At 35.5% G+C, this 57,671-nt stretch carries 48 protein-coding genes and 2 tRNA genes (2 of these 50 cut by a window edge); 26 read left to right on the top strand and 24 right to left on the bottom strand.

All coding sequences use genetic code 11. From position 1 onward, the window contains the following. The 4 genes from ND855_RS13590 to ND855_RS13575 all read right to left on the bottom strand — a co-directional run. A protein-coding gene (locus ND855_RS13590) for an adenylate/guanylate cyclase domain-containing protein (protein WP_265358772.1) crosses the window boundary here: on the bottom strand, positions 1 to 1,461 show its 5' portion. Its footprint begins 105 nt before the window's first position; the window shows 1,461 of its 1,566 coding nt (coding positions 1-1,461); its start codon is at positions 1,459 to 1,461; its stop codon lies beyond the left edge, outside the window. Between the two features lie 16 nt (positions 1,462 to 1,477). Next, the gene (locus tag ND855_RS13585) at positions 1,478 to 2,863 is read right to left on the bottom strand and encodes an MFS transporter (RefSeq protein WP_265358771.1); all 1,386 of its coding nucleotides are present in this window, start codon (positions 2,861 to 2,863) and stop codon (positions 1,478 to 1,480) included. A 102-nt stretch (positions 2,864 to 2,965) separates the two neighbouring features. Continuing rightward, on the bottom strand, positions 2,966 to 4,765 hold the full coding sequence (locus ND855_RS13580; protein WP_265358770.1) for a SpoIIE family protein phosphatase: 1,800 nt from the start codon (positions 4,763 to 4,765) through the stop codon (positions 2,966 to 2,968). 43 nt (positions 4,766 to 4,808) lie between these two features. Continuing rightward, complete coding sequence (locus ND855_RS13575; RefSeq protein WP_265358769.1) at positions 4,809 to 7,100, bottom strand: SpoIIE family protein phosphatase; 2,292 nt, start codon at positions 7,098 to 7,100, stop codon at positions 4,809 to 4,811. 154 nt (positions 7,101 to 7,254) lie between these two features. On the opposite strand from ND855_RS13575, the gene ND855_RS13570 reads away from it, so the two are divergent. After that, positions 7,255 to 8,946 (top strand): methyl-accepting chemotaxis protein, encoded by a 1,692-nt coding sequence (locus tag ND855_RS13570; protein WP_265358768.1) that lies wholly within the window; start codon positions 7,255 to 7,257, stop codon positions 8,944 to 8,946. A 108-nt stretch (positions 8,947 to 9,054) separates the two neighbouring features. On the opposite strand, the gene ND855_RS13565 is transcribed toward ND855_RS13570, so the two are convergent. From ND855_RS13565 to ND855_RS13555, 3 genes are read right to left on the bottom strand one after another with little or no spacing between them, the layout of a single operon-like run. Further along, on the bottom strand, positions 9,055 to 9,492 hold the full coding sequence (locus ND855_RS13565) for a hypothetical protein (RefSeq protein ID WP_265358767.1): 438 nt from the start codon (positions 9,490 to 9,492) through the stop codon (positions 9,055 to 9,057). 3 nt (positions 9,493 to 9,495) lie between these two features. After that, positions 9,496 to 10,761 carry an acetyl-CoA acetyltransferase gene (locus ND855_RS13560; RefSeq protein WP_108959891.1) on the bottom strand — a complete coding sequence of 422 codons (1,266 nt, stop codon included), beginning with the start codon at positions 10,759 to 10,761 and terminating at the stop codon, positions 9,496 to 9,498. Between the two features lie 13 nt (positions 10,762 to 10,774). Further along, positions 10,775 to 12,085: a 3-hydroxyacyl-CoA dehydrogenase NAD-binding domain-containing protein gene (locus tag ND855_RS13555; RefSeq protein ID WP_265358766.1), complete on the bottom strand. Its 1,311-nt coding sequence runs from the start codon at positions 12,083 to 12,085 to the stop codon at positions 10,775 to 10,777. Between the two features lie 541 nt (positions 12,086 to 12,626). On the opposite strand from ND855_RS13555, the gene ND855_RS13550 reads away from it, so the two are divergent. Both ND855_RS13550 and ND855_RS13545 read left to right on the top strand, forming a co-directional pair. Next, positions 12,627 to 13,238 carry a hypothetical protein gene (locus ND855_RS13550; protein WP_265358765.1) on the top strand — a complete coding sequence of 204 codons (612 nt, stop codon included), beginning with the start codon at positions 12,627 to 12,629 and terminating at the stop codon, positions 13,236 to 13,238. Then, positions 13,235 to 13,738, top strand: coding sequence for a hypothetical protein (locus ND855_RS13545; protein WP_265358764.1), 504 nt, complete (start codon positions 13,235 to 13,237; stop codon positions 13,736 to 13,738). The genes ND855_RS13550 and ND855_RS13545 overlap by 4 nt, the downstream gene beginning before the upstream one ends. Positions 13,739 to 13,939: 201 nt before the next feature. On the opposite strand, the gene ND855_RS13540 is transcribed toward ND855_RS13545, so the two are convergent. Genes ND855_RS13540 through ND855_RS13525 form a run of 4 tightly spaced genes read right to left on the bottom strand, consistent with a single transcriptional unit; the run spans position 13,940 to position 18,840 of the window. Then, entirely contained in the window at positions 13,940 to 14,434 is a 495-nt protein-coding gene (locus tag ND855_RS13540; protein WP_265358763.1) for a DUF2721 domain-containing protein, read from the bottom strand. 38 nt (positions 14,435 to 14,472) lie between these two features. Next, the gene (locus ND855_RS13535) at positions 14,473 to 15,423 is read right to left on the bottom strand and encodes a tRNA dihydrouridine synthase (protein ID WP_265358762.1); all 951 of its coding nucleotides are present in this window, start codon (positions 15,421 to 15,423) and stop codon (positions 14,473 to 14,475) included. Positions 15,424 to 15,436: 13 nt separating this feature from the next. Then, on the bottom strand, positions 15,437 to 17,200 hold the full coding sequence (locus ND855_RS13530) for a thiamine pyrophosphate-binding protein (RefSeq protein ID WP_265358761.1): 1,764 nt from the start codon (positions 17,198 to 17,200) through the stop codon (positions 15,437 to 15,439). A gap of 26 nt (positions 17,201 to 17,226) precedes the next feature. Then, positions 17,227 to 18,840 carry an FAD-binding dehydrogenase gene (locus ND855_RS13525; protein ID WP_265358760.1) on the bottom strand — a complete coding sequence of 538 codons (1,614 nt, stop codon included), beginning with the start codon at positions 18,838 to 18,840 and terminating at the stop codon, positions 17,227 to 17,229. Positions 18,841 to 19,373: 533 nt separating this feature from the next. On the opposite strand from ND855_RS13525, the gene ND855_RS13520 reads away from it, so the two are divergent. From ND855_RS13520 to ND855_RS13460, 13 genes are all read left to right on the top strand, one after another. Further along, positions 19,374 to 20,078, top strand: a complete 705-nt coding sequence (locus tag ND855_RS13520) for a hypothetical protein (RefSeq protein ID WP_265358759.1) — start codon at positions 19,374 to 19,376, stop codon at positions 20,076 to 20,078. A 29-nt stretch (positions 20,079 to 20,107) separates the two neighbouring features. Then, positions 20,108 to 22,510: an LA_1737 family protein gene (locus ND855_RS13515; protein ID WP_265358758.1), complete on the top strand. Its 2,403-nt coding sequence runs from the start codon at positions 20,108 to 20,110 to the stop codon at positions 22,508 to 22,510. A gap of 3 nt (positions 22,511 to 22,513) precedes the next feature. After that, the gene (locus ND855_RS13510) at positions 22,514 to 23,050 is read left to right on the top strand and encodes an NADPH-dependent FMN reductase (RefSeq protein ID WP_265358757.1); all 537 of its coding nucleotides are present in this window, start codon (positions 22,514 to 22,516) and stop codon (positions 23,048 to 23,050) included. Positions 23,051 to 23,242: 192 nt separating this feature from the next. Beyond that, positions 23,243 to 24,265 carry a DUF1554 domain-containing protein gene (locus tag ND855_RS13505; RefSeq protein WP_265358756.1) on the top strand — a complete coding sequence of 341 codons (1,023 nt, stop codon included), beginning with the start codon at positions 23,243 to 23,245 and terminating at the stop codon, positions 24,263 to 24,265. 151 nt (positions 24,266 to 24,416) lie between these two features. Beyond that, positions 24,417 to 25,007 carry an NAD(P)H-dependent oxidoreductase gene (locus ND855_RS13500; protein ID WP_265358755.1) on the top strand — a complete coding sequence of 197 codons (591 nt, stop codon included), beginning with the start codon at positions 24,417 to 24,419 and terminating at the stop codon, positions 25,005 to 25,007. Between the two features lies 1 nt (position 25,008). Continuing rightward, entirely contained in the window at positions 25,009 to 25,917 is a 909-nt protein-coding gene (locus ND855_RS13495) for an alpha/beta fold hydrolase (protein WP_265358754.1), read from the top strand. Continuing rightward, a complete protein-coding gene (locus ND855_RS13490) occupies positions 25,914 to 26,462 on the top strand; it encodes a PadR family transcriptional regulator (RefSeq protein ID WP_265358753.1) in 549 nt (182 codons plus the stop codon). Before ND855_RS13495 ends, ND855_RS13490 begins: the two co-directional genes overlap by 4 nt. A 91-nt stretch (positions 26,463 to 26,553) precedes the next feature. Then, entirely contained in the window at positions 26,554 to 28,677 is a 2,124-nt protein-coding gene (locus ND855_RS13485; protein ID WP_265358752.1) for an ABC transporter substrate-binding protein, read from the top strand. Positions 28,678 to 28,732: 55 nt separating this feature from the next. Beyond that, on the top strand, positions 28,733 to 29,842 hold the full coding sequence (locus tag ND855_RS13480; RefSeq protein ID WP_265358751.1) for a DNA alkylation repair protein: 1,110 nt from the start codon (positions 28,733 to 28,735) through the stop codon (positions 29,840 to 29,842). 11 nt (positions 29,843 to 29,853) lie between these two features. After that, positions 29,854 to 30,456 (top strand): hypothetical protein, encoded by a 603-nt coding sequence (locus ND855_RS13475; protein WP_407658717.1) that lies wholly within the window; start codon positions 29,854 to 29,856, stop codon positions 30,454 to 30,456. Then, entirely contained in the window at positions 30,446 to 30,970 is a 525-nt protein-coding gene (locus tag ND855_RS13470) for a hypothetical protein (RefSeq protein ID WP_265358749.1), read from the top strand. Before ND855_RS13475 ends, ND855_RS13470 begins: the two co-directional genes overlap by 11 nt. After that, positions 30,967 to 31,887 (top strand): alpha/beta hydrolase family esterase, encoded by a 921-nt coding sequence (locus tag ND855_RS13465; protein WP_265358748.1) that lies wholly within the window; start codon positions 30,967 to 30,969, stop codon positions 31,885 to 31,887. The genes ND855_RS13470 and ND855_RS13465 overlap by 4 nt, the downstream gene beginning before the upstream one ends. Beyond that, entirely contained in the window at positions 31,884 to 32,588 is a 705-nt protein-coding gene (locus tag ND855_RS13460) for an SDR family oxidoreductase (RefSeq protein ID WP_265358747.1), read from the top strand. Before ND855_RS13465 ends, ND855_RS13460 begins: the two co-directional genes overlap by 4 nt. Positions 32,589 to 32,593: 5 nt before the next feature. Here the strand turns inward: ND855_RS13460 and ND855_RS13455 are convergent, their stop codons facing one another. Genes ND855_RS13455 through ND855_RS13435 form a run of 5 tightly spaced genes read right to left on the bottom strand, consistent with a single transcriptional unit; the run spans position 32,594 to position 37,602 of the window. Beyond that, entirely contained in the window at positions 32,594 to 33,112 is a 519-nt protein-coding gene (locus tag ND855_RS13455; protein WP_265358746.1) for a Crp/Fnr family transcriptional regulator, read from the bottom strand. Further along, positions 33,102 to 33,536, bottom strand: coding sequence for a Crp/Fnr family transcriptional regulator (locus ND855_RS13450; protein WP_100715671.1), 435 nt, complete (start codon positions 33,534 to 33,536; stop codon positions 33,102 to 33,104). The genes ND855_RS13455 and ND855_RS13450 overlap by 11 nt, the downstream gene beginning before the upstream one ends. Beyond that, positions 33,536 to 35,470 (bottom strand): ankyrin repeat domain-containing protein, encoded by a 1,935-nt coding sequence (locus tag ND855_RS13445; RefSeq protein WP_265358745.1) that lies wholly within the window; start codon positions 35,468 to 35,470, stop codon positions 33,536 to 33,538. Before ND855_RS13445 ends, ND855_RS13450 begins: the two co-directional genes overlap by 1 nt. Next, positions 35,467 to 37,032: a peptidoglycan DD-metalloendopeptidase family protein gene (locus ND855_RS13440; protein ID WP_265358744.1), complete on the bottom strand. Its 1,566-nt coding sequence runs from the start codon at positions 37,030 to 37,032 to the stop codon at positions 35,467 to 35,469. The genes ND855_RS13445 and ND855_RS13440 overlap by 4 nt, the downstream gene beginning before the upstream one ends. A gap of 51 nt (positions 37,033 to 37,083) precedes the next feature. After that, complete coding sequence (locus tag ND855_RS13435; RefSeq protein ID WP_100726165.1) at positions 37,084 to 37,602, bottom strand: helix-turn-helix transcriptional regulator; 519 nt, start codon at positions 37,600 to 37,602, stop codon at positions 37,084 to 37,086. Between the two features lie 116 nt (positions 37,603 to 37,718). Between ND855_RS13435 and ND855_RS13430 the strand changes: the two genes are divergently transcribed. After that, positions 37,719 to 38,060 carry a hypothetical protein gene (locus tag ND855_RS13430; protein ID WP_265358743.1) on the top strand — a complete coding sequence of 114 codons (342 nt, stop codon included), beginning with the start codon at positions 37,719 to 37,721 and terminating at the stop codon, positions 38,058 to 38,060. 15 nt (positions 38,061 to 38,075) lie between these two features. Here ND855_RS13430 and ND855_RS13425 read toward each other — a convergent pair whose 3' ends face one another. From ND855_RS13425 to ND855_RS13410, 4 genes are read right to left on the bottom strand one after another with little or no spacing between them, the layout of a single operon-like run. Beyond that, positions 38,076 to 40,163 carry an adenylate/guanylate cyclase domain-containing protein gene (locus ND855_RS13425; RefSeq protein ID WP_265358742.1) on the bottom strand — a complete coding sequence of 696 codons (2,088 nt, stop codon included), beginning with the start codon at positions 40,161 to 40,163 and terminating at the stop codon, positions 38,076 to 38,078. Next, the gene (locus ND855_RS13420) at positions 40,160 to 43,897 is read right to left on the bottom strand and encodes an adenylate/guanylate cyclase domain-containing protein (RefSeq protein ID WP_265358741.1); all 3,738 of its coding nucleotides are present in this window, start codon (positions 43,895 to 43,897) and stop codon (positions 40,160 to 40,162) included. Before ND855_RS13420 ends, ND855_RS13425 begins: the two co-directional genes overlap by 4 nt. 49 nt (positions 43,898 to 43,946) lie before the next feature. Beyond that, positions 43,947 to 44,945, bottom strand: a complete 999-nt coding sequence (locus ND855_RS13415) for an SPL family radical SAM protein (RefSeq protein ID WP_265358740.1) — start codon at positions 44,943 to 44,945, stop codon at positions 43,947 to 43,949. Next, a complete protein-coding gene (locus ND855_RS13410) occupies positions 44,938 to 45,804 on the bottom strand; it encodes a nucleoside phosphorylase-I family protein (protein WP_265358739.1) in 867 nt (288 codons plus the stop codon). The genes ND855_RS13415 and ND855_RS13410 overlap by 8 nt, the downstream gene beginning before the upstream one ends. A 27-nt stretch (positions 45,805 to 45,831) precedes the next feature. Between ND855_RS13410 and ND855_RS13405 the strand changes: the two genes are divergently transcribed. Genes ND855_RS13405 through ND855_RS13385 form a run of 5 tightly spaced genes read left to right on the top strand, consistent with a single transcriptional unit; the run spans position 45,832 to position 51,309 of the window. After that, positions 45,832 to 46,374: a glutathione peroxidase gene (locus tag ND855_RS13405; protein WP_291880796.1), complete on the top strand. Its 543-nt coding sequence runs from the start codon at positions 45,832 to 45,834 to the stop codon at positions 46,372 to 46,374. Beyond that, a complete protein-coding gene (locus ND855_RS13400) occupies positions 46,358 to 47,233 on the top strand; it encodes a ChaN family lipoprotein (protein ID WP_265358738.1) in 876 nt (291 codons plus the stop codon). The genes ND855_RS13405 and ND855_RS13400 overlap by 17 nt, the downstream gene beginning before the upstream one ends. Before the next feature lie 15 nt (positions 47,234 to 47,248). Further along, entirely contained in the window at positions 47,249 to 49,852 is a 2,604-nt protein-coding gene (locus ND855_RS13395; protein ID WP_265358737.1) for a transglycosylase domain-containing protein, read from the top strand. Further along, positions 49,853 to 50,842, top strand: coding sequence for a hypothetical protein (locus ND855_RS13390; RefSeq protein ID WP_265358736.1), 990 nt, complete (start codon positions 49,853 to 49,855; stop codon positions 50,840 to 50,842). Further along, a complete protein-coding gene (locus tag ND855_RS13385; protein ID WP_265358735.1) occupies positions 50,839 to 51,309 on the top strand; it encodes a hypothetical protein in 471 nt (156 codons plus the stop codon). The genes ND855_RS13390 and ND855_RS13385 overlap by 4 nt, the downstream gene beginning before the upstream one ends. A 294-nt stretch (positions 51,310 to 51,603) precedes the next feature. Here ND855_RS13385 and ND855_RS13380 read toward each other — a convergent pair. Together ND855_RS13380 and ND855_RS13375 are read right to left on the bottom strand one after the other, a co-directional pair. Continuing rightward, positions 51,604 to 51,685: transfer RNA gene (locus tag ND855_RS13380), tRNA-Tyr, on the bottom strand. A 12-nt stretch (positions 51,686 to 51,697) separates the two neighbouring features. Then, positions 51,698 to 51,772: transfer RNA gene (locus ND855_RS13375), tRNA-Thr, on the bottom strand. A gap of 84 nt (positions 51,773 to 51,856) precedes the next feature. Between ND855_RS13375 and ND855_RS13370 the strand changes: the two genes are divergently transcribed. Genes ND855_RS13370 through ND855_RS13355 form a run of 4 tightly spaced genes read left to right on the top strand, consistent with a single transcriptional unit; the run spans position 51,857 to position 54,967 of the window. Next, positions 51,857 to 52,246, top strand: a complete 390-nt coding sequence (locus tag ND855_RS13370; protein WP_265358734.1) for a hypothetical protein — start codon at positions 51,857 to 51,859, stop codon at positions 52,244 to 52,246. A 9-nt stretch (positions 52,247 to 52,255) separates the two neighbouring features. Further along, entirely contained in the window at positions 52,256 to 53,068 is an 813-nt protein-coding gene (locus ND855_RS13365; RefSeq protein WP_100715657.1) for a transketolase, read from the top strand. 48 nt (positions 53,069 to 53,116) lie between these two features. Continuing rightward, complete coding sequence (locus ND855_RS13360; protein WP_135594013.1) at positions 53,117 to 54,010, top strand: transglutaminase-like domain-containing protein; 894 nt, start codon at positions 53,117 to 53,119, stop codon at positions 54,008 to 54,010. 3 nt (positions 54,011 to 54,013) lie between these two features. Next, positions 54,014 to 54,967 (top strand): polyprenyl synthetase family protein, encoded by a 954-nt coding sequence (locus ND855_RS13355; RefSeq protein ID WP_265358733.1) that lies wholly within the window; start codon positions 54,014 to 54,016, stop codon positions 54,965 to 54,967. An 8-nt stretch (positions 54,968 to 54,975) separates the two neighbouring features. On the opposite strand, the gene ND855_RS13350 is transcribed toward ND855_RS13355, so the two are convergent. Continuing rightward, entirely contained in the window at positions 54,976 to 57,159 is a 2,184-nt protein-coding gene (locus tag ND855_RS13350; protein WP_265358732.1) for an ATP-binding protein, read from the bottom strand. Between the two features lie 17 nt (positions 57,160 to 57,176). Next, positions 57,177 to 57,671, bottom strand: the 3' portion of a protein-coding gene (locus ND855_RS13345; protein ID WP_265358731.1) for an LIC10920 family plasminogen-binding lipoprotein. The gene runs 219 nt beyond the window's last position; 495 of the gene's 714 nt are visible here — the last part of the coding sequence; the start codon falls outside the window, past its right edge — the gene reads right to left on this strand; it ends in the stop codon at positions 57,177 to 57,179.

Here is a 57,671-nt window from a genome sequence, read left to right as displayed (position 1 = left end):
CGCTGTATTTTCTGTGATGAGAAGGTTTTTTTGTAACCCTTTACAAAGACCTTCCACCCGAGATGCGGTATTCACTGTATCTCCGATGACTGTAAATTCCATTCGATTGGTGGAACCAATGTTACCTACAAGCAAACTTCCGGTATGAATACCGATTCCCATTTTGAGTTCTGTTAATCCTTCTTTCATAAATTGTTGGTTCAGAAGTTCCAAATTTCTTTGCATCTCCAATGCAGTTTGAAACGCACGATCCGCATGGTCTACCATGGGCATAGGTGTTCCAAATACGGCAAGGATCGCATCCCCAATGAATTTATTGATAAATCCCCCGTGGACTTCGATCGCATTACTCATTTCTTGGAAATATCGATTTAAGATATATAATACTTCTTCAGGAGTTCTTTTTTCAGAAAGTTTTGTAAAGTCTCTTAAGTCGGAAAACAGAATTGTGGCATCAACAACTTTACCACCAAGGCTATGTTCGTTGGAAAGTAGATAATCCCTTACACGTGGGTCAACAATTCGACCAAATGTATCTTTGATCCTTTCTCTTTCCGCTAGACCCTCTGCCATTTCATTGACAGCGTCTCCTAAAAGTCCAAGTTCGTCAGAGCTAAAAATCGTAACTCTTGTATCAAATTTTTGTTCTTTGATGAGTTCCGTTGCCTCTTCTATTAGGTTGAGTGGGTGTTGTAAGCTGATGGCAAATGTAACTGAAAAAGCAAAGGAAAAAAATAACATGATTGCGATCACTTCAAACAAAACATCTGTATGAACTAACTCATGTAATTGGAATATATTATGGTTTGTTCGTTGTAACAATCCAAAGACCAACAAAATGATTGGGAATAATGTAGAAGCGGTCCAAAAGATAATTTGTTTTGTGACGATGGAAAATTGTTTTCCCTTCGCGTATTTTCCGAGTCCACCTTCTGGAAACACACAAGGAATGATTAATTTTCGGTTTAAATAGTTGGTTGTTGCATAGGAAAAAGCAAATGCAAACAGTCCCCAAAATGCAAATAGAATTGTAACGGTAATGATACTTTGAGGAGGTGAGGCTGGAAACAAAGTATCAATTCGATATACCGATAAAAATGTGGATAATTCCCAACCAGTAAAACCAAACAAACTGATGATGAGGGGTGAGTGGACTATCCGATGGCGAGCTCTTTCTTCCGATAAATATGTACACTTGTTTCTTTTGAATAGATAGTTTGAAACAGGAAGGCTATAAAAAAACAAAATAACAGTGATGATAGGAAATGGAGCCCATGTTAATGCAAGTAAGGTGAAATCTTGTGTTGTTTGGGTAGCTTCAAATAAAACTAAAAACCTTTCTGGTAAAAAAACATTACTAGTGTAATTTGCAAACAGTAATGTAAATAAACAGGCCGAAAAAGGGACTATAAAATAGATAAGAAGGAAAGCAATGAATTGAAGTCTCTGTTTTTTTACCATGGGGTTCAAATATATCTTACCGATGGATCTTTTTCAATGTTCTTTTTGTTAGGATTCTTTGCACTTGGATGTGTTTTGCATCCGTAAGGGGAAAAAATAAAAAAACAATCGATCCTAAGATAAAGAAAAATCCAACGCCTGGACCAAAAATCATCGCAAGTCGAAATCCAACTTCAGCTGATTGTTCTGTAAGTCCATTTTGAAATCCAATGAAATCGAGTAAAAATCCAGTGAGTGCGATTCCAAAGGCTTGGGAAAATTTTACTCCCATCTTCCAAATTCCAAAATAGAGTCCTTCCCGTTTTTCACCAGTTTTGTATTCATCATAGTCGACTACATCTGTTAGGATGGAATCCATAATGAGAATCGAACCTGCAAAGATCCCTCCAAAAAATGCTGCGATGAGAGGAGGCCTTAGTTCTCCATAAGGGAATAAGGGATACACAATCACAGTTAGAAGGCCTAAGCCAAATACACCAAGAAAGGCAGGGATTTTTTTTCCAATCCTTTTGGAGATCCAAACCCAAAAACCAATTGATAACATGAGTACAAGAAAAAACGGCAGTAAGATATTGATGACCACCTGGGATTCCTTTAAACCCAATCGGTATTCATAATAGTACAAGGCAATTGCGGAGTTAAACGTTCTACCAATCGTTGCTATGATAAATGCAAATAATAAGATGAGAAACATTTTGTTTCGTAAGACCGAACCAAATGACTGAAAGAATGGGAGTTGTTTTGTTTTATCAGATTGGATCGTATCTTTGCCTTTTGTCACTAAAAAGGTGATGATAGAAGAAACAAGGATCACGAGTGAAACAATCTCTCCAGCGACAGTCCGAGAGGTGATGATATTTTCCTTAGCACTTTCATCACCTAGAGATTGTAAAATGGCCGCTGGCACAATCATTCCAATTAACATTCCGATGTTACTAAAGAATAACCTCCAACCAAACACTGAAGTTCGTTCATTTCGTTCAAAACTTAGTTCTCCACCAAGTGCAATATGAGGTACTGAGATAACTGTCATCGCTGTATTCACTAAAAGATAAACACTTAGTAAATACGCAAATTTACCCATTTGGGAAGAAAGGGAAGGGGGCGAAAAAAGTAAAAGCACTGATATGGATAATAAAATTCCACCGATGAAGATATATGGCCTTCGTCTACCGAATCGAGTGGTGGTATGGTCAGAAATCCGACCCATGAGTGGGTCACTGATTGCATCCCAAATCACTGAAATTGATAATGCAATTCCTGCTAAACTGGAATTGAGTCCCACGATCTCTGTATAGTATTTGAGAAGATAAATTTGAGTAAAAAGTTGAACGGCTGTTATGCCAGTTTCTGCAAACCCATATCCCATTTTAATGGGAAGTTTTAGTTTAGAATGGTTCATTCATGTTTCCAAGTATTGGACGGTCCGAACCCAGTTTTTTGGGAAATAAATTGGCATTTAGAAGCCAAGGTTGAATGCTTTTCTAATCTTTTTCAAACTTGTTCATTCTGTTTCGTAAGAGATTCGAATGATGGAAATATCATCAATGACTTGGCCAATCGAATCAATTTCATTGATGATTGAATCTAATTTTCCCTTTGTATTTTCCACGATTTCTAAGAAATTTTCATCTTCGGAAAGAACTTCCCATTCACCTTCTTCATTTTTAGTGAGAAGGTCATCTTTTCCATCGGATCCAATGAATAGTACATCATTGGGTTGGAGTTGGAACTGATTGACTTCCTTTATGGGGAGGGCTCCTAGTGTGCCTAGTTTGCGATAGGATACAATGGGATATAAAAAGTTGGCTTTTCCATTTCGGAATAGTACAATCATGGGATGTTCTGCATTCAGAAAAAACAATTTACCAGTTTTTTCTTCGATGAGACCCATACTTAAGGAAACTAACATGGTTCCATCAAATGTCTCAAAAATCAATTGGAGTTCTTGTAAATTGGACCTGAGCCAGTTTTCGGGACTTTGGTTTTTAAAACCAGGATCTGTTTTTGTTCGTTGGACGATGGATTGGAAAACCGATCCAAATACGAGTGCTCCACCTGCACCTTGCATGGATTTACCCATTGCATCAGCATTCACAAACAGAAGGTATTTTTGTTCGTTTAGATAAATTGTGTGAGAGATATTGATATCCCCACCTATTTCATATCTCTGATTTTTAAATTCAAAAGACTTTTTTTGGCGAAGGAAATGATCCACCAGATACTGTTTGCTACTCGTATCTTGGATGGTAAATGGATTTAATAATTGGTAAATTAAGTAATAATCACCATCTTGTTGCACTTTTAATTTGCTGATATCGATTAAGGATTGGTTTAATTCATCAGTACGAAGTGTAACTTTTTCTTCTAATCCTTCGTTCAGATTTCGAATTTCAGCATACATATTTTTAAGAGTGCCAATAACGGAATTTAAGTAGAACGCTTGTTTTGCGAAATCATCACTTGATTTTGGGGTGACAATGACATCAAAATTTCCTTTGGCCAGTTCCCCTAGTGAACGACTCGTTTCGCTTAAACCCTCATTCACTGATTTTGCTACTACATAGGAACAAACGATAAGTGGGATGATGAATATAAATGATACAGTGACTATGGGGATCATTGGATCTTTGACAGCGATTTCACCTGTCGCTAGAGAATATAAAATATATGAAAAAATCACAAACGGAAGGGCTGCCAAACTAAAGAATGCAACAAGGATACGTGTGAAATAGTTAAATTTAGGGATGTCTCTCTCTTGGAGTTCTACATTTTTAAACTGAGGTAAGTCGAATAAATTCCGAATTGCACTTTCACTGATAAAATAATAAGTAACAAACGATATGGGAGCAATCATTACAAATGTAAATATTGCAGACCGAGCGACGGAGGGTGTGTATTCCACCAAATAAAAAAATAACAAACTGATTGGAATTACGCCAGATAACCAGCGTATTACGATGATGATGGCTTCAATCAGTGGATATCGAAAAAGTAGGATTTTAACCGATTTTGCATACTCCTTCTCTTCTTGAGTGAGTGGAAAGGAGGAATCGGAAACTGGTTTCATTTTCTCGATTTTGGCGAATAGGTATTTTAAGAGTAAGTGTCGAACAAATGTTCCTAATAGGCCAATTCCAGTGGCAAAGACGAGACATAACGCAATAAAGATTTTCCAATGGTTTGGTTCCATCTTTTGTGTGATGATCGCATAATAAACGGCAAATGGAACCGGTACAGTATGTGTGAATGCCTCCAATTTTATGGTGAGATCCCAGAATAATGTTTTTCTGTTCCGATTCATTTTATTGGAAACTGTCACAGGAGACGATACTATATCATAAAAATTAAATCAAGATATTCGGAAATTTTAATCTTAAGATTTGTTTCCATTTTTTTGTTCGTTCCAGTTCGGTTGGGAATTGGTTTTCCCATTCCGTTAAGATTTCTTTCGCGCGAATTTGGTTTTCTTTTTCCAAATACAATCGGATTAGATGAAAGGTATTTTTGGCCGCTTTTGGTTCCCTCAGTCGGATCCGTTCCGCAATTTCGATGGCTTGGTCTAACCTTCCAGCCTTCCGAAGTAAAATAGAACTTAATTCCATAAAACTAAGATCATAAGGATGACTTTCTAAATACACCTGCGCATGTTCTGTGGCTTCAATATAATCTTTTCTTTTGAAGTGAAGTTTTGCTAGTAATTTGTGAAAACGTTTGTTGGTAATTGGTTGCGTTAGAATTTGTTTTTGAAGGGAATCAATGGCTGCATCAATATTTCCTACTTCCACTAGTTTTTTTGCGGTCTGGTAGGATTTTGAGACATCGGTATTCGAAACTGTATCTAAATTGCCCTTATAATAAACTCGGATCAAGGATAAATCATCAGTGATCTCGCCATTTTTGGTTAACACTTTGAAAATTGGTTCTAATTCACCTTTCCCTTGTTCTACGTAGGACAAAATTAAATTTTCGTCTTGGTTGATTTGTCTTTGGTTTGATTCATTTTGTTCATTAAAGAGTAATAAATCATCCCTTCCATCGGATCCACTGATGATTGTATCACCAGGTAACAACCGAAAGGTTTTAATGAAAATTCCAGAATTGAGACCTTTGGTTCCTAATTTTCGGTAACTCAGTTCATTTTCCAAAAAACTAGCTTTTTCATCTCGGTATAAGATGAGCCAAGGGTGTTCTGCATTGATAAAATATAAAAATCCTGTTTCTTCTTCAATCAGTCCAATCACAAGTGAAACCAACATACTTCCATCAAATCCCTCAAAGATTTTGTGCATTTCAATGAAGGCATTTTTTAACCATCGTTCCGGTGATTGGTTGAAAGTGGCCGAAGATAAATAGGTCCTTTCAATGATTGATTGGAAAACGGCTCCGAGTACAAGCGCACCTCCTGCACCTTGCATCGATTTTCCCATTGCATCAGAGTTTACGAAGACTGAGAATTTTTTTCCTTGCAGAATCACATTATGGGCAATGTTTAGATCACCTCCAATTTCATATTCTTTGCCTTTGAATTCGAATTTCTTTTTTTGTTTTAAGAAAAAATCAATGCTAACAAGTTCACTACTCACTTGGTTTTTCCCAAGTGGTTTGAGCAGTAAATGTGTTAAAAAATAATCTCCGTCCTGTTGGAACTTAAGTTTTTTCACTTCTTCCAAAGAGTTTTCCAATTCCATTGTTCTTTCTTTGACTTTACTTTCTAAACCAACGTTTAAGGTAAAAATTTCCGTATACATTGTGTTCAGTTGTTGTATGACACGATTTAAGTGGAAAGACTGTTGTCCAAAATCATCTCCAGAAGAAGGCATGGAAACAACAGAAAAATTTCCTTTTGAGAGTTCGTCCAAAATATGGCTAGTTTCACCTAATCCTTGTCTGACTGCTTTTGCGACCAAATAAGCTACAAAAACCAAAGGAAATATAAAGATGATTCCAATGATTAAAACTTGTAAGGATGGGTTTTGGACATTTAAATTTCCATTAGCACTTGAGATGAGCATGTAACCAAGAACGGTAACAGGTAATGCAGCAAGGGCAAAAAATGAGATTAATATCCTTTTGAAATAATCAAATTTTGGGATTTCGTTTGGTTCGATGGCAATGGGTCGAATCAGAGGCAGTTTGAATAAATTCCGAAATGCATTTTCCGTGATGAAGTAATAGGCAACGAAAGAAATTGGTGGAATCATCACCATATAAAGGATAAACGTCGTCCATAAAGTAGGTCTGTATAAATCGAAAAAAGGTGTTGAAAAGAATATAAGCCCTACCCCAACAAACCAGCGAATGATGATGATAAATCCTTCATAAAATGGATATCGATATAAGAACAGTTTGAGTTCTTTTGCTTTTGAATTGGATCCGATTGTATAAGTCTCTTTATTTTTTTCCAATTGGAGAGCTTCAAATTGATTTGATAATTTTTTAAGTGTGAGGTATCTCCATAAACACCCTCCTAATACCATTAAGGTTCCACTTGTAATGCATAAAACTAAAAATAACAGCCATTCGTTTATGCTATATTCTTGTGTGATGGAAGCCATATAGATCGCAAATGGAACTGGAACTAAATGCGTGAACGCTTCTAAACGGATTGTAAGAGGTAAAAATATAGTTTTAAACATGAAGAATTTGGAATATCGTAGGAGATTTTAATAAAAAATGAGAATTGTCAAGTCATTGCAGAAGAATCATTCTTAGTTTGATTCTATTTTGCTTGCTAAATAAGGTCTTTACCTAAATCCTTTCTCCATCTCCCTAAAACTGGATCCATTATCTGTGCGCAAAAATTTACCAGTCACTCAACATGAAGTAGAATTCCAAGAAGGAACAAAGATAACTTCCAAAACAGATTTAAAAGGAATCATCACCTATGTAAATGAAGACTTCTTGAAGATTAGTGGATATACGCAAGAAGAACTCATCGGCCAACCTCATAATCTCATTCGACATCCCGATATGCCTGGGGAAGCCTTTCGTGATTTATGGGAGACTGTCAAATCCCAAAACTCATGGGTAGGACTCGTAAAAAATCGTTGTAAAAATGGAGATTATTACTGGGTTGATGCCAATGTTTCCCCTATTTATGAAGATGGAAAACACATAGGTTATATGTCGGTTCGCACAAAAGCGACAAAAGAACAAATCCTAAAAGCAGAAGGATTGTACGCAAAGTTAAATCTTGGGCAAAAAAATGAGTCACAACGGTTTGGGAAATTGTTTGCCATTTCTACTGAATCAGTTTATTCCATTCAATCTTTCATCAGTTTGGTTTTGTTTGTATTATTTGGTTCTTCCTCTTTTGTAAACATTCCGTTCCTTCATAATCCTTGGTTTTTTGGGGTAGGAATTCTGATTTTTTCTTTGAGTTTTATATTAGGATATTTTAAAATTCAAAAAAACAAAAATTCTATTTTTAGAGTAATCGAATATTTGAAAAACTTATATAAAGGTAATTTGAAGTTTGATGTAATTTTAGAAAATGGTGGTGGTTACTCTGAAATACTGTTGCTGATCAAAAAAACACAGTTTGAATTCCGAGGAATGATTTCGCAACTCATTGGTAACGCTGAAATCGTAAAAAGCCAAATCAAAGGCCTTACAAAAGCTGTAGAACATATTCATGTTGCCTTCCAAGAGTTATCCCTTGCCATGCAATCATTATCTGAATCAAGTAACGTGACAAAAGAGAGTTCCGAAAGTATATTCCTTCAAATGGATGCTCTCAACCATTTGATCCAAAGCATTCGATCGGAAGCAATGGCTGTTCAATTTGAATCAACCAATGCACATCATATTGCCATGGAAGGAAAAAATCGTTCCGACAAAGCTATGTCCCAATTTTTAAAAGCAAAACATCAGATTTTTAAAACTTCCGAATCGATTAAAGACCTTGGTGAAAAAACAAAAGCCATACGAAAGATCACAGAAACAATTGCAGCAATTTCAGAAAAGACAAACTTACTTTCATTAAATGCATCTATCGAATCGGCAAGAGCAGGTGATGCTGGAAAAGGATTTGCAGTGGTTGCGGGTGAAGTAGGTCTTCTTGCGGAACAATCTAAAAAATCGGCAAAAGAAATCTCTGTATTTATCAGTGAGCTCACTTCAAAAATTTTGCAAACCGTAACAGATATAGAAGAAGGTTTAAGTGAAGTGGAATTAGGATCAAATGAATTTGAAACCGTGCAATCTGAGATGGTAAAAATTCTAGCCAACTCTGAAGGCACAAAACTTAGTTCCGAAAAAATCAACGGTTCCACAGAAGGGACACAAGAAAAATCCACAAGTGTTCTTTTTAATATAGAGAAGATACAAAACCAATTGACACATACATCTTCCATCGTGGAAGAATTATCAGCTGCTGCTCATGAACAGAAACAAACTGTCGCGGCAATTGAAGAATCAATTTCCAATTTAGATAAAGTGGCAGACAGATTGGATTCAGTTGCCTTTCGGTTTAAGTTTTAAAAACAAAAAACCCAAAGTTTCCGTTGGGTTTAGCGATTCAAAAGACTGTTTGAATTAAATCAGAATAGGAGTTAGTTGAATCCTTGCCTTTCTGATCGTTTTATATGTTTAGTCTTCTGAGTTCCAACCTACCGAATAAATCACTGCAGTGGAAATGGTGAATAAGGAATAATACGCCACCCAAACCCAAACGAGCTGAGTTGGGGCAAAGTTTGTGAGAGACAGAGTCCATACCATTGGTGATACAAATCCAATGATGGAAACTAAGATTCCCACGAGAAATCCACCCACAAGTCCTTGTGGAAGTGATTCTTTCATCAGTGCATATAAAAATCCAAAGGATAGTGTGAACAATAAATCGCTGAACACAGGTCCAAGCCAAAAAACATCTGTTATCGGAACAAACATCGATTTGAATGTTGGATCAAAGTAAAACTTTGAAAAAAACACCATCCGAACGGGAATGGATACCGCTTCCCAAAACGAAAAGGCAAGGAGGAACCGGACGAGTATCCGATTCCATTTTTCTGTATTCAGCGAACTCAAAATCTACTTACCTAAGATGAACACGAAGTTCGTAGTCGCAGATCCACCGATGTTGAGCATAAGGCCATTTTTAGCACCTTTTACTTGGTAATCGCCAGCAGTGTTTGTGACTTGTTTGTAGAGGTCGAGCATCATACGAACGCCGGATGCACCAACCGGGTGACCCACACCAATGAGTCCACCAGATGGATTGATTGGTTTTTTACCACCAAAGTCAATGGTTCCTTCTTCGATGGCGATGTGTTCTTTTCCTGGTTCTGAAATTCCAAAAGCCGAAATCGCAGCATACTCAGAAGAAGTAAAACAGTCATGTGTTTCAAACACATCAATGTTTTTTACATCTAGGTCCGCACGTTTGTAAGCATCTTTTACTGTTTGGCGAGTCCATGGAAGGATGTATTTGTCCCCAACGGATTCTTGTTTTTTTGCTTCAAAGGTAATTGGTGCAACTCGGTGACCCCAACCCTTCACACGAGGGATGTCATCAATTTTACGACCAGTTTTTTTAGCGTATTCTTTTGTGTAATCTTTAGAAGCAAGGATGGTTACTGCAGCACCGTCTGTTACTTGAGAACAGTCTGTGATACAAAGTCTTCCACCCACTGCCATATTATTATCACCACCACGAGCCATCGCATGTTCTTTGTTCATGAACCATGTACGAGTTTGTGCTTTAGGGTTACGTTTTGCATTTGCGTAATTGATACGTGAAATTTCAGCAAGAGCATCCATAAAACGTTCTTCTTTCAGTTCATAACGTTCGAGGATCACATCTGCTAGTTTTCCAAAAAGTTTAGGGAAAGGAAATTGAACCCCTTTTGCTTCCTTTTCATAGTAAGCAGCTGTTCCAAGAAAGTCGCCACCTACTGAAGAAGAAACAGTTTTCATCACTTCCACACCAAGAACAATCGCTAGATCGTAGTCTTCTGCACGGATGTGTGTGATCGCTGCATCAAGAGCAACTGATCCAGAAGCACAAGCTGCTTCATAACGAGCACCAGGAACTCCGAAAAGTGCAGGGTTCACTTCTGTTAAAAAAGCACCCAAGTGGCCTTGGTTGGCATACTGTTCTGCGTCAAAGTTTCCAACAAAAACAGCCACACGATTTTCTTTGTTCAATCGTTTGATTTCATCATAACTAATGCCAACTTTTTCAAGAGCATCATCTAATACTTCACGCATCATGGACATGAAGGTTTTTCCTTCTTTTGTCCAGTTTCTTTGGAAGTCGGTTTGTTCCCCGCCTAGTACAAATACTTTTTCACTCATATGATACTCCTAATTAACCTTTGAAAAGAGACCTTGCGTCTAGTTTCTCGCCAAGTTCGTAGAACTTTTTGCCTTCTTTCGCATCTTTTAAAAGTTTTGGAACTGGTATTTTAGACGCTTCCATCATCTTGATTGTTTCTTTTGGTCCACCAAGGAAATCAACAAATGCAGACGCAGGAACCCAGTTAAAACCAAAACCCATTGCTCCATCAGTGTTTTCTTTTGTATCAACGACTTCTCCAACGAGAGAGAGCGAATAACTGATATAACGTGAAATGAAGTAACGTGCGATTTCTGCTTCGAAACCACTAGCTTTTTTAACTACATCCATCGCACCTTTGTAATCGGAGTCTTTGATTTTTTGGCGAGCTTCTTTGATAAAAGGAATATCAAATTTTGGGTACGGATCGTACTCACCGGTTTTGATATTGTAAACAAACTTCTCACGTTTACCGTCAGCGTGTTTCACAACTTTTGTGAGACCACCACCAGATTTCATACCAAGTTTACCAGCATCGATTAACTTTTGGAAGTAACCAGGAAGTTTGAATGTTTCGTGTGCTTCGTCTTTTGTATTGTCGTAGATGTTGTCTACAATGGCTTTGTGAACGTCTAGTCCTACGAAGTCAGCAGTGGCAAGTGGGCCCATCGCACGTCCAGTGTAACCAGACATGATTTCGTCCATAAGTGCGATTCCACCTTTGTCAGCATACTTTTCAGCAAAGTGAGCCACTTCGTTCATCAACTGAAATCCGATTCGGTTTCCAGCAAATGCAGGAGTGTCGTTTGTATAAACAACCGCACGGCCTAAAACTTTATCTAAGTATTCACCTAACGCTTGTGTGACTTTTTTGTCATTTCCAGAGTGAGTGACGAGTTCACAAAGGATCATTTTATAAGGAGGGTTAAAAAAATGCGTTCCGTAGTAGTGTTTTTGACCATCTTCATCGTACGCTTTTGCCAAACGACCGATAGAAAGACCAGAAGACACAGTGGAAACGATAGTTCCCGGACGGCGCGCTTTTGCGATACGAGTGTTGATCGGTTCTTTGACTTCGTAACTTTCCGCCACGAGTTCGAATACCCAATCTGACTCTGCGACTGCTTTTTCCAGATCCGCATCGTAGGAACCAGGGATCATCCTAGCGCGAATGGTATCCGTTTTTACGGATGCGACAGCGGCTTCGATACCCTGTTTTGCTTTTTCTACATCTCTAGCGAGCATATGGACTTTAGCACCACCGAAGGCAGCAATAACGCCTGCACTTCCAGAACCCATGGCTCCGTTGGCACCTAAAATCGTGACAGTTTTGATTTCTCTCATGAAGGAATTTCCGAATCTAATTTTTACTTACCGTTCTAGAAAGGTGAGGTGACAGGAAAATCGTTTTTTTTTGTCAGATTTGTTACAAAAGAGGGGCGGTGGGGGGTGTGGCGCAGCGTACACTGTCCCCGCCCGATTAGAGGGTGGGGAACTAGACCCACCACCCAATGTGTCCTCTTTACCACGGCCCTCCGTTTCTCGCACGCTCATTCCTAAAACCGCCGATTTTCCTTTCCAAAAGTTCGCAGTTGCGACATCGGGCACCCGGGCGGGCTCACTACGGGGTCCGCATTCGCTCCCGTCCTCATCGGGTGGACCCTCCGAGGACCAAGCCCTACGGATCCCTGGTGCGGGGATATGTTTCGAGGTCGAAAGAACTGGAACGAGAAATGAACAAGGTTTTGAGAGTGCTGACTTTTCGGTATGGGATGATGTAAAATTCTGATCATCTTGGACATTTCAAACGATTTGAAGAGGGAATAAACTTTGTTAACCGAATAAATGGTTTGACCTAACTAATGTTTTACTTTCCATTTGTTCAATGAATTGGAAAGTATTAACCCCGCCAAATGTATTCACAATCGTGTCATCATTTTGCTTAGGTATTTTTTTAAATTGTGCTGCTTTTGTTCACTATGAGAATCCAAATTTAAAAAATACAAAAACTCCTGAACTTGAAGAAAAAAAATCAGTATTGATCAAATATTTTGGAGATTACTACGAAAATGGTAAATTTTCAAAGCACCCACAACACATACCGATTCTAAATGAAAGAATGGTGGATATCGTAAAGGAATCCAACTTGTTCAAAAATGTAGTCACGAAAGAAAATGAACCTTATGATTATATTATATATGTAGAAACAAATATCAATGAAAAAGGTAGTAAAGTATGGCCAGCCCTTGCTGGTGCTACATTCCTTGTATTCCCTTTAATCATGGATCAAGATTTTAGTGTAAAGGTTTCATTACTTGATTCCAAACGCAAATTATTAGCTGTTAACGAAGAGCGAATGAACATGGATGTATTTGTAGGTTGGGTCATTATACCAATTTCACCATTTTTCTTTACTCCTGTTGTTCAAAATAATGCTTATCGAAATGTGATATATTCATCACTAAGCCAATGGAAATCTAAAGGAATCATCAAATGAATTTCAAAAATATTTTTAACATGATCGTTTTATTGAGTTTAGTATCCTGCGCGGAACTTCCACCTTTACAACCAAAGGAACCAAAAAAAAGTTCGGTCAATCTGACTCTCGAGTTAATTGAACCAACTCCTTCGTATGACAATTTTATTCTGAGTAACAATCAACTAGCGATCCGTACAATCATTCGAAAAGGATTAATCGAATATAATCTTTTTAAAAATATTGTTAACTTTAATGGAGACCTTCAGCTTCGTGTTTTAAACAACGAAAAAGATGAAAAACAAGAAGGAAGTTTTATTGATGTTCGTCATAAAATTAAATTAACATTTATATTGTTAAAAGAAAATAAAGAAATTTATAAGAAAGATTTTGAAGCAGACGAAATTGCAACAGGTTCCGAAAAGTTCATTCATGCAGAACGGGTTAGATATGCTTCAGAAAAAGCAGTATATCGTTGTCTTGATCAATTTTTAGAGGACATTTCTAAACAAAAACTTTGAACTCTTTTTGATATTTCAAAACTTGTTGTGTAAATTAAAAATCGAATCAAAGCGCCAGCGGTAGTAGCGGAAATCCTTTCGCTACTAGCGAAAGATTGGAGCGGATAACGCGGTCGTTTATCGATTGGATCATTGTAATGGAAAGGTTTCGAGGCGCCCAAAAAGAAAAAAAACTCTTTTTGGGCTTTGTTTCAAAATTCGCTATTTCAGTTTTTCTTGGATTCCTCTTTCCAAAAACTCAGTAAACTCAATTTGCCTGTTAATGAAAGTTAGGTTGTATCGGCTTTCATAAAACAGAAGTGCACTAGCAAAGAACAAACAAATCCCACCTGATAGAGCAACAACAGTGGGAATCCAATTGAGATTTTTGGCAAAAGCAAGTGTAAACGCAAGAGCCAAACTGGAAATGATAAATAAGGATGTTGCCAAGTATAAAAATGCCATCGATCGTTGGATAAGGACAGCGCGTTTTTTTTGTACAGACAGTTGGTGTCTCATATACACCATTCTTTGTTCATGAAAACTTCGTTTTCCTTCGAGCAAAAGTTCTACTTCTGATTTCAATAGATTCACCCGATCAAAAATTCTTCCCAGTCGATTCGCTGTAGAAAAAATCAAACTAGCACAAGCTGAAACAAGGACAGCGGGTGTGATCATACCAGATAGGATTTCGGAATTGGAAAAAGATTCAAACATATTGATAACTTAATACAAAATTCGGATGGTTATTTCCATCATTTTCTTTGTGCGAATAACTCGGAAAAGTAAGTAGTTTCCAATTCCTTGGGACTGGAAACTTGTTTCACGTATTGGAAGTCAATAATTGCTTCTTCATATTCTCTGGAAAGGTATTTTAACCATTGTTTGATTCTTCCAGTTTTGCTAATTCCATCAATTCCCGTTTCCATAGATTTCCAATAATTCAATAATAAGTTTTTAATTTCAAACCACTCGAAACGATTGCATTGGATCCCTTTAATGAGTAAAGCAAGAGCAGGGTTTGTTACAGCACCCCTTCCAATCATAATATCCTGACACCCTGAGATTTTTTTGCATCGGATAGCGTCAGATACTGTCCAAATTTCTCCATTGGCAACAACGGGAATTTTTATATGTTCAGTGATTTTAGAAATCCATTCCCAATACGCAGGTGGTTTGTATCCGTCAACTTTTGTCCTGGCATGAACAACAATTTCTTTTGCTCCACCTTCTTCCAATGCTTTTGCACAAATAAGCGCATGTTCGGTGGTATCGTAACCCAGTCTCATTTTTGCAGTAACTGGAATTTCCTTTGGTACAACATTTCGAACTGCTTTTACGATCGAATACATTAGGTTTGGTTCTTTGAGTAAAGCGGCTCCTCCTCGGTTTCGATTTACCGTTGGGGCAGGACAACCAAAATTGATATCGATACCATAAGCTCCAAGTGATGCCACCTTACTAGCGTTTTCCGCCATACAATTGATATCAGAACCTAATAATTGTACCTTAACAGGGATTCCTGATTTTGTACGTGAATTTTGGTAAAGTTCTGGAACATAACGAAAAAACCGATGAGAAGGAAGTAGGGTATCGTTTACTCGTATAAATTCGCTGACACATTCGTCATATCCGCCTACGCGTGTTAATGTATCACGTAAACGAAAATCAAGAAGTCCTTCCATTGGAGCAAGTAGAATACGCAAAAGAAAAAAGATCCTATCCCGTCATTTTTCTCACTAGGGCACGGCTGATCATTCTTAATTTCGCAGAAAATGGCAGTCGTTGTAAATTCGTCCCAACAATTCCTTTGGTAAACCTAGTTTTTTTACTATAATCGATATTCACATCAAGGATGACTGGTCGATTTTCTTTTGTTAGAATCCATGCTTTGTTTAGCGAATCGTTGATATCGTCATTTGTTTTCATCTGAATGTATTCTGCACCTGTCGCAATCGCAATGCCTTCAAAATGGGAAGTTCCAAGTGTGGTACATGTTTTTCGATTGTATGGAATTTGTTGAGCTTGGGAAATTTGTGCCAACTCACCATCGTTAAATACTACAAATAATACTCCTAAATGATTTCTAGTAGCAGTGATAATTTCCATACATGTCATTTGAAACGCACCATCACCGATAATCCCAACAACCGCATTCATTGGATGGGCAAGTTTGGTGGCAATTGTTGCTGGAACAGCATAACCCATACAATTAAAGTCAGTTGGCGAAATCAAATGCCTTGGTTTGTAGATCGGTAATAGTTCAGCAGTTAAAAATGTATGATTTCCATCATCTACGACTACATACCCATCGTCAGGCAATGTGTTCCGTAAAATATCGAAAAACAATGCAGGATTTACTTTGTCCTTACTATCATGATGATACCATTCGTCTTTATAGGATTGTTTGAGTTTGATGATTTCTCGTTTACGATTTTCGAATCGTTCACGATGATTCTGTTTGGTTTCTTGTAATTTACGTTTTAGTTCTTTTGCCAATTCAGGTAGGATGATTTTTGAATCACCTACGATTCCAATTTTAGCTGGGTAATTTGTATTTAAGACATTTGGATTGATATCGATATGAATTAAATTTTTTGGAATAGTTACTCCAAAACTTCCGGTTGCAATTTCAGAAAATCGAGTTCCGATTGCGAGTAAACAATCACAATCCGAAAATAGTTTTGTGGCAGCTGGAACTGCTGCTGGACCGAAACCCATTCCACAATACATTGGATGGTTCCCTGGAAAAGCACTTAATCCTTGTAAGGTTGTTGAGACAGGTGCACCTAATAATTCTGCAATTTCGACCGTGAATGTGGATACATCAACGGCTCCCCAACCTAAAAATAAACCAGGAGATTTTGCTTGTAACAAAAGTTCTACTACATGATCTAATTCTTTTTGCTTGAGAGTGGTTTGTGTTTTGTCATTCCGTTTACAAAATTCATCATAGGTTTGTAAGAATTCCACCGAACCTGTGTAAAGTTGAATGTTGACCGGTATTTCAATGAAAACAGGACCAGGTTCACGAGTTGTAGCGGTTTGATATGCTTTATAAATGGTTTCAATAATATCTTCTTGTGAATTAATTTTGAAAGTTTGTTTGGTGATGGGTTTTAATAAGGAATGTTGGTCAATATCATGTAACTGGTATTTGAATTTTGAATCACTGCGTACACCACCAGAGATCACTAACATTGGGATTCCATCCAATGAGGCCTCTCCAATGCCACTCGCGGCATGTGTCACACCAGCAGCAGGAACGATCACAATGGTACCAATAGAATCATTTGTCCGGCTTATTGCATCAGCCATAAAGGCACCACATCCTTCGTGAGTTACAAGTATAGGGGAAATGAATTCAGAATTGTTTAACTCATCATAAATTTCTGTATTATGTACACCTGGAATCCCAAAAGTATATTTCACTCCAATTTGTTCGAGTGCATATCGCACGAGCCATGCTCCTGTTTTTTTCATAATGATCCCTCCGAAAGTAGATAAGATTAATTTAATTTACGAATTGAGTTTGCGGCACTTCTTGCTGTCAGGATACATCCAGACAAAAAAGTTCCTTCTAAAGATTTGAATCCACTGACACCACCGCCACCAAATCCAGCTGCTTCACCGATTGCATACAATCCAGGTATTGGATTTCCTGTTAAATCCAATACACGGCTATCCAAATCAGTTTGAATCCCTCCTAAACTCTTTCTAGTAATCAATCGTAATTGAATCGCAATGAGAGGTCCCGATTTCGGATCTAAGATTGGTTTTGGATAACAAGTTCGGAATTTTTCTGATTTCCATGTACGTGCTTGGAGGATTCTTCGAATTTGGTCATCATTCCAAAATGTTTTTCCTCGTTTGACCCCTTCATCATAAAATTTTATTTCTTTTTCAATTTGATCTAACTGAACGAAATTATTTTGATTCAATTGGTTCATACGATCTACCAATGTTCTTAAATCGTTTGCCACAATGAAGTGGTCACTTTCGTTCTGAAGTTGGCGTAATAATCGATGATTCCCTAACAAAATCTCTTTTAAAAAAGAAAAAAGTTTACGATCACGAATCATCGGGTTGTGTTCTGATCCAGAAATCGCGAGTTCTTTCGAAGCAATTCTCCAATTCATAACTTGCCAAGTATAAGGTTTTTCTAATTTTGAAATGCGATAACAAAGATCATTTGTATCATATCCCGTCACCAAAGGTTCGGGACCAATTCTTTTGCCTGTGTGATCTAACCACAAAGCTGACTTACATGGAATTAAACTCAATCCATGATTATCGAATTGTGGATTGGGATGGGGTATACCTGCAGCATAATTCCACATTTTGTCTAAGTGGGTTACGTTCCCTCCAATTCGACTAACGGCCGTATGTACCAATCCATCTGAATAAGGATGGGCTCCATTTAACATTTCAGTAGGAGGTTTGCCCCATGGTTTATACCAATGGTTTCTCACTTTCTCTAAATTACCAGTGATACCACCTGTTGCAACAATGGTGAAATTGGAATGGAATTTGACCACATGTTGTGGTTGTGTTTCCAATTCGGCAATACATCCTATAATTTGATTGTTTTCCTTAATGAGTTCCGTGACTTTATGATCGAATAAAATTTTTAACTTTTGATTGAATTTATGATTCCATAATAATTCTGAAAAACGTTCAACTAAGCGATAACCCGTTCCCCATAAAACATGGTACCTAGGAACAGAATTACCTCTTTGGTACAATCCACGTTCAACCCAATTCACAACAGGAAAAAAATTGAGATCAAATCCTTTTAGCCAATGATAAACTTGCTCTAATGATTCATTAACATAGGTTTCTGCCCAAAGTTTTGGATAGTAGTCATTTTCACCAAAATTAGCAAAAGATAACCAATCATTTAATGCGAGTGATGGAGAATCTTTAATTCCTAATCGTTTTTGGAGTGGGGTATTTACCAATGCCATCCCTCCAAATGATAGTTTGGCGAGGCCGCCTAAGTGTTCATGTGAGTTTCGATCTATGAGTAAAACTGATAAACCAGAGTTTAGACATTCATAAGCAGCAATCATTCCTGCAATTCCTGCACCAATGATCACCACATCATATTTTTGAATCTCCATTTGGCCTTCTCCTCTAACACATAAGAATGATGTTTCTGCTGTATACGTTGTTCTTAAAACAAAGATTCCATATCGTACAAAGTGTAACATCACTTAGTATAAATTAGCGAATTGTTTTTTGAAAGTAGGTAAAAAAATGAAAAAACTGAGGCAGTAGAAGATTCAATCTTTAAAATAACTTTATAAAAAGAATCATTCTATTTGGAAACTTGATACAGATCAATATTTGTCTTTTGCCAACTGTTTCAATACGGCAATTGTATTCTAAAAAGGATTTTTTTTACAATGAGTAACATTTGTAATGTTTCTTTTTATTTGGAATTAGTATTAGAATCAACAAAAATAGATTGTCCATTCATTGGATTTCAGGATATCTTCTTATTCGCATTATGAAAAATTGGACATTGATACTTGTATTCTTCTTCTCACTAAATGGTTGTTTTACGAAAGAGGTAACAATCCCTAAGGAAAATTTAAGGCAATCTTTAGATGTGCCTGTATATTCTGATTCGCAAGAAAATGACGAATATTTTATGCCAGTGTTTACCTCGATCAAACGACCAGAAAAAGAGGGAAAACAGTACCATGCAATCTTAAAAGCAAAAGAAACAGGTAAGATCCTCCGTACAATTGCCATTCTCATTGATGACCGATCGATCAATTTGAAACCAGAAGAATACTTTTATTATCCGATTTATTATGCGAGTAGTGTCTCGAGGAATTTTCGATTTTGGCCTTACTATAGATCATCCTATGATATCAGAAGAGCTTCAGACAACTCACCTGTGTATATGCCAGTCTATGCCTCCGCAGGGATTGCTTCAATGGCTGCTTTTGGAATTGCATACGTAGCTTCTACTGGAACTGCATTTATCGTTGGATTAGGGAAGGGAACTTACGAGTTTACGGAAGATATTCTGGAAGGAGTTGTTGTTTCGAACCAAGAAATCGTTTTAGCATACAATGATTATATTTATGATGAAAATAATCGACTCAAATCAATTTTGACTTATTTACCATATAGGTCCATATCAAAATCTGTGATTCCATTGTATGACCGAGAAGGAAAAAAACAGATAGGACAAATGTTTCCTACTTCGAAACCAATTTTAATTTCTCAACTAGATTACACTTATAACAAAATGAATGTGAATCCTAGTTCCGTTACGATGATTGAGTATTTACCTAAAAAATTGAAAAAAACAATTTCATTACCCGTCCGAAATAAATTAAAATAAAAATGAATCAGAAACAGAAGGTAGATACAATGAAATTGAAACATCTCATTCCTTGTCTCATTTTCTTTCTGGTTTTTCCTATCACTGCGAAATCATGGCCAGATTTAGAAAGTGAAAGAGAGGTTCAGATTTATGGGAGTGAAAGGAGTAAAAAATACAGGGCAAGTAATATTTTATATGATATCGAGGATTGGAAGGATCATTACTCTGTAAAGGCGATGGGAGTTTATCGTTATTACGATTATCCTCTCTCAAAATCTAAAACATTTTTTCCTTTTTATGATCATCTCCAAAGCAAAATTGATAATCGCGAATACAAACGTATTTTGAATTATAATGTCACGAAAGAAAATGACTCTCTTCATAAATCTATCTATCCACTTGTTTTTTGGGGAAATAATGGCAATAATTCACATTTAATTTCCATTCCTTTCTTTTATCAGAGAAAATGGGAAAATCAGAAGACTTTTGGTTTTCCTGTTTTGCCAATCATTTATTACACAGATAAAGAACAGTTAGGTGATGATCAAATTAATTATTATCGGCTTTTTACTTTGTTTCATTTTGAATCAAGTGATAAACGAGGATTAACTGATGTATCATTTACACCTTTGGTATATTATTCAAAAGAGAATTATTTGTTTTTCCCACTTTTACTCTATTATCAAAATTATCGTTCTACATATCATGAATATTGGTTGGGTCCACTGTATTATTCGAAAGACCAATCCAAGGAAGAAAGGTTGTTTGTTTTATTTCCATTTGTTGGAAGCTATGTTTCGCCCAAAAAAGAGTTCGACTTCATATTTCCTATTTACCTAAATCTAAAAGACAAGGAAGACGATTATCACATCAATTTATTTTGGTACACTAAAGTACACGATACAAGTGTTAACGTAGCAACAAACGAAGGAAATGTATATTTGGATTATGATTTTGGTTTGTTCTATAATTTAATTGGAATCTCAAAACGAAGTCGGATTATCAAAGGAAATACTCTGAAAGGAAATGAGATTATTTCTACAAAACCAGAGATAAGAAAAAAAAGGGAATTCAATCGAGAGAATAGTGATCAGTTTACTGGGTACCAACTTCTGTTTGGAATTTTCTCATATGAGGTAGGTGACACCAAAAAACACATTCGTTTATTACCATTTGCTTGGTTTACTTGGGATGAATCTTCTGAAGACAGGGTTGTTTTAATTCCTCCATTTTTTCCAATTTGGCTGAGTTATGTTTCGGATGATTTGGAATATAAAATTATATTTCCTTTGTATGGAAAACAAAAGAATAAGTCATCTGAAATCCAATCCTTCCTTTTGAATGGTTATATCCATGAGGAATACCAATTAAATCATCGAATTGAAAAATCTTTTTTTTGGCCAATTTTAAATGTATACAATTCTGATATTGATTCAGGACATCGCGTATTACCTTTTTATATACACAACCAAACAAAAACAGACGTAAGTTCAAAGAGTAATACATATACTCTCATATCAAATTATACAAAAATTAGTAATAAGAATTATGATTCTAAAGAGTTTTTGATATGGCCCATTTGGATTTCTTATCATTCGTATCAATATACAAATAAAGATCCTAATACTACATTATGGCTCACTCCATTTTTCTATCGAAATAAGGAATCTTCGAGTTTTAGAACAAATTTATTATGGTTTATTGATTGGGAATTTGAGTATATATCTCCCATTCCGGTAAAAAATAAAATTGAAGTAGATCCTCCTGTAACTAAAGAAAAATTATCTCATCTTTTGTTTTTTCCTTTTTATTATTCGGATTCAAATGTTTCGATCATTCCACTGTCTTTTAATCATTGGGGTGATGGAGAATTTACTACCTTTACATTACTCAATTATTATCAGTATAAAAAGGAAGGACATTATTACAATTTCTTGTATCTATTGGAATCGGAAAACACTACTTCTGTTTACCAATTGCGGAGTTTCTGGGATTATTTATTTAGCTTCCAAAGAAGAAATAAGGAAATCGATCGTCTTACCTTACTTTGGTTAGGATACGATCAATCACACTCTAAAAAGACAGTTAATTTTTTACCACTCATGAGAACCGCAGATTCAGAAGAGGAAACGTCAAAAATGTATGGTCCATTTTTATATTATATTTCCAAGTCAAGTGAAGAAATGACAGAATTGGGATTTCTTGGAATTGGTTATTATCATAATGAAACAAAATCAGATAAACAATATGCAACATATGTATTGTTAGGTGTTGTTTATCAGGAAAAAACAGAATTGGAGCGAGGGTTTGTAAAAAGGGGAAGCCTTTGGGGTTGGCTTTGGGAATACCAAACGGAAGAAAATGGGTACGAAAAATTTTCTATTCTAAAATTGTTTTCTTATTCCAAAGAACCTGATGGAACAAAAAAAATACTTGGGATCAGTATTTAAAATATGAATAACAAAAAACCTATCATACTCGCAATATCAGGTGGCATCAGTGCAACATCGTATAACAGAAAAATACTAAATACACTGAAAACTAATTATAAGCAAGATTGTGATATGATCATTTACGATAAAATTGTCAATTTTCCATTTTTTGATTCTGGAATTTCGGAAGAGAAAACTCCTGGCATTGTAAAGGATTTTTTGGGTGAGGTCAAACGTGCAGATGGAATTCTAATTTGTTCGCCTGAATATGTTTTTAGTATACCTGGTGTCCTAAAAAATGCATTAGAGTGGGCTGTTTCATCTGTTGTGTTTACTGATAAACCAGTCGCTGTCATCACTGCTGCATCGGTTGGTCAAAAGGCGCATGAATCGTTACTTTTGGTACTAAAAACAATCGGTGCCAAATTAACGGATGATACAAATGTACTCATCTCAGGAGTAAAAGGTAAAGTATCTCCAGAGGGACAAATTCAAGATGAAGGAACAGAAACTACACTTCAAAAGTTAATGATTACGTTTTTAAAATCTCTACAATAGTGTTCTTCCCTACAATTCATTTATATTATGTAATTATTATACTGACATGATTTAAAAAGATTTCCATTCGATAGAAAGTGGTAAGCTAACTCAAGATTAATACTAAGATTCAGATTTTGAATTACATCCAAATCCTGGTGCAAAAAATTGACCAAACACTGGTTACTCATAATGGTTGAATGGAAAGGGAAATTGTTCATATTTGCGAAAACAAATCAATTCTTTTTATCTACACTCTTAATCTTTTCATTGTTATCTTGTGAAAATGAAACTTTTAATAATGCATGTGATACAAAATCAAAATCTTATTTTGAAACTTCAATCTTAGCAGCGTCCCTTGGCGATAAACGTCACCCATGTTATCCTGACTTTACCATTGTAAACCAACCTGGATTAAATGTAAGCAGTCAATTTATCACCTTATCCGAAGCTGGTGGTAATGCTTCGGTAGGAACTTCCTCTACAGTTCAAATGTATTTAGGTAGTGAACCGAAAGAAAATGTAATTGTTCAAGTAATCATTAGTAATGGATCCTACGTAACACCTTCCCAAACATTTTTTACATTCACAAAATCAAATTGGAGTGTTTTCCAAAATTTAACACTCACTGCAATGAATGATACAAACATCAACGACACAAGAACTGTATCCGTAAGATTGGTGCCAAGTTCCACGGATTCCTCCTTTCGTCTTGAAGAAAGAATCATACAAGTTGAGGTTTCCGATAATGATAAGATTATATTCCTTACTAGCGTTGGACAAACTGGAGCTATGGGTGGTATCATCGGTGTAGATAACTTATGTCAGTCCCAAGTAAATTGCCCAGTAGGTAAAATTTGTAAAGCACTTGTAGGTGATAGTTTTAATTCATTACGAAGAGCTTCCGTAACTGCAAGTGTAGGAGATGGTCAAGTTGATTGGGTATTAAAACCATTTGCTTCCTATTATCGATTGAACCGCACCGATTTAATCGGGACAACAACAAGTGCATCATTGTTTACATTTAACTTATCATTTTCTATTTCTGGATCCAGTTCTACGATTTGGACAGGTTTGAATCCTGATTGGACTAATAATTCTAACTCATGTTCAGGTTGGACTTTAACATCAGGGAATGGATACGGCGGAGACAGTGGTAGTAGTACGTCGACATCATTGGGATTTAATACTTTTGGGTGTAGCAGTTCTTTGTTATTTTATTGTGTCGAACAATAGTTACAATTCAGGAAAGATAGTTAAAATTTAATGATCTTTTCTTTTTTAGAAATTTCAATATTTTCCAAAAATTCAATAAGAAACTAGAAAAATAGATTGACTTTGTATATCTAATAGATATAGCTGATAATTATATCTGGTAGATATAATTATGCAAAATAAAAAAATTCTGATTATATTAGGGCATCCAAATCCTAATTCATATTGTGCCAAACTCGCTGATTCCTATTTCCAATCTGCCAAGAGTTCTGGATTTGATGTTCAATTCATAAAGTTAAATGAACTTAAATTCGATTATAATCTAAAATTTGGGTATGATAAAACATATAAACAACAGTTAGAACCTGATATTTTATTGAGTCAAACATTGATTCAAAATGCAGATCATCTTGTATTTGTTTATCCAAGTTGGTGGGCTAGTATGCCAGCCATTTTAAAAGCGTGGATTGATAGAGTATTCTTACCAGGTTTTGCTTTTTCATATCAAAAACGTTCTCCACTCCCCAAACAATTGCTTAAAGGAAAAACCGCTAGAATCATGATTACGATGGATGCACCAACTTGGTATTACAAATGGTTCAACCGAAGTCCAGGAGTTCAGTTATTAAAACAAGGTACCTTAGAGTTTTGCGGATTTAAACAAGTGAAAGTTACATATTTTGATCAAATTAGATTTAGAAAATTGGAAAAGTTAAATCAATTCATATTAAAATCGGAGAAACTAGGTGCGATGGGAGCTTAAGATGAAAGGTAAGTTTATAAATGCTTCAGCTCTGAAAGATTTTGGTAAATTCTACGATTACAAAGGTAACTCTATATTCTATGGGACATTAGGAGAAGGGGAACCACTTCTATTGTTGCATGGTTATCCATTTAACAGTTATGATTGGAATTGGGTAATGGAAGATTTATCAAAACAGTATAAACTGGTATTTATCGATTTGATGGGTATGGGATTTTCCGATAAACCACAAAACCATACCTATTCATTTGAAGAATATGTCGATATGATCAATTCTTTAATCAAAAAGTTAAACATTAGAAAGATACGAATTTTAGCACATGATTTAGCTGTAAGTGTCGTTGAAGAAATGTTGGTAAAAATTGAAAGTTTGGATTTTGAAATTCTATCTGTTGCATTTATGAATGGTGGTTTGTTTACTGATGTGTATCAACCTAGAATGATCCAAAGATTGTTATCTCAATCACCTAATGTTATTGGGAAGTATTTAAGTAAAAATTTAAAAAGGAATTCGATTGAGAATTCATTAAAGAAAATGTTTGGACCCGAAACAGGTCCAAATTCTGAATTATTAAATGAATATTGGAATATACTGAATTATCATCAAGGAAAAGATATAGCATATTTAATTGGTCGCTTGGTCTTTGATAAAGTTAAATACCAAGACCAATGGATTAAAACACTTAAAAATACTAAAGTTCCTTTTTGTTATATTTGTGGTCCAATGGATCCTAATTCTGGAGTCCATATGGCAGAACGATTTAAAAAAGAATATCCATTTGCTTCAGTATACTTTTTATCTAGTAAAATTGGTCATTGGCCTCAGGTGGAAGCACCAAAGGAAGTAATCTCAGCATTGATGTTATTTCATAAAGAATTAAATGCAAACAACAATCTACAGGAAAAATGAAAAGAGAAAGTAAAACACAATATGCACTTTTAGGTATTTTATCTCAATGTGAAATGAATGGGTATGAGATTCGAAAGTATATCGAATCTACGATTAGTTTCTTTTGGAGTGAAAGTTTCGGACAAATTTATCCTACATTATCTAAATTAGAAAAAGATGGTTTCATTAAAGAATGGGAAAAAACTGATTCCAATGGAAGGAAAAAAAAGGTATTTAAGGTCACACGTCCGGGATTAGAAGAATTTCGAAAGTGGATGGATCAATCTCCTATTCAAACAAACAAACGAAATGAATTGTTATTTAAAGTATTCTTTGGAAGGCATATGAATCCCAAGTTACTGATGGAACAACTAGAAGGTGAAATCAGAAAACAAAAGGAAGATTTAAAATCATTAAAAGTATTTCAAAAAGAATTAAAATCAGAATGGGAAAAACACCCAGATCATGAGTACTGGAATTTAACATTGGAATATGCAGAGAAACAGACATTATTAAACTTAGATTGGATACAAAAGGTAAAGGGAAAAATCCAAGAAAAAGTTTAAAAATAACCGATTTAATATGTTATTTCATTGATTTACGCTGCTAAATCTTTAAAACATTAATAGAATGGAAACGACTTCGATTTGTCGCAGAATGAACTATGTCTTATTCATTTTATTTTATATCCTACCTTTCCAAACACTATTTGCCTTAGATAAAGTTACTCTCCATCTCAAATGGTTCCATCAGTTTCAATTTGCTGGTTATTATGCTGCTTACGAAAAAGGTTTTTATAAAGATGTTGGTTTAGATGTAGAACTTTTAGAAAGTACAGTTGGGATAAGAGGTATTCATGAAAAAGTTGTACGAACAACAGGCCAATATGGTGTAGGTAGTAATGAGTTACTTTTACACAGACATATGGGGAAACCCGTTGTTGTATTAGGAGTAATTTTCCAACATTCTCCATCTGTTTTATTTTTTAAAAAATCTTCAAATGTTCAGAGTATTCATGATTTAGTTGGTAAACGAGTCATGTTAACTCCTTGGATGGAAGAAATAGTTGCCTACCTGAAGAAAGAAGGAATCAATCCATCAGATCTTCAATTATTGGAACATCGTTTTAATCCGAGAGATTTAATTGAAGGTCGAGTTGATGCTTATTCAGGTTATGCAACGACACAGGCTTTTGATTTTAAAAAAGCTGGATTCCAAGTTATAACTTACTCTCCAAGATTGGCGGGGATTGATTTTTATGGAGATAATTTTTTTACAAGCGAAGACGAAATAAAAAAATTTCCAAATCGAGTGAAAGCGTTTCGCGAGGCAACACTTCGGGGTTGGCAATATGCGATGAGTCACCAAGAGGAAATAGCTGAACTCATTTACAATAAATATTCTAAAAAAAATCCGAAAGAACGCCTCTTATTTGAAGCTCAACAAATGACACCGTTAATACAACCTGTACTTGTTGAAATGGGTTATATGAATCCAGGCAGATGGAAACATATCAATGATATCTATAACGAACTTGGAATGTTGCCCAGAAACATTAGTTTGAAAGGATTTTTGTATGATCCGAATCCTCCTACGAATTACGTTTGGCTATATTATACTTTTTTTGTAGTTTTAGTAGGAGTCGGAGTTATTTGGCTAATTCAATGGAGAAGGTTGAATAAACAATATTCAGAGAATTTAAAAAATCAGGTTAAACAAAGAACAGAAGAATTAAGACAATCGAATGAAAGTTTACAAATCTTAAATCAAAGTTTGGTAAATACTTTAAAGGAACTTACCGAAGCACAAGACCGACTACTTGCATCTGAAAAATTGGCTGTTTTGGGACAGTTGGCAGCAGGGATGGCACATGAGTTAAATACTCCTTTGGGAGCTATTGTTTCATCTAACTTGTCACTTTATGATTTTCTAAAGAATAAATTACAAACAGTAATCTCGACGATAATCAATTTTAATGAAGACGATACCAAACGTTACCAAATGGTCCTAAATGAAAGTTTAGAAAATCAAGCATATTTGGAAGGTAAATCGGAACGCTCGTTAAGGAAGGAGTTACATTCAAAGTTTTCTCATCTAGAGAAAATGGAGTTATATGGCGATCATATGCAACTAGTAATTGAAACGGGTTTGTTTCGGAAATTGGATCAAATTGAATATATTCTCGAAAGTGAACGATCACTTGATATACTTCGTTCAGTGGCAAGTATCAATTCAGCATATCGATGTAATCAAATTATTTCAGTGGCTTCCGAAAAGGCAACCCACGTTATCCGTGCTTTAAAAAATTACCTAGTATCCGAAAAAGAAACAACTAGCAATGAGTCGGTGATAGATCTAGAATCTGAGATTGAAACAATATTGTCACTTTATCATTATAACTTAAGCAAGATAACGGTTATTAAAAGTTATGGAGCTGAAATCAAATGCAAAGGAAATCGTGATAAACTAAATCAAGTATGGATTAATCTAATCAATAACGCTTTACATGCTATGTCTTTCAATGGAACATTAGAAATTAAAATAAATTCCGAACAAAATTGGATCAAAGTGTCTATTATAGATTCAGGTGTTGGAGTTCCGGCGAATATTAAAGATAAAATTTTTGATCCATTTTTTACGACAAAACCTAATGGAGAAGGAATGGGACTAGGATTGGACATTTGTAAAAAAATGATCATACAAATGGGTGGGAAAATTGAACTGGAACCAAGCAAGCAAGGTGCATGTTTTTCTGTATGGTTACCAAAAGTGAATTCTTAAGTGGATGATTGGTTCTTAAAAAAAATATAATTCTAGTGATCGTAATGTTTTAACAATGGAACCATTAAAAGAAATTTATTCAACTCATTGGATTCAAAATTTAAGTTTTGTCGTTTCACAAATTGATCCTAAAATTAGGGCTTCTGATTTCCAAAAAAAACTCATGGAGTCTCCATGGAAAAAATATGAGTTAAAAGAGAGAATCAATCGTATTGCGGAAACGTTTCTATTTTTTTGGAATGATCCTTTGGTAAAAATTGAGCCTAAACTTATGGAATTAATCAAATTGTTGAGAAAACAAGGTGTTGGTGATTTTAATTTTCCCTATATTTTCCTGAATGATATCGTAGTTAAATCTGGAATTGATGATTTTGAATCTTCCATGAGAATATTAGAAAAAACGACTGTATTTTCAAGTGCAGAGTTTGCCATTCGATTTTATTACATTAATCATTTTGAAAAAACAGTAAAACAAATGGAAAAATGGTCAAGCCACAGAGAACCATTTGTTAGAAGATTGGCAAGTGAAGGGAGTCGGCCTATTTTACCCTGGGGCCTTGGAATTCCAGCAATCAAAAAACAGCCAGAAATTCATTTGAATATTCTAGAAAACTTATGGAATGATGAAAATGAAATTGTCCGAAGAAGTGTATCCAATCATCTGAATGATATTTCAAAAATTCAGCCTGATTTCGTAATTGATTTTTGTAAGAATAAGTTTGGTGTTTCAGAAAGTTTAGATAAGAATTTAAAACATGCATTACGCGGATTACTCAAAAAAGCGGATAACCGAGCATTATCATATTTTCAATATGATACAAAGTGGATACCTGGGGATTTTAAATTATCTTTAAAAAAAAATAAAATCAAAATTGGAGATTTGTTAGAGTTTCATATAAGTTTTTTCAATCCCTCCACAAAGAACATTAAAATTAGAATAGAATATAAAATTGGATTTTTGTTAGCAAATGGGAAACTTGGGCAAAAAGTTTTCCAGTTAGGCGAAAAAGTATTAAAATCAAAAGAAAAAATTGAAATTTTTAAAAAACATTCTTTTAAACCTATCACAACCAGAGTGTATTATCCAGGAAAACATAGTGTTACAATTGTTATCAATGGAAATGAATGTAAAACTTCTCAATTTGAATTGTTAAATGGCCAGTAAAGATGAAAAATATGAAGCTAAAGTTATTGTTTTTAATTCTGAATTTTTGTATTTCGTGTTCGGTCTTTTATTCAAGTGAAAGAAGAAAAATTGAATTAAACGAAGAAATCTACAACCGATCATTGAGTTATGAATTAATTGGTTGGGATGAAGAACTTGATAGAAGGCGTGTGACTTACATTTTATCTGCTTTAGAAAAATCAGGTAAATTTTCTTCTGTTCGGTATTACGATCAAACTAAGTCAGATTTCCACTTACAAATCATATTGGAGTCTAGTCCCAAGTTTAAATTTTTTTTGGGGGAATCAACAGAGCCTGTTTCGTATTTAGCGGAACGAAAACAAGACCGATTTTTATTGTATTTAGCCAACCGTTTTTTAGCAGTTAGTACTTTCTTTATTGTTCCAGACATTGATCGAGATGATGATTATCTTTTATTTCGACTCAAAAAAAACGGAAAAATAGAAAGAGAATATAGATATCCAATGGAGTCTTATCGTGTTTTTGGTTGGGTCTCTATTTTATTTATGTGGGTAGATGACAGAGACCAGTGGAAATCTATTTTAACGGAAAAAGTTTCAGAGTTTTTAGGAGATGCAAAACATGACCTTTAATTTGAAAAAAATTCTAATCTTAGTTCCTGTTTTGATCTTTATAAATTGTGCTGCATTTTCCGATCCAGTCACATCCAAAAATCGTAACAAACTTAAAATTGAAGAAAAGAAAATCAGGCTTCTATTTACTGGATTTTATCGATATGAATCGGAGAAAGAAATTATTTTAGATTATATCAATAAACAGGGATTAATCGAAGACCAGTCTTCCTCGGATTGTTTGGAAGTGATATTACAAAAAAAAGATCCTAAGTATCAATATCCTTTCTTACATAAATTACAGTTTCTTCTTACATTTTTTTCAGGTGGTATTTTTCCATCCCATATTCGGACAGAACAGTCACTTACTTTCCGTTATTCGCGATCGGATGAAATTCTTTTTGAAAATGAATATTCCGTAGGTATGGACCAATGGAGAGGAATTCCTGTAGTTCTTTTGATGATTACCAATTGGCCAAACCGAATTTACAAAGAACAACTTCTTGAGGTAACCAAATTGGAGATGGCTCAATGAAACTTTATAAGTTAGGGATTTTTTGTCTTATTACATTATTTTCTTGTATGGGTTACTTTTATAAATTAAAACCCAATGAAAAAAATGATTACTTTCAATTGAATGGAGTGAAAAGAACATACACAGTACATTACCCCAAAAATTGGAATGGTTTGCCCATACCGATGTTAGTTGCACTCCATGGTAGGTTCGGAACTGGGATTACAATGATGAAACAAACTAAGTTAAACGAAGTTGCAGATTCAAAAGGATTTATTGTAGTTTTTCCTGATGGATACAAAAGAAGTTGGGCAGATGGAAGAGGTAACACTCCTGCTGATGAGAATTCGATCAACGATGTTGTATTTATAGAGTCGATTGTAAAACGTATGGTTGCAGAGGGTTCGGTTGACGAACGTTATGTGTATTTAGTTGGTCATTCCAATGGTGGTTTTATGGCCCAAAGATTAGCGATTGAAAAATCGGAACTGTGGAGAGGGGTCATGAGTGTTGCAGCTCAAATTTCCGTGGCTCTATTAAAATCAAAACAGAAATATAATACGGTGCCAGTTTCTGTAGCCATTATGGCTGGCACCGAAGATCCATTAGTTCCATTTAGTGGTGGTTATGTAAAAGATGGTAAAGAAATTCTTTCCGTTTTGGATAGCATCTTAAGATGGAAGGAATGGAATCGTTGCGAAGATAGTGTGAACAAATCGACTAAGGATTTTGTGGAAGATGGAAACAATATTCAGATTCAATTTGAAAGATTTCACAAATGTGCAAATAACAAGATTGTTGAATTGATTCAATTGAATGGTCTTGGGCATAGTTGGCCAGGAGAGACAACAATGCTTCCATTTATCAACCAGGGAAAAACAACTAAGGTAATTGATGCTTCCTTATTAGTATGGGAATTCATGGAAAGTTTAAAATGAAAAAGGTAGCTGTAGTAACAGGAGCATCACGAGGCATTGGTCTTGCGATTGCAAAAGTTTTACTCGGAATGGACTTTATAGTATATGGAATTTGTAGGCATCCTGAAAAGTGCCAAGAGCGAAACGAGAATTTTCATTTGCTGAAAGGTGATTTAAGTGATCCAAATTCGATCCCAAAGATCCTAAACTTGATTCCTGACAAGGAACGGATTTCATTGTTAATCCATAGTGCGGGGATTGCATACTTTGCACCAGTGGAAGAATTATCTCCTGAAAAAATAGTAGAAATGGTGCAAGTTCACCTGACTTCCTCTATGATTTTGACAAGTGTTCTCACTCGTACATTGAAAAAAAATGAGGGTAGAATTATCTTCATTGGATCAATTTCAGGAAATGAAATATCGCCATGGGGAAATGTTTATGGTTCTCTAAAAGCTGGAATCCATCAATATGCTCGGCTATTATTTGATGAACTTCGCAAATATTCAGTGAAGGTACATTTGGTAATACCTGATATTACAAAAACAGATTTTTATAATCATTTGAATATAGAACCAGATCAAGACCCAAAGTCATATTTGTTACCTGACCAAATTGCTAATGTGATTAAAAATTTAATCTTGGATCTATCTGGGATTATTGTTCCTGAAATTGTTGTTAGGCCAGAAGTATTTAAAATTAAAAGAAAAAAATTCAATTAATAAAATCATTCACCAATTGATTGTGCATCATCTGTGAATGTTTCTAAAGGTACTCCGCCTTGATTCTCGTCATTCGAATCGGAACCAGTATTGGAGACAGATGGTACAACTTTGGAAATCATTGAGTCTTCATCTTGTTTTCTTTTGATCGCTCTAATTTTTCCATCTGTTTCATATAATCTTTCGATTACTTTTTTCAGTAATAAAAATAAAAATTCAGGACTTTCCTGACTCATTTGCACAAAAGTAGTTCGATTGATAATGCCAAGTTTCGCCGATTCAGATACAACAACAATTGATGCTGCCCTTGGACTATTGTTGATGATAGCCATTTCGCCGAAAAATTCGCCAGGTAATATACTTCTTAGTTTGGTATGTTTGCCTTCAATTTGTTTGTAAATATCTAACTGGCCTTCAAACAAAAAGAACATAGCACCATTCGAAGGAACTCCTTCCTTAAAAAGGACTTCTCCTCTTTTGATATTGATCATACTAAGTTTGGCTAGAGATTCTTTAAGTCCCATCACTCGCCTCTGTTAGATCTTTTAACTTTTGTTCAGCTTCGATTAGCCTTTCTACATAAGTTTGTAATAGTGCATAGACAAACATTGGATTTGAATTTGCAATTCGAATTAGATTTTGTTTATCGAGAATTCCTAACTGTGCTCTATCGGATTCGATGAATACCGTCATTGCTCTGGGATGTGCAGAGATAAGTGCAATCTCTCCAAAAAACTCTCCTGTGGAAAGTTTTCTCACTTCATGAAAATTTCCTTGGTCAGGAGCACCCATTCCTACAGACAAAGTACCACTTAATATAAAATACATTTTCTCATTTGATGGATCACCTTCTCTCACGATGATCTCACCTCGTTTGAATGTCTTTGTTGGGACTGTATTAACGAAGTCGAATATGTTGATACGATTATCTTTTTTAGGAATGGACATTAAAGACCGCGATAAATTTCTAAGAGTTCTGGAATTTTTTTCTCATCAGCATAATCCAATGCAGACTTGCCATTTTTATCTTTTAGCTTTGGATCTCCGCCATTTAGAACAATGACTTTTGCCAATTCCAAAATAGGATCACTTTTACCAGGATCAAATTGAATTGCTAGTTCGGAAAGTATAGTTTTCCCTAATTTATCTTGTTGGTTGAGGTTCGCACGTCTTTCGACTAGGAATAGTACTAACTTTTTAAATAATTCAATTTGATTGGAATCTTTTGCATTTAAAAACTTTTGAATTGCTTTGTTTAGTATCGAAAGTCCATTATTGTCTGTTAGGTTTGGGTCAGCTCCCATGGTCAACAGTGTTGACATCGTTTCGATTCGATTTCGATTGAGAGCAATATGAAGAGCACTTAACCCTCGTTTGTTTTTTGCATTTGGGTTCACTCCTTTGCTAATCAATAACTTAAGAGTTTCATCAACAAACTTTTGTTCTTTTTTATCAACCTCTAATTTACAAACAGTAGTGATTAGATTTTCATCTTCATCGTTTAGTATTAATAAATTTGCACCATTGGATACCAGTAGTTTAAACGCTTCAGCATCTTTTCTTTCGATAGTAGAAAAGATTAAACCCACTCCATCTTTCAGTTGATGGTTTGGATTTGCTTTCTTTGATAAGAGGAGTTTAGCGATATTTAATTGTTTGTTATCTAAAGCAAGTGACAATGCAGTTTCATTTGTTTTTGCATTTATGATATCAACTGGAACTCCTTTTTTCAAGAGGAGGTCAACGATTTTGATTCCAGGTTTTCTAGAAGCTAAATGGATGGGTAAGTAACCTGAAAGATTGGGTGTTTGTATCTCTGCATTTTTTTCAATCAATAACTCTGCAATCGCCCATTTGGAACTTTCAATGGCTTCTTCCAGTGGGTTTTTATTCGTTGAAAGTGTTTGGTTTGGATTTGCACCTGCATCTAACACTAGTTTCAATAAATTTGAATCGTTTTTAGTTAAAGCGATTTCAAACAGTGTTTTTCCATTAGTGTTTTTGGAATCAACATTCAGTCCTTTTTTGATTAATAAATTTGTAACAGCTAGGTTTCTTTTTTCAACTGAATAAAATAATAAAGACTCACCTTCAGGTGTTTTGGTTTGGACATCTGCTCCTCGGTTTAATAAGGATTCTACTCCCGCCGTGAATCCTTTTTCAATCGCAAATACGATGGGCCGAATGGACTTTGTATCTTCCGCATTTGGATTGGCATTTGCATCTAAGGCAAGAGTAAGTAGTTTTATGTTTCTTTGTTCAATTGCTACAAAGATAGGAGTACGACCTGTTAAATCAGGTAAATTGATATCAGCACCATTTTGTAAAAGAAAGTTGATAGAATCTATTTTGTTTTTTTCAAATGCCAAATAAATGGGTGATTTTCGTGGATTGTTTCTGAGATTCACATCTGCTTTACTTTCCACAAGTAACTTCTGAACAGCCAAGTTTGATTTTAAGATAGCAACATGAAGTGCGGTATTTCCATCAGCATCATACGCATTTAAATCTGCACCTTTTTCAACCAATGTTTTGATTTGGTTTGTGAATTTGGATGTAACAACATAATGTAATAATGTTTTTCCAGAAAGATCACGTTTGTTTAAATCAGCACCCTGGTTTAATAAAAACTCAAATTGTTTTGTTCGATTTTTTTCAACTGCTAAAATGAGGAGTGATTTCCCAGAATCGTCTGAAGCATTGATGTCTCCACCATTTGTCACTGCGTTTTCAAATTCCTTTTGATTTCCCTTTAATAGAATTTGCACCATATCAAAACTAGGTGAAACTTCTGGTGAAGTCGGCATCGGTTCTTCCGCAAACAGATAAGGTTGAAACGATAGAATCAGAATGAAGAAAATAAGATTTAATTTAGATTTCATTTGGGTAAATATGCTCCTGGATCCAATGCTTGTTGGTCTGGGCCTTTCCTAACTTCAAAATGGAGATGAGGACCTGTTGATTTTCCAGTGTTTCCTACTAAGCCAATGATATCGCCTGAGCGGACTGTGTCACCTTCTTTTACCTGCCTGTCACTCTGATGTGCATAATAGGTGTAGATGTTATTCTTATGGCTAATGATCGTTAACATCCCATAACCACCGCTAGTTGTAATTGTTCGCCATACCTTCCCATCACTCACAGCTTTGATTGGTGTACCTACTGGAGCGGGTAAATCAATACCTGAATGGAAGGCGCCAATTTTGCCAGTTACAGGATCTACGCGTGTTCCGAAACTAGATGACACATAGCGGTCGTTATCTACAGGAATCTGAAAGTATTTTGAGATATCATCAGTATCAACGAGAGGACCACGTTCCTTGGAAACAAATCCTCCAAATACCCAACCTTCCCACTCATCATTCCAGTTGACGTAGATCCATTTTGATCGAACTCCACCAATGGTTTCGATATCCTTTTTTGTATCTAAAATTTTAAGTTTTTCATCACCAGGGATTGAAGTAACGACAGAACCGTATTCGTTAGGTTCATCTCTCATTCGTAAATTTGTAGATCTAACAAAACGTTTATCTCCAACTTTTAAATCATCTGGATTTTCTTGTGGAAATGAAATTTCTCCTGGTTGAACTTCATATGAGACAACTTCTGAGTTACTTAAGTATCCACCGAAGACCCAACCATTGCCATAAGCAGAAGAAACTTGGTGCCAGCTGGAAGTGATTCCGTCGATAGTTTCTTCATTGGATGTGGAACTCTGAACGGTCACTTTGATTCCTTTCGGTAACCTTGCGATTACATAACCGTTCACATCGGGTTCTCCTCTCATGTTTAAGGAACTAGCGTTTACCCACAGTTCTTTACCTTTTTTAGAGTCCGTATAACTGGGGCTAGCTGGTTCTGTAGTGATTCTAGAAGGTATTGAAGATACATCTAAAGTGAGACCTTCTGTATTTCTAGATTTTAAGGCTGGTTTTGTTGGTTGTAATAAGTCTTGGGTAGTATATCCTTCTTGTTTTGCTTTTGTTCGAACCAATACCCAATGAGAACCTTCTTTTTTTTCTGTTACGTCTTGTTTTAAAACTAAAACTACTTCTAAGGGATCTCCTTTTTTTACCTTAATTTGCGAACGTGCATTAGGTTGTCCATTTGGTTCGAGTTGTAAATAAAAATGATCAGATGCAATCGCACTGATGGATTTGGATTTTTTATCAGCGGCTCCTGGTGCATTGTTATGGTCTGAAATCCCTTCTGCTAATTTTAAATCAATGGGAGAAGAGGAAATTTTAAGTCCAGGGAATCTGCTTTGTACTTTCGAAACAAAGTCGTTATACTTTTGCAGAATTTCCTCTTGTTTTTTTTGATTGGTTTTGATAAGACCAGACTGTCTTTGTTGATCACGGTCTTCTAATTGTGATTGGGACCAAAGGGAAATGTTACATAATACAAATAAGGATGTGTATAAAATTACGTTTCGATTTTTCATAAAACAAACCTAAAATAACCAAAAAGAATCACCTTGGTCAAGGTTTTTTGTTTAGTCTTCTTCAGGTAAAAGAGGAGTCAGGAAAAAAGAAATAAATTCCAGTTTCCCTCTCATAGAAGATTTTTCGTAGATAGAGGCGGTTTGGTTTTCGATTGTCCTCAGACTTTTTTTCCTAACAGCAGCGATTTGTTTTTGGGAAAAACCTCTTAACAAAAGAATAGCAATCTCTGTTTCCGCGTCTGTTAAATTCCATTCTAACATTTGGGCCTTTGCTTCCGCCCAAAATCCTATTTCAGGATTTTTTAAAATTCGATTGGTTCTTTTTAAGTCATGGATCTGTGTTTTTGCCTGTTTATTTTCCACGGCTTCTTTTTTGAGTTCTTTGTATAAGATAAAAACAACAAGGAAAGAAGAAATGGCAATGAATGATTCTATGGTTGCGATGATAACTCGAAATCGGTCGAAGTATTCAGGTGGTTTTGTAAGAGTGTATATTTCTTCAATGATCCACACAATTAATGAAATCACATAAAATACCAAAAAAAGGATACGTATGGTGCGAGTTTCCATCTATTGATTCAACTTCATACTTCTCTAATGTAGAATCAAGTATGTTTCATAGGTAATTCCCACATTTGCGGTTTTCCTCTATTGGAAAAGTTGAAAATGTATGCGATTCTATCGACATGAAACGTTTGTTCTTTGCAATTTTTTTATTGGGAATTGGCCTTACTTTTGGCAATTGTTCCAATACAAAAAGTTCTGAAACACGGTTGCAATGTATGGATCGGTGTGTGAAGGAACAATACATTTGTGCCATTGCACTTGCTCCCCAATTAAACAATCCAGTTGCGACTACAACATCTTGTATTACCTTGTATGTAATTTGTTATGAAAAATGCCCAGTCGCTTCGACACGTACAACCACAACAACTAGTAATCGACGTTCTTCATCGAGTTCCAGTTCAGGGAATCGAGGAGGTAGCTCTTCTAGTGCTAACTCAAGCTCTGCAACGGGTGGTTCGTAATGAAGTGGAATCTGATCAAGAACCAGTTTGACGGTAGATGATTTTTGCACCGATCTGCAAATTTTTATATAAATCTAAAAAGATTTGGTTGGGAACCATTCCTTCTGGATCTCTTGAAAATTCAGGGCGCAAACGTTTTAAGAAATACATCCCCATTTCCCCTTTGTTTTTTGCTTTGACCTTACCACGATATTCACATTCAAAAAATCGTTTCACTTTATCATAAGTAGTCTCTGATAAATTGATTTCACCGGCATCACTAGAACTTTCCATCCTGCTTGCAGTATTCACTGCATCGCCCCAAACATCATAAGCAAATTTTGATTTACCAACAACACCTGCTACTACAGGACCCGTGTGGATACCAATTCGAATTTCCCAGAAATCTTGGCCTAACATTTGTTTGAAGGAACGAATTTGTGTCATAAATGATTTGATTTCCATGGCAAACAAACATGCATCTACGGGGTGAGTGAAATTTCCTTGTGGAATTCCACCAGCAGCCATATAAGAATCCCCAATTGTTTTTAATTTTTCAAAATTATGCCTTACTGCTATATCATCAAATTGGGAAAAACATCCATCTAATTGTTCAATCAAATCTTCTGGTGACAATGATTCAGCTGCTTTAGTGAAGTTTTTGAAATCAGTAAATAATATACTTACGGATTCGTATTCCATAGGAACAACCTCTCCGCGTTCAATGAGTTCATCTGCTAAATCACCAGGAAGTATGTTTCGAATGAAGTGAATTGTTTTTTCTCTCTCTTTTTCCAAATCTCGGCGTAGATTTGCATTGTGTATTGCACCCGCAACTTGTTCACAAAAGGAAATGATTTCTTGGAATTCAATTTGTGTCCAAGGATTTTCTTTTGTTAGGCGAGTCACACATACTATTCCAATGGTTTGGCCTTGGACAACAAGTGGTACATGTCCAAAAATTTCTAATTTAAAACTTTCAACAATTGAGGTATCGATTGGTGTTAGTTCTTTCCATCGAGATGATTTTTTGAGATAAATAGGTTTTTGTTTTTGATAGGACCGATAAAGGGAACCGATAGATGGAATCAATTTCGGACGGAATGTTCTTAAAAAATTTGTGACGAGTAAACCTTTGTTAAAGACTTCAGCACCTTCCATGAGAGGGACTAATGTATTGGATTTTGGATCTACTAATAAGATAAAACCTAATTCAACACGGTGATTGGCTTTTAAATAACTAAAAACTTCCCTTGTGATATCTTCGATTTCAGAATAGGAATTAATTTTTCGGTTGAATTTGTGAAGGTTTTCCAGTTTCAAACGATTGGATTCTATATTCTCTTTTTCTTCTTGGATTTTGGAGTTTACTGTTTTTAGCTCATCAAGAAGATACCCGGTTTCAATTGTGCCTGCAATGTAATCGGCTATGATTTTGATTTGGTTGAGTTGTTGTTCATTTAATAAAAATATACCTGAATAATCTAATAAATCCAAAGTTCCAATGAATTTATTACGTAGGTAAAGTGGGACAATGAGAAGTGATTTTAAATTTGCAGATTTTTTATTCTCAAGTTCCACACCTTCTGTTTTATAAGTTTCAAAGTCTTCAATATAAAAACTTCTTTTTCTTTTTCGAACATACGCGTGTGCATACGTAGTTACATAAGAATCAGAAACTGGGATAGTCCTTCCCATGATCTCTAATTTTACCGTCTCTGAAAGTTCTTCTGGAAAGTTACTGTGAAAAAACTCTAAGGCATCTAATTCTTTTTTATAAACATATAAAAGATAATGTGGTACTTTGAATTTCTCTCTGATGTAAAAACCAAGTATTCTCAGAACATCTTTTAAGTCAGTAGCTGAGTTAATTTCTCTTAAGAGACCATCGAGATCAGAAAGTTGGCCATAAGAATCAACAAGTTTGTTCGAAAATTCTTCTGACTGTGTTTTTGTTGAGAGTAGTTCTTTTTCTTTTTCTTCTAATTCCTCATTCAGCAATTGAATTTTGGATTTTAAAACAGTAACGGTATTTTGGTTTTCTTCATTTTGTTTGTATAATTTAGTGATTCCATATAGAATTCCTAAAAATAAAAAACCAATCAGATAAATAACATAGATCATTTGATTAGGATTTTTGCTCCCCGTTTTTGTTGGGTATATAACCTTTCAAATTTATCGTTTGGAAGGATTCCTGAATCGTCTGCTAAATCTGATTTTAATGCCAACAATTCGTAAATAGGGAATTGTTCCCCTTCGTAAGTATTGATCATTCTTTGGTTGTCGATATGGAACAATCGTTTCACTTTGTCCATTGTTTCTTGTGAAATATTGATCGATACGCCGACTCCACCACGTCTGATGGCTTGTGTTTGTGTAACTGTTTTTCCCCAAACATCATAATTGAATTTTGATTTTCCAATCACTCCCGCAACAACAGGCCCTGAGTGAATTGCAATGGTGATGCCATTTGGTTTGAATGGAATGTCTTTAAAATCTTCCATCATACGAATCACTTCGTTTTTGATTTGTAAGGCAGCAAGGCAAGCATCAACTGCGTGAGTAAAATTCCCGACAGGTAAACCACCGGCAGCTAAATACATATCCCCAGTCATTCTTAATTTTTCCATTCCCTTTGTTTTGATGATCTCATCAAATCGAGAGAAATATAAATCGAGACCTTCAATCAATTCTTCTGGTGTGAGTTGTCCTGTAATTTGAGAGAAACCAGGAAAACTTGTCATGAGTAAGGTTACATTTTCAAATTCAACTGGATTTACTCTTCCTTTCTTTTGCAGTTCTTCTGCTACGTTTTTTGGGAGGATGTTGAGTAAAAGAGAGTCGGATCTTTGTTTTTCTTCTTCAATTTTTTTAAGTAAAAAGTGATTGTTGATGGCACTTGCTATGTGTTCCGAAACACCCACGATGGAATCAACTTCTTCACTGGTAAAATGGATGGTTTCATCATTGATTCCATACATGGCCATTGCCACAACTTCATCGTTATTCACTAAAGGAGAAATTAAAAAGCCCTTCATGCCAGATTTTTCAGTAATTTGTTTGTCAATTTGATAAGGCATTGATTTGGGAATATGTTTCATGTAAAAATGTCTTTTTCGTAAGTAACATTTATAAACAAATCCACTTTCTTCTTTCAGAGGGAACCTTAGGGTTTTAAAAAAATTCACATTTTCATCATTTAACAAATCAAAGCCGGAATGGTTTAAATAACGAAACTCATTGAATTCTTTGTCGAGAAAATACAATACACAGTTTTCAATTTTATAATTCTTGCGAATGAACCCAAAAATTTCGGCAAGAATATTTTCTAAGTTATTTTGAGAGTTTATCGTTTTCGCAAACTCATTCATTTTTTGAATTTCTGCTTTTGCTCTTTCCGATTTTTTTCGTTCATCTTCCGTTAATTGGAGTAATAGTGAATTTTGAATTGCACCTGCGATTTGGTCACAAAAACCAGATATACGTCTTAGTACTTCACGAGTTACTTCCATTGGTTTTTGGTAAGATGTAAAATAGGCAATTCCTATCACTTCGTTTTGTACAACAAGAGGCACCGCTATAAAAGAAGTTAAACTTAATTTTGAGAATATTTGTTCATCTAACTCTGATTCGTAAGTCTTTGGAGGTTTGGGAACAAATAGTGTTTTTTTACGCAAATACGTTTTATATATGATTCCTCCTCTTTCATTTAATGGAACTCGAAATGATTTTGCGAAGTGTAATTGTTCTTCTGTTGCATAAATTGGAATCGTGGTTTTGTAAGTATACAGTTCTCTTTTTTTAGGATCGATTAATTGTATGAGAGTCGCTTCAATTTCGAAACTCTTTAATATATAATCAAACATCTCATCTATGATTTGAGACAAACTAGATTCAGAGTTTATTTTTTTAGTGAATTCATTGAGTTTGACAACTTCGTTTTTGGCATCTTCCATTTGCAAACGAGCGTTATCTGCGATGAACTTTTCTCGGTTCATTTCTTCCACGAGAATGGAATTAGTTACTGCTGTAGCGATGTTTTCGGCAGTATTTTCAACTAATTGTAATTGAGCTTTCGAAAAACTAGATCCTTTTTGTTCGCTGAAAATTGCCAACATCGCTATGACTTTCCCTTGTGAACTCAAAGGGATGATCATTCCTGGGTTTTTTCCAATCAATTGGATGAATTTTTGATTGGATTCATTTAAACGAGATTCCCAAACTTTAGCAAATCGAAAGGGTCGATTCCGTTTATAAACATGGTAAAACAAACCAGCACTTGGATCTAATGGGAAACTGACACCACGAAATTTTGATTCAAGTTGTAATTCGGATGTGGAAGAAACTAAAGCTTTGTGGTATTGGAGTTTACCGTTTTCAGAATCGACAAGTAAAAGAATCATCGAATCACAAAATACTTCTTCTTTTAAATAATCGAAAGCTTTGTTAAGGATACTATCTAACTCAAGTGATGTGTTGAGTGTTTTTGCAAATTCATTGAGTCTTTCAATATTCGCTTTTGAAACTTCTAATTCTTTTGTCCTTTCAACAACGATATCTTCTAATCCATCTTTTAAGATATTGAGTTCTTTATTTGAAATTTCTAAACTTTCTTTTAGTTTTTCGATCGATAAATAGGCTCTTGTGAATCCATAAGACAAAATATACCCTTGGAACAAAATAAAACCTAAAAATCCAAATGGTGTGATATTCATCGTATTGATGATATTGTTTTGGTATAAAATATCGTGTACGACGGTGCCAAAAACAAAACTAAAACCAATGAGAGATAAACCTGCTCCGACAGTATCGGAACGATAGGCCATGATGATAGCAATGGTAATGCGAACACAAACGAGTATGAGAAAAATTTGAAAATAATGGATTTGTGAAGTAAATACAGAGACTGGTAAAAACAAAGAAACTAAAAATGGAGTGATGAGGGTATAGAGGACATACATTGTCCGTTGCCCCACCGTTTTAGGGAAAACCAATCGATAGAAGTATGCAAAAACAATGGTCGATATGTAAATCGTCGCAAATTCCAATCGAATGAGAGCAGACATCGGAAGAGATGGAATGATGTCCAAAATATTCCTCTCACCGATCGTGAGAAGGCGCATAACAATGAGTAAACTAAAAAGTGCGATGAACAAACTAGCCTTGTCTTGCCTGCGCATGAGAAACAAACCCAAGTGATACAACGCCCAGAGAAAGATACTACCTGCTAAGAAGGAAGTGATTTGGTAACTGCGATTGACTTTGTCGTATAACTTACGTCTTTCGCCAATTTCCATACTTTCCCAAAATCCGCCTTTCGAATAATGGAAATTGGATATTTCATACACAATTTCGGTTTCTCCAGAAACGGGTTCGAGATCGACTAAGATGGATTTGTAAGAAGGTTCAAAATAATTTGGATTGATTCCAAAATTACCTTGTTCCACAACCAATTTCCCATTGATGTACATTCGGTACGCAGAGGAAAGATCCAGATTGTGAAATGCTAGAGTAGGTGTGTTTTCAGGAAAAATTACTTTTAGTTTATATGTCGCATATCCATATCCACCAAGCGTTTCACCAAACCAATCCACACCTTTCCAATTCGATGGAACCACTTGGTAGATGAACTTAGGTTCTTTTCCTAGTTCTTTTTCGATTTGAATGCCACTTAAAGTCTCTTTCCAATAAAATTCCCATTCACCATCCAAGTTGATGTTTCCATCACGAAGGAAATCCCATGAAGATAAGTCGATTTTTCCTTTCTCAGCAATTGGTTTGTTCCGATTGACTTCTCCACAGGAAAAAATGGAGAAGAGAAGGCAAAATGATACAACCAAATGAAACGTTTTCTTCATAGTTAGGCTACACAGCCTATGAGAACGAAAGGAAATGGAAAGGAAAAATTTAAGGATAACTCAGATTTATTTGAGAAGGATCAAAATGTTTCTCTAAGGAAGGGACCATTACGTTTATGATCTCATCTGTTTCTTCATTTGAATACGAAACAATTTTGTCTTTTTTTTCAAATGGATGAAATAAAATGGAAGAGTCCTTTCGTTTGTCAGTGATCTGTTTTAAAAAATCGAGATTCATACGAAACCCTCCCACACTGAGTTCACTGATCCCTTCTGGATTTAGTTCTTTCCCTAATGTTTCGGCTAACGATTGGTAATGGAATTTCCAATCAGGAATTCTAAGGACTGGATCAATACAAACTCTTACTTTCCATCCAGCTTCGATTGTTTTTTGCATCGTTTTGATCCTAGCTTGTAACGAGGGAGTTCCATGTTCAATCGTATCGATGACAATTTGCGGGCTGATTGTCCATGCAAGGATGATGTTTGGGTTTGGTGTTAGATGGGCAATAGATTGAAAATTTGTAGATTTTGTTCGGATTTCCAGGGTTAAATTTGGTTCCGTTGAAGCAAATTGGATCCAACTTTTTGTTGCAGGGAAAAATGATTCCAATGCCAACAAATCTGTGTCATACGAAAGTGCCAAATACAAAGATCCATTGATATCCAAGAACTTTTTTGTTTCAGTAAAAAAATCTTCCCAATTCACAAATAACACGAGATTTGCGGAAGGAAACATTCCTTGTAAGTAACAATACTCACAATCATAAATACAATTGAGTGCTAAAGTATTATAGTAAAAATGTTTGTGAGAAAAGTTAGGTGAAAAGTCACTTCCTGGGTATAAAAAATGATCTTTTTTTTCGGCTAATACCAGTTTGGGTGATTGTTTTTGGATTCGAAAGTTTTGTGAATTACGATTAAAACTGTCCTTATAATGCCGAATGGGAATTTTGATCGCATTTGGAAATTTGGATAGGATTTCCTGGGTTCGAAAGTGATCAGCTACTGTTTCCTCAATATAAATATGTGAAAATGATTTAAACATGGAGTTGTTTTTTCCAATCCTCCACAAATGCTTTCACTTCCGATTTCGATTTGATTTTTGGAACCATTTCTAAGTTGGGCAGTGGAATGTTTGTGTTTGGATAACGCAAAAAATAAAATCGTAATGATTTTTTAAGATCATGTTTCATGGTTTCTGTTAGGCGTAGTTCTTTCACTTCTTTCCAAATGTCTGGCCAAATTTTTGATTCAAATGGATCATCCGTCACCCAAGGAAGAGGGTTAGTCCATTCAAAGAATAATGGCTCCATCACATTTGCTAATATGGATTCGACAGTTTCTGGTTTGCAAAAATTCCCTTCTAAATGATCAGAGATGACTTTCCCAATCGATATGTTTTCCAATGGAAAATAAAGGGATGCCGCTTCAAAAAATCCAGATCCTTCCATATCAACAAGTGATACCGATTGTAAATCCGTTTCGCTCAAGATTTGGAACTGGTTCGCTGTTGTGGTTTTGGCAATGGGACGATCAAAGGTTGTAAGGTTTGTTTCCATACCAAATACAGATTTTGTGATCCTTTCTGGATAATAGTCCTTCCCAGTGGCAAAGTCAGTGATTTTATGAATCCAAAAGAATTCACCAACCTTCCAATTTGGTTGGTTGGAACCAGCAATTCCTAAATTCCAAACTTTCATTTTGTCTCGTTCTTCTTTTGGCAAAAGGTGTGCCAACTCGGAAACGGCAAGTGCCATTGCCATTTTTCCAATGCCTGAAATGATGATGTACATAGAATCATTTTTGTAGATTCGAAATTTACCAGAGTGGTGGACTGGTTTTGCATTTGTTTTTTGGATCCAAGGTTTTGCTTCAGAAAGAACTGCAAAAAACAATGATGGCATAGTCTAAAATTGGAGGAGGGGGTCCTAATGCAAAGAAAAGTTTTGTTTGCTATTTTTCTATTTGTTGGATTGAATCTGTATGCTGGAGGAAAAAAAATGTCATTTCATAATTTAAAATCTGTAACCATCCAAGGAAAGGAAATTTCTCTAGGTGATTATAAAGGGCATCCAGTTCTTGTTGTGAATGTAGCATCTAAATGTGGTTATACGCCACAATATGAAGGATTGGAAAAACTCCATCTCACATATAAAGAGAAAGGATTAAAAGTGATTGGTTTTCCTTCCAATGACTTCGGTGGACAAGAACCAGGTACGGAAGCTCAAATTGCAGAATTTTGTAAGCTTAACTTTGGGGTCAGTTTTGATCTAATGAAAAAAACAAAAGTTCTGGGAAATGACAAAGATCCAGTGTTCCAATTTTTAACAGAGAATGCGAAGGAAAAAGGTGATGTAAAATGGAACTTCGAAAAATTTCTCATCGATAAAAATGGAAATGTTGTGAATCGATTTCCATCTTCCACTAAACCTGAAAGTGTTGAATTGAAAACAGCCATTGAAAGTATTTTATAAGAGAACATTCTCTTGCTTTTTATATTCGTTTTTTGTGTTTGGTTTGTTTGGGCAAACAAGTCCTAACAACCTAAATATCATACGAACCAAAACTTCTGAATCCGTTTCCTTAGATGACATCATTAGGGAAACTAAACAATATGATGTCATCGTACTTGGTGAAGAACATGATAATCAAGAATTACATCGGTTTTACGAAGGATTCTTGCGAAAATTATATGCAATAGAAGTGGTCAGTTTATCACTAGAAATGTTGGAAAAAGACCAACAATTCATTGTGGATGAATACCTCAACGGAACCATTTCAGAGTCTCAATTTTTAACATCCATCGTACATTGGAAAAATTTCAAAACGGATTATTTGCCTCTTGTCAATCTAACAAAAGAATATCAATGTAAGGTGGTCGCCGCAAATCCCCCACGTAGGTATGTAAATTTGATTTCCAAAAAAGGTCTTTTAGCTTACCGAGATTTTTCACCTACTGCATTAACCTTTTTGCCACAAGCCTACACCTTAGAAAAATATCTCACAAAAGAATACAAACAAAGGTTAACTGATCTTTTTGGAGGTATTGAACATTCAAACCAACATAAAACCAATCTCCAGTATATGATACTAGGCCAAGCCACTTGGGACCAGGGTATGGCGGAGGCCATTTCCTCCGAAATCCATAAATCTGGCAAAAAAGTGGTCCATTTGAATGGTCGTTTTCATTCCGATCGTAATGGCGGAGTAGTGTCTAGGTTACGAGAAATGGGCCATTCTGTGTTGGTTTTATCCGGGTTTCCCAAGGGAAAGGAAGAGGAATCAGATTTTGTGAAAATCGCTGATTTTGTAATTTTAACAAACGACCGATAAGAATAGGGAGAACCTATGTCGGCACTTTCTCCCAAATACCTTTGTCCTCATTGCCAAAAAGCATCTCGTTTGCCGGAACCGATTCCAAAAGAAGGTAAGTTTCAACTAACGTGCGCTCATTGTGCAGAAAAAGTTGTATTAAATTTTGTCGATTATCGATTTGAAATTGTTCAAATTCTTCCTAGTCCAAAAGAAGATCTTAAACAATCTTACCAAAGTTTTAAAATACCAGTTCCCAGTATCTCTGATTCTATTAAAGATTCTTCAACCAGAAAAACTCCCAGTGGAAAACCAAAACCTTTTTTCGAAAAGAGAGTAGTTTGGGAAAAAGAACCAAAAAAGGAAAATGTAAAATTTAATACCAATCCATTACGTTTGACTCGAAAAAACAATAATACACGAAAGAATCCATCTCCGTTTTCTTATTTGCGTGTCGCTTTTACAGTCACATCGATCCTTTTGTTTTTATTCATTGTTAGTTTCTCTTATTTTGTCGCAGGTGTGCTTGCGACCAAAAAAGAAGTTCCCATGTATTTGGAAACTTTGTCCAAAAATATTCCAACAAAAATATTGGATCGAAATGGACAAGTTGTCAGTGAAATTTTCCAAAAACGTACTTCTACACTAAGCTTACAAGATTATCCAGAAGATATGATTTCTATATTATTAAATATAGAAGACCAAAAGTTTTTTTTCCATGGTGGGATTGATTATTCAGCCATCTTACGTGCTTTTTTCAAAAACATTGTCAATCTAAGTTATAAACAAGGTGCATCCACTATCACGCAACAGTTAGCAAGGATCATTTTAGATGATAGACGTAAAAGTTTGAATCGTAAATGGAGAGAAGCACAACTTGCGTTTGCCTTGGAATCAGTCTTAACAAAAGAACAAATTCTCGAAACCTATATGAACCATGTTTATTTAGGCCATGGTGCTTTTGGATTTGGAGAAGGGATTAAATTTTATTTCCAAAAAAATCCAATGGAATTATCGAAGGAGGAGATGGTATTACTTGCTTCTCTACCTTCAGCACCTAACAAGTATTCGCCATTAAAAAACCCTGAAGATTCATATACGCGTGTTAGAGCAATACTAAATATGTTTCGCAATCGCGGCATTTATCCTAATTTGGATCGAGATAAGTTTGTTAGTTTTTATCATAATTTATCCACTAGGTCTCCAAATGAAACTGTATTTGGCTCTCGTCATGACATTGCTCCGTATGTGACTGAACATGTGCGTGCCATTTTGTCTTCGATTGAAGGGGAAAAAAACATTTATGAAAGTGGCGGATACACGGTTGAAACAACACTCGATCGAAATGCCCAAGAATTGATTGGTCCCATTGTAAGGGAATACTTAGCCAAAAACAAACGTTCTGGAAAAATTCAGAAGAGACGAGTACGACTAAAACCAGAATCATCTCTCGACCTTGCATTTCGCCAAAAGATGGAAGAGATATCACTTTTGAATGAAATGGTATGGAATCCCGATCATTTAGAAGGGGATAAGGACCAAACTGTTATCCAGGCAGCCATTGTCGGAATACAACCTAATACTGGACAGGTTTTATTTTTACATGGTGGTGATGAATTTAATTCTTCGAACCAGTTTAATCGAGTTACCCAGATGCGAAGGCAAACTGGTAGTTCCATTAAAGCTGTATTATATGCTTCTGCCATTGATTCTGGTTCCATTCATGCAGGCATGAGAATCTTAGATGCACCTTTGTACTACCGAGGGGGTGGAGGTAAGGAATGGGCTCCTGAAAATTTAGGGGGAAGTTTTGATGGAGAAATTTCACTACGCACGGCTCTTGTTAAATCCAAAAATACAGCTGCAGTACAAGTAGCAGAAAGACTAGGTAGTTCTGGGATAGAAAAGTATTTTACCAAATTCTTTTTTCCAAACGAAACAGAGAAAAAAAATAGATTCCGCGGTGATCTTTCATTAGCTCTTGGTACACTTGAGATTTCACCGTTAGAGATGGCTTCTGCGTTTACTAGTTTTGTGAACCAAGGTACTATCAAACGACCTTACTTAATCCAAAGGATTAAAAATTCTAAAGGCAATGTCCTCTACGAAGTGGGCGGAAGTGATGAGTTTAAATTAAAATTACCTGAAGAGAGGCAGGTGATTCGGCCCGATACTGCTGAAGTAATGATATCATTATTACGGGATAGTGGTAGAGCAAGTGGCGTACGAAACGGTGGTTATACGGGAGACCTAATTGGTAAAACTGGAACCACAAATGATTATAAAGATGCATGGTTTGTCGGAGCAAGACCAGATATATCTCTTGCGGTTTGGGTTGGTTATGACAATCCAAAATTTGGGATGGGACCAAGTGGTCTTGGTGGGGCAGTGGCCGCTCCTCTTTGGGGTGAGATTCTTGCCACAATCGATAAAAAAAGTATCTTACCAAAAACACAATTTAGTTTGCCAGTGTATGCAAAACCTTACAAAATTTGTACATTATCGGGAAAACAAGCATCACCAACTTGTCCGAGTACACAAGAATTGTATTTATCTGATTATCCACCGGAAGGCCCGTGTGCAGAAGATCATAAATCTACTTCCTCAGATCACAAGGATTTAATGAAAGGATTGTATTAATTGTACCAATTGTTGAAATTTCAAAGTTTAGTATTCGCCTTTGTATTATATGTTGGTAGTTGTTCAGTATCTGGGATATTATTTCCCCTTTTCGCAAATGGTGCATACGAAGAAGCGTATGAAATGGAACAATCAAATACTTTGTTTGCGATTCCCTTATATGAAAAAGCACTCAGTCAAAAACCTAGTGGTAAATTACAGAAAGCAGTTGTTTCTCGTTTATTCTTTCTGTATAAAAAACATTCAAAGTTATTAGATGCTTTATTTTTAGGAAGTCGTTTCCCCTCGCATATTCCATCAAAAGATCGGTCATGGATTTGGAACCAACTTGCTGAAATTTATAAACCAATCAGTGTTTCCGAATTATCTTCCACATATGTTTTATCTTCAAAGGCAAACCTAGAGAATTCGAGTGAATTGCGAGAGTATTTGAAACTACGAAATTTGCCAAAATTATATGAATTTTCTTCCATACTCTTATTAAAACGCAAACAATACAAAGTGATTTTATCTCTTTACGAAGAAAATCCTGGTATGTTTCTTACACCATTATTCATCGGAATTTCTGAATTAAAATTAGATACAGAGCAAGGAAAAGAATTCTTAAAAAGAATTTTAACAGATTCTGACAAAGAACGATCAGACCAAGAAAAATCTGATATATTGTATTTAATGGGAGTCCATTACCGACATTCCAATGAACATGAGTTATCTGCTCGTTATTTTCGAATGAGTGGTAGTTTTTTTGCAAAACCTAGAGCTGATTTAGAAGCAAGTAAATCTCTAGTGTTACAAGGAAAAACAAAAGAAATGTGTTCTACATTTAAATTTTTTGTATCTCCATTTGATGAGATCGAAACTCTCCTTCATTATCATTGTTCTCCCAATGGTGCACAATCAACACGACCAATTTATGCAAGCATTCGAATTCTCGCTGAACGAGAGGGAAACGAATTTTTAAACGTGTTGTATCCAAAGGATAGTTTATGAACCAATTGAAAGAAAAATTATTTCAGATCGGTATTTCATTCTTCTTTCTTTTGATTACCTTACCTGTATTATCAAATTTCCTTGTCACTCCTGACGAAATTCTAAAGTTAGAGTTCCAAACAGGTGTTAGGAGCCAGTTACGCTTTTGCAAACAAAATCCCATCCAAGTGTATGGAAGAAATCCAATAGGAAACCAATTGAATTGTTTTTCTGTTCTTGAGGGAGAAGTAGGGTTGGAATCTTTTTTTACAGAAGAGATAACAGACCTAACAGAAACGCAGTGGGCATTTTATGATTCCATGGGAAAACAAGTTTTCCCTACAGTCGTTTGGGAAGGTATGGAACCAATGGTTTTTGTTTCCATGGTTCGCTCCAAACGAGGACAATTTGGGGTTCAAGTGCAAAAGAAAAAGGATGGAGCTTATTACTTCTACCGAACGAAAATTTCGAGTTGGGTGATTCCTTAAGGGTCAGCTTTTTATGAATGCTTCGCGGGGTCGCAGACGATCTCCTCTATTCGAATCCTTCAGTTTGGTGTTAGTTGGGAATTGATTTGTGGTAATAGAGACTTGATTGGGCAGGGAAGGTTCGCCCACCCTTCACTCCGCCATCCTGGCTACGTTCGCGCGGGCCCGTCACCGCTCGCTTTTCCGCATCCATGCGGAAACTTCTCCCTATGGGTCGAAGTCGCTCGGGTTCTATTCGAATCCTTCAATTAGTTGTTAGTTGGGGATTTTGTTCCGTTGAAACGAAACTTAGTTTGGGCAGGGAAGGATTCGAACCTTCGAAGGTAAAACCAGCAGATTTACAGTCTGCCCTCGTTGGCCACTTGAGTACCTACCCGAAGAAGTTGCATGGAGCCGCCTGAGGGATTTGAACCTCCGACCGGCTGTTTACAAAACAGCTGCTCTACCACTGAGCTAAGGCGGCATGCATATCCAATTTTTGTGAAAAGCTGTTAAGGTCAAATAAAAATTCTTTGAGTGGCAATGGATTCTTACAGAATGACCCTAGATGGCACTGTTTTTTGTGAATTCTTTAATGACCCTATCCATTTTGGGATTTTATACTGGTTATTTTTTTAGGAAAGTTGACATTACAAAACATCGAATTGCAAATTTGATTGGAATTGGTTCAAATTTAACAGCTGCGGTTTATTTATTGTGTATCAAATATTTGTTAGGTGGTATATCTGAGTTTCAGATTTATCCAACTGCACCTGATTTTGTCATTCATACCCATCGTTTTTTTGCAGCCATCAGCCTTGTTTTGATGCTTGTCATGGGTTTCACAGGGTGGAAAAGAAATCGAAATTTGCATGTAAAATTGCATTACATCTTTTTGCCTTTGTACACGATTGTTTATATCTCCGGTCTGTTTTTATTTCAATCAAAACCGCTTTAAGGAATGTTCATGGAAAAAATTGAAGTCGCAAAGAAATTTGCAAATGATATCCGAATCCAAGTAATCAAAATGGTTACGGCAGCTAATTCTGGTCACCCAGGTGGACCACTTGGACTTGCTGATATCTACGCTGCCCTTTATACTTCAATACTCAACCATGACCCCAAAAATCCAGAATGGTCAGAACGAGACCGTTTGATTTTATCCAATGGACACGTTTGTGCAGTTCGTTATGCTGCCATGGGACTTTCTGGTTACTTTCCAGTGGAAGACCTATTGACATTCCGAAACATCAACTCTTATTTACAAGGACACCCTTCTACTCGTTATATGAAGGGAATTGAATCTAGTTCTGGTTCCCTTGGACAAGGTCTCTCCGTTTCCGTTGGGCTTGCACTTGGTGCAAAGTTAAAGAAAGAGACATATAAAATTTATACATGTATATCTGATGGTGAATGTGGTGAAGGTATGACTTGGGAAGCTGCCCAATCTGCAGTTCATTTTAAAACCGATAACCTCATTGCGTTTATGGATCGTAACTACATTCAAATTGATGGTAACACAGAAGAAGTAATGAAGTTAGAACCATTGGATAAAAAATTTGAGATGTTTGGTTGGAATGTGATCAATGCAGACGGACATAATATGGAAGAAATTTTCTCTGCATTTGCAAAAGCGAAACAACATACTGGTGGACCAACACTCATTGTCTTTAGAACCATTTTAGGTAAAGGTGTTTCTTATATGGAAAACAATCCTAAGTGGCATGGTACTCCACCAAATAAAGAACAAGAAGCACAAGCTCTTGCAGAATTAGCTTAAACTTTTTGTTTCGATTGACTTTTTCATTTTAATCAAGATAGTTTTTGCATGGGACAAAACTCCTTTCCTGATTTTTACCCGGATGATATCACTCGTTTATTGTATGATTGGGAAGTAGCTCCTGCAGAAAAAAAACGTTTTATCTTAAAATTGATCGCTTCGCGTATTCCTTGGCAAATTCAATTGGAGTCTGCCTTGGATGAAGTGAAAGATCCTTATCTTCGTGTCCAAGCTAGAAATCTAAAATCAGAAATTTTACGCCATCGATTAAGACATTCTTTCTTCAAACTCACGTTACGTGGGAATACAAATCATTATAAAGATTTGGAAGAGATGGTTGTTCAACTTTCAAGTATTGGTTTTCCTGATCAAAATTATGCAGAAATCAAACATGAATTAGATCGAATTGCTCTTCGTATTTCTGAGTTATATGATGATCATTCAGGTTATCTAACAGATGAACTCAAAGTCCAAATTCTTTGTCAGGTGATGTTCCAAGAAGAAGGATTTGTTGGAAATATCCAAAATTATAATGATCCAGGAAATTCCTATTTATTCCAAGTAATCAAAAGTCGTTTGGGAATTCCAATTTCATTGTCTGTTGTATACCTTCTTGTTGCTCAACGTCTTGGTTTGCCTTTATACGGCACCAATTTACCATTACATTTTCTTTTGCAATACGAATCAGATGGATATTTCACATACATCGATCCCTTTCATGGTGGGGTTTTATTAGATAAATTTACCTGTGAGAAATTTTTGGAAGCAAATGGATATTCCAATTCACCAAAATATTTCACAAAGGCATCTACACTATCTATGATCAAACGTATGTGCCGAAATTTACTCCACATTTATAGAGATAATCAGACCAAAGAAATGGAAAATATGATTAAGGATCATCTTCAGATTCTCGAAAGTCGATCCACACATGTTGAATAACAGATGAAGTCTAAATTCAATATCCAATCTGTATTATCAAAATTTGATAAAAATTTAGATAATATCATTCATGAAGACATTCCTATTCTCAAAAAGATAAAAAAACAGGTAATTACTTCTGGTGGGAAAAGGATTCGACCTTTTGCTCATTATCTTTTTTGCCAATTTTTGAAAGTAAAGGATGTTAGTTGGTTGGATGTGGGAAGTGTAGCCGAACTCATCCATGCTGCTAGTTTACTTCATGATGATGTTGTTGATAATGCCCCAATCCGAAGGGGGAAACCTACGATTGGTGCAAGTTTCGGAAACAAAACAGCCATCCTTGCAGGTGATTATTTATTGGCATGTGGAATCAGCCGACTCAATTCCCTTGGAAATTCAGAACTCATGGAAATTTTTTCCCAAGTGCTTCGTGATTTATCAGTGAGTGAACTCCTGCAAATGGAATGGGAAAAAAATCCTAAAATCACTCTTAAGATTTATGACCAAATCATTTATGGAAAAACAGCTTCATTATTTGGTGTCTGCACTGAATCTGCGGCAATCTTGGCTAACAAATCAAAATCAGAGAGAAAACAGTTCCGCCAATTTGGTGTTAGACTAGGAAAGTTATTCCAAAAAAAAGATGATTGTCTCGATTATTTTGAAGATTCAAAAACAAGTGGGAAAGAGTTTTTAAAAGACTTTAAAAACGGACTTTTTACGTATCCAGTTTTATTATTACGATCAAAACTTAGTATCATTGAAAAATCTAAATTGAATCGGATGTTTCAAAAAGAATTTCGGGATGAAAATGATGAGAAAACTATCCTAAACTTAATGAATTCAAAAAATATTCCAAACATTCTTCATAAAGAATTGGAATCCGAAAAAAATGACTTATTGCTTTTTTTAAACCAATTCCCTAAAACAGAAGAAAGGGAACTATTCATCGAACAATTAAATCGACTAACTTAAATAAAATTTCATTCTGTTTCATTCGGGTCTATCAGTTCGATCACAGGAAGCAAAATGGAAAAACAAGTTCTGCCTGGCTCTGATTCTAAAGTAATGGATCCATTGTGTTTTTCAATGATGGATTTGGTGATTCCAAGACCCATACCAGTTCCTTCCCCTTGTTGTTTGGTTGTAAAAAAAGGTTCAAATATCTTTTTTTGAATTTCGATCGGAATCCCAGGACCGTTATCGATCACTTTCACTTCGACATGTTTCCCTTTTTTTTCAGAACTAATGGTAAGATTGCCTTTTTGTTTCATGGCTTCTAATGCATTTAAAATTAAATTTGTCCAAACACGCATTAGGTCCTCGGGCCATCCAAGTAGAGTTGCATCTGTTAAAAATATTTTTTTTAAGGAAACTTTACTTCTCATTCGGTATTGGTAAATTGTAATTACGGTTTCAATGTTTTCAAGTAGAGTGAAAATTTTTCTATGTTCTGAATGAGTGATTCTTGAAAAGTTTTTAAGAGCTAGAATGATTTTTGAAGAACGGTCAACTGCAATCTGAATGATTGATAAGTGGAGTCGAAAGTTTTTTTCATCTAAAATTAAATCGGTAAGTTTTTCTTTTCCTTTTTTTAATAATAAAATTTGGTCTTCTTCAAGTTTTGTGATCCCGACATCCAAAAACTTTTCTAAAGTTGCTTCGTCATAATCCAAATCATTATCTTTTAGTGTTTTTTTGAGATCAGATTTTTTTTCCTTACGTTCTGTATAACTAGCTAATAATCCAAAGTCGGATTGGTATCGGAAAAGTTGTTTTAAAGTATTGATTTCTGGTGTTGATAGACTATCATAAATGTTTTCCTTGGAACCGAGTTGACTTGTTTCGTTTTGTTTGGATTCCATTAGAGTTTCGATTGAGGCTTTGATGGCACTCAGCGGGTTATTAATTTCGTGGGCAACCCCTGCTACTAGTTTTCCGAGTTCAGTCATTTTTTCTGATAGGGCTAGTTGGTTTTCGGTTTGGCTTAATTGTAAGATAGTAGATTCTAATTTTTCTTTTTGTAATTGAAGTTCTTTTGTTCTCTCCGAAACCATAAACTCCAGTTCTTCATTAACTTTTGTTACGGTTTGTTCTTTGATGATCCTGGTTTGAATTTGAAATTTTGAAATGACAATCGTAAAGATAGTCATTTGAATAGCGGCACCAATTTCATTTGCGGAACTTAAGAAAGGGAAAGAAGGAAGATAACCAGTGTTAGTAAAAATTAGAAGTATTGTGCTGATTTGTCTTACGAGGAAGGCAAAAAATAGAACATTGGCATGTTCCTTTTTTTTGATCAAGCAGTATATCGAATAACCAAAAGTTGTAGTCGATAACATAAAACTGTTGGTGTAAATAAACCGAAAATAGAGTTGAAGGTCTATGATTGCTAAAATGATAGAAGCCAACATTAAATATAGATAAAGTTTTACATATTTATCAAAATTTGGATGTTCCTTTTTTATCTGCAAAAACTCTCTTAGGAATAAAACAAAACCAATTGGACTTAAAGACAATAATCCCGGAACATAACGAAAAAACCATTCCAAATTACTGAATCCATATTCATAAAACAACCCAGATCGCAAAACATTCGTGAATAGAATTGTTGATATTGCAAATGTCAATAGTAGAGAGATTTTTTCTCTGAGTAAAACATACTGGGCGGCAGTGAACAGACATAAGAGGATACAGAGTCCAAGGTAGAGTCCTTGCCATAAGGATAAAGACTTTGTATATTGAAATAACTCTGATTCTTTTCGAATATGAAAATTGATTCGATGGGTATCATCTGATTGGATGCGAAATCGATATAATCCTTTTTCTTTCGCTGGGAATAAAAATCCGCCTGTATAGGAAACCTCAGGTAGTTTTTTTCGAAACAAACCAGTTTGGAATTTTTTTATTTTTTTGTTATTTTGGTAAATCTCACAATCAATCTCAGATAACATCCCATTCTCAAAATGAATGTAACGAGTTGGATCTTCTTCTAATTGGATTTCGTAATAATGGCTTTCTTTGGTGAATCCAAAGTAGTAAATGGATTGTTGCGAAAGATTGGTGGAAGGAGTATTGAGATTGGTTCCAAGATGGATCAAATGGAATTCCCCTTCCGCAAAGAGCAGAAAAGGAAAACATAAAAAACTTAAAACAAAACGAAACAAACCAGAGTATAGTTTATTTACTGTGGAACAATATTAGGAGCGTTACATTTAATGGTTCCGGATATGATCACTGATTTTGCATCTTCACTTGTGTTTTGTACGATACAAGTTCGGTTATCAGAAGTAAAACATCTAGATGTAGTTGTGACAGAAGTACAGTTTACGCCATCAGTTGTATAACATTGGAGTAGAATGGTCGCAGTATTTGTAGCTGTTGTTGAATACGTACCATTGAGACGAATTTCAATATTAAAAAAAGATATCTGCTGAACGTTTTGAATGGAGGTATCAATGTTGATCCCTTGGTTAAACCACTTCACCGTTCCTTGTGTGCCTTGGACTGTTTTTCCAAATAATCCACCCGCGAGGATAAATCCTTGCTGAGGGTCAATGTTGCCTTGGATTTGAGTACTGTCGTATTGAAATCTGATATTTAAAGTTTCTTTGGTTTTAAAAATTAACTGTGAAATCACAGAGAAACGAGTGTTATTTGTGCTGGATCCAGTTGAACC

It is taken from the genome of Leptospira paudalimensis (genome assembly GCF_026151345.1).
GTDB classification, from domain to species: Bacteria; Spirochaetota; Leptospiria; order Leptospirales; family Leptospiraceae; genus Leptospira_A; species Leptospira_A paudalimensis.
The sequence above is the reverse complement of the archived record's forward strand: the minus strand, read 5'-3'. Positions and strand labels throughout refer to the sequence as shown.

Coding starts and splice junctions, on each gene's coding strand:
- ND855_RS13360 (WP_135594013.1), top strand. CDS start 53,117: ATGGGACAAAACTCCTTTCCTGATTTTTACCCGGATGATATCACTCGT.
- ND855_RS13415 (WP_265358740.1), bottom strand. CDS start 44,945: ATGTTTAAATCATTTTCACATATTTATATTGAGGAAACAGTAGCTGAT.
- ND855_RS13545 (WP_265358764.1), top strand. CDS start 13,235: ATGAATTTCAAAAATATTTTTAACATGATCGTTTTATTGAGTTTAGTA.
- ND855_RS13355 (WP_265358733.1), top strand. CDS start 54,014: ATGAAGTCTAAATTCAATATCCAATCTGTATTATCAAAATTTGATAAA.
- ND855_RS13465 (WP_265358748.1), top strand. CDS start 30,967: ATGAAACTTTATAAGTTAGGGATTTTTTGTCTTATTACATTATTTTCT.
- ND855_RS13525 (WP_265358760.1), bottom strand. CDS start 18,840: ATGGAGATTCAAAAATATGATGTGGTGATCATTGGTGCAGGAATTGCA.
- ND855_RS13395 (WP_265358737.1), top strand. CDS start 47,249: ATGTCGGCACTTTCTCCCAAATACCTTTGTCCTCATTGCCAAAAAGCA.
- ND855_RS13475 (WP_407658717.1), top strand. CDS start 29,854: ATGAAGCTAAAGTTATTGTTTTTAATTCTGAATTTTTGTATTTCGTGT.
- ND855_RS13490 (WP_265358753.1), top strand. CDS start 25,914: ATGAAAAGAGAAAGTAAAACACAATATGCACTTTTAGGTATTTTATCT.
- ND855_RS13365 (WP_100715657.1), top strand. CDS start 52,256: ATGGAAAAAATTGAAGTCGCAAAGAAATTTGCAAATGATATCCGAATC.
- ND855_RS13420 (WP_265358741.1), bottom strand. CDS start 43,897: ATGAAGAAAACGTTTCATTTGGTTGTATCATTTTGCCTTCTCTTCTCC.
- ND855_RS13585 (WP_265358771.1), bottom strand. CDS start 2,863: ATGAACCATTCTAAACTAAAACTTCCCATTAAAATGGGATATGGGTTT.
- ND855_RS13495 (WP_265358754.1), top strand. CDS start 25,009: ATGAAAGGTAAGTTTATAAATGCTTCAGCTCTGAAAGATTTTGGTAAA.
- ND855_RS13455 (WP_265358746.1), bottom strand. CDS start 33,112: ATGGGACTTAAAGAATCTCTAGCCAAACTTAGTATGATCAATATCAAA.
- ND855_RS13580 (WP_265358770.1), bottom strand. CDS start 4,765: ATGAATCGGAACAGAAAAACATTATTCTGGGATCTCACCATAAAATTG.
- ND855_RS13470 (WP_265358749.1), top strand. CDS start 30,446: ATGACCTTTAATTTGAAAAAAATTCTAATCTTAGTTCCTGTTTTGATC.
- ND855_RS13450 (WP_100715671.1), bottom strand. CDS start 33,536: ATGTCCATTCCTAAAAAAGATAATCGTATCAACATATTCGACTTCGTT.
- ND855_RS13560 (WP_108959891.1), bottom strand. CDS start 10,761: ATGAGTGAAAAAGTATTTGTACTAGGCGGGGAACAAACCGACTTCCAA.
- ND855_RS13370 (WP_265358734.1), top strand. CDS start 51,857: ATGGCACTGTTTTTTGTGAATTCTTTAATGACCCTATCCATTTTGGGA.
- ND855_RS13540 (WP_265358763.1), bottom strand. CDS start 14,434: ATGTTTGAATCTTTTTCCAATTCCGAAATCCTATCTGGTATGATCACA.
- ND855_RS13575 (WP_265358769.1), bottom strand. CDS start 7,100: ATGTTTAAAACTATATTTTTACCTCTTACAATCCGTTTAGAAGCGTTC.
- ND855_RS13425 (WP_265358742.1), bottom strand. CDS start 40,163: ATGATCTATGTTATTTATCTGATTGGTTTTTTATTTTTAGGAATTCTA.
- ND855_RS13445 (WP_265358745.1), bottom strand. CDS start 35,470: ATGAAATCTAAATTAAATCTTATTTTCTTCATTCTGATTCTATCGTTT.
- ND855_RS13435 (WP_100726165.1), bottom strand. CDS start 37,602: ATGGAAACTCGCACCATACGTATCCTTTTTTTGGTATTTTATGTGATT.
- ND855_RS13485 (WP_265358752.1), top strand. CDS start 26,554: ATGAACTATGTCTTATTCATTTTATTTTATATCCTACCTTTCCAAACA.
- ND855_RS13405 (WP_291880796.1), top strand. CDS start 45,832: ATGCAAAGAAAAGTTTTGTTTGCTATTTTTCTATTTGTTGGATTGAAT.
- ND855_RS13385 (WP_265358735.1), top strand. CDS start 50,839: ATGAACCAATTGAAAGAAAAATTATTTCAGATCGGTATTTCATTCTTC.
- ND855_RS13520 (WP_265358759.1), top strand. CDS start 19,374: ATGCCAGTGTTTACCTCGATCAAACGACCAGAAAAAGAGGGAAAACAG.
- ND855_RS13480 (WP_265358751.1), top strand. CDS start 28,733: ATGGAACCATTAAAAGAAATTTATTCAACTCATTGGATTCAAAATTTA.
- ND855_RS13440 (WP_265358744.1), bottom strand. CDS start 37,032: ATGAAAAATCGAAACGTAATTTTATACACATCCTTATTTGTATTATGT.
- ND855_RS13555 (WP_265358766.1), bottom strand. CDS start 12,085: ATGAGAGAAATCAAAACTGTCACGATTTTAGGTGCCAACGGAGCCATG.
- ND855_RS13530 (WP_265358761.1), bottom strand. CDS start 17,200: ATGAAAAAAACAGGAGCATGGCTCGTGCGATATGCACTCGAACAAATT.
- ND855_RS13410 (WP_265358739.1), bottom strand. CDS start 45,804: ATGCCATCATTGTTTTTTGCAGTTCTTTCTGAAGCAAAACCTTGGATC.
- ND855_RS13515 (WP_265358758.1), top strand. CDS start 20,108: ATGAAATTGAAACATCTCATTCCTTGTCTCATTTTCTTTCTGGTTTTT.
- ND855_RS13510 (WP_265358757.1), top strand. CDS start 22,514: ATGAATAACAAAAAACCTATCATACTCGCAATATCAGGTGGCATCAGT.
- ND855_RS13460 (WP_265358747.1), top strand. CDS start 31,884: ATGAAAAAGGTAGCTGTAGTAACAGGAGCATCACGAGGCATTGGTCTT.
- ND855_RS13550 (WP_265358765.1), top strand. CDS start 12,627: ATGAATTGGAAAGTATTAACCCCGCCAAATGTATTCACAATCGTGTCA.
- ND855_RS13430 (WP_265358743.1), top strand. CDS start 37,719: ATGAAACGTTTGTTCTTTGCAATTTTTTTATTGGGAATTGGCCTTACT.
- ND855_RS13500 (WP_265358755.1), top strand. CDS start 24,417: ATGCAAAATAAAAAAATTCTGATTATATTAGGGCATCCAAATCCTAAT.